The 57,509-nt window shown below is 55.2% G+C and carries 55 protein-coding genes (1 of these 55 running past the window's edge); 35 read left to right on the top strand and 20 right to left on the bottom strand.

Annotation, left to right across the window (positions count from 1 at the left end):
- A protein-coding gene (ald, locus tag ACT3XD_RS05855; RefSeq protein ID WP_192538100.1) for an alanine dehydrogenase crosses the window boundary here: on the top strand, positions 1-553 show its end. Its footprint begins 566 nt before the window's first position; only the last 553 of its 1,119 coding nucleotides appear in the window; its start codon lies off the left edge, out of view; its stop codon occupies positions 551-553.
- A 96-nt stretch (positions 554-649) separates the two neighbouring features.
- Here the strand turns inward: ald and ACT3XD_RS05850 are convergent, their stop codons facing one another.
- A complete protein-coding gene (locus ACT3XD_RS05850) occupies positions 650-898 on the bottom strand; it encodes a SlyX family protein (RefSeq protein ID WP_018918283.1) in 249 nt (82 codons plus the stop codon).
- 110 nt (positions 899-1,008) lie between these two features.
- Between ACT3XD_RS05850 and ACT3XD_RS05845 the strand changes: the two genes are divergently transcribed.
- A complete protein-coding gene (locus ACT3XD_RS05845) occupies positions 1,009-1,563 on the top strand; it encodes a cold-shock protein (RefSeq protein WP_225736151.1) in 555 nt (184 codons plus the stop codon).
- A gap of 69 nt (positions 1,564-1,632) precedes the next feature.
- Here the strand turns inward: ACT3XD_RS05845 and ACT3XD_RS05840 are convergent, their stop codons facing one another.
- The 7 genes from ACT3XD_RS05840 to map all read right to left on the bottom strand — a co-directional run bounded on the left by ACT3XD_RS05840 (position 1,633) and on the right by map (position 9,540).
- Positions 1,633-2,022 (bottom strand): hypothetical protein, encoded by a 390-nt coding sequence (locus tag ACT3XD_RS05840; protein ID WP_192538099.1) that lies wholly within the window; start codon positions 2,020-2,022, stop codon positions 1,633-1,635.
- On the bottom strand, positions 2,022-3,194 hold the full coding sequence (gene dapE, locus ACT3XD_RS05835; RefSeq protein ID WP_192538098.1) for a succinyl-diaminopimelate desuccinylase: 1,173 nt from the start codon (positions 3,192-3,194) through the stop codon (positions 2,022-2,024). Before dapE ends, ACT3XD_RS05840 begins: the two co-directional genes overlap by 1 nt.
- Positions 3,181-4,206 carry a 2,3,4,5-tetrahydropyridine-2,6-dicarboxylate N-succinyltransferase gene (gene dapD, locus ACT3XD_RS05830; protein ID WP_018918279.1) on the bottom strand — a complete coding sequence of 342 codons (1,026 nt, stop codon included), beginning with the start codon at positions 4,204-4,206 and terminating at the stop codon, positions 3,181-3,183. The genes dapE and dapD overlap by 14 nt, the downstream gene beginning before the upstream one ends.
- Positions 4,207-4,372: 166 nt before the next feature.
- Positions 4,373-4,720, bottom strand: a complete 348-nt coding sequence (locus ACT3XD_RS05825; protein WP_018918278.1) for a Spx/MgsR family RNA polymerase-binding regulatory protein — start codon at positions 4,718-4,720, stop codon at positions 4,373-4,375.
- Positions 4,721-4,760: 40 nt separating this feature from the next.
- Positions 4,761-5,957, bottom strand: a complete 1,197-nt coding sequence (gene dapC / locus ACT3XD_RS05820) for a succinyldiaminopimelate transaminase (protein ID WP_192538097.1) — start codon at positions 5,955-5,957, stop codon at positions 4,761-4,763.
- 116 nt (positions 5,958-6,073) lie between these two features.
- Positions 6,074-8,749, bottom strand: a complete 2,676-nt coding sequence (locus ACT3XD_RS05815; protein WP_192538096.1) for a [protein-PII] uridylyltransferase — start codon at positions 8,747-8,749, stop codon at positions 6,074-6,076.
- Positions 8,749-9,540, bottom strand: coding sequence for a type I methionyl aminopeptidase (map, locus tag ACT3XD_RS05810; protein WP_192538095.1), 792 nt, complete (start codon positions 9,538-9,540; stop codon positions 8,749-8,751). Before map ends, ACT3XD_RS05815 begins: the two co-directional genes overlap by 1 nt.
- A 423-nt stretch (positions 9,541-9,963) precedes the next feature.
- Between map and rpsB the strand changes: the two genes are divergently transcribed.
- The 18 genes from rpsB (at position 9,964) to tilS (ending at position 30,851) form a co-directional block, all read left to right on the top strand.
- Positions 9,964-10,713, top strand: coding sequence for a 30S ribosomal protein S2 (gene rpsB, locus ACT3XD_RS05805; protein WP_192538094.1), 750 nt, complete (start codon positions 9,964-9,966; stop codon positions 10,711-10,713).
- 220 nt (positions 10,714-10,933) lie between these two features.
- Positions 10,934-11,803, top strand: a complete 870-nt coding sequence (gene tsf, locus ACT3XD_RS05800; RefSeq protein WP_192538093.1) for a translation elongation factor Ts — start codon at positions 10,934-10,936, stop codon at positions 11,801-11,803.
- A 120-nt stretch (positions 11,804-11,923) separates the two neighbouring features.
- Entirely contained in the window at positions 11,924-12,697 is a 774-nt protein-coding gene (gene pyrH / locus ACT3XD_RS05795; RefSeq protein WP_192538092.1) for a UMP kinase, read from the top strand.
- Between the two features lie 4 nt (positions 12,698-12,701).
- On the top strand, positions 12,702-13,259 hold the full coding sequence (gene frr / locus ACT3XD_RS05790) for a ribosome recycling factor (RefSeq protein ID WP_192538091.1): 558 nt from the start codon (positions 12,702-12,704) through the stop codon (positions 13,257-13,259).
- Positions 13,260-13,343: 84 nt separating this feature from the next.
- Positions 13,344-14,132: a polyprenyl diphosphate synthase gene (gene uppS / locus ACT3XD_RS05785; RefSeq protein WP_192538090.1), complete on the top strand. Its 789-nt coding sequence runs from the start codon at positions 13,344-13,346 to the stop codon at positions 14,130-14,132.
- Positions 14,125-14,946, top strand: a complete 822-nt coding sequence (locus ACT3XD_RS05780) for a phosphatidate cytidylyltransferase (protein WP_192538089.1) — start codon at positions 14,125-14,127, stop codon at positions 14,944-14,946. The genes uppS and ACT3XD_RS05780 overlap by 8 nt, the downstream gene beginning before the upstream one ends.
- Complete coding sequence (gene ispC / locus ACT3XD_RS05775; protein WP_192538088.1) at positions 14,943-16,133, top strand: 1-deoxy-D-xylulose-5-phosphate reductoisomerase; 1,191 nt, start codon at positions 14,943-14,945, stop codon at positions 16,131-16,133. Before ACT3XD_RS05780 ends, ispC begins: the two co-directional genes overlap by 4 nt.
- An 86-nt stretch (positions 16,134-16,219) precedes the next feature.
- The gene (gene rseP / locus ACT3XD_RS05770; protein WP_192538087.1) at positions 16,220-17,578 is read left to right on the top strand and encodes an RIP metalloprotease RseP; all 1,359 of its coding nucleotides are present in this window, start codon (positions 16,220-16,222) and stop codon (positions 17,576-17,578) included.
- 100 nt (positions 17,579-17,678) lie between these two features.
- Entirely contained in the window at positions 17,679-20,030 is a 2,352-nt protein-coding gene (gene bamA, locus ACT3XD_RS05765; RefSeq protein WP_412767945.1) for an outer membrane protein assembly factor BamA, read from the top strand.
- A gap of 59 nt (positions 20,031-20,089) precedes the next feature.
- Positions 20,090-20,596 (top strand): OmpH family outer membrane protein, encoded by a 507-nt coding sequence (locus ACT3XD_RS05760; RefSeq protein ID WP_192538086.1) that lies wholly within the window; start codon positions 20,090-20,092, stop codon positions 20,594-20,596.
- Positions 20,597-20,653: 57 nt separating this feature from the next.
- A complete protein-coding gene (gene lpxD, locus ACT3XD_RS05755) occupies positions 20,654-21,691 on the top strand; it encodes a UDP-3-O-(3-hydroxymyristoyl)glucosamine N-acyltransferase (RefSeq protein ID WP_192538085.1) in 1,038 nt (345 codons plus the stop codon).
- Positions 21,692-21,855: 164 nt separating this feature from the next.
- The gene (gene fabZ, locus ACT3XD_RS05750) at positions 21,856-22,299 is read left to right on the top strand and encodes a 3-hydroxyacyl-ACP dehydratase FabZ (RefSeq protein WP_192538084.1); all 444 of its coding nucleotides are present in this window, start codon (positions 21,856-21,858) and stop codon (positions 22,297-22,299) included.
- Positions 22,296-23,063, top strand: a complete 768-nt coding sequence (lpxA, locus tag ACT3XD_RS05745; protein ID WP_192538083.1) for an acyl-ACP--UDP-N-acetylglucosamine O-acyltransferase — start codon at positions 22,296-22,298, stop codon at positions 23,061-23,063. The genes fabZ and lpxA overlap by 4 nt, the downstream gene beginning before the upstream one ends.
- A gap of 28 nt (positions 23,064-23,091) precedes the next feature.
- Positions 23,092-24,264: a lipid-A-disaccharide synthase gene (gene lpxB / locus ACT3XD_RS05740; protein WP_192538116.1), complete on the top strand. Its 1,173-nt coding sequence runs from the start codon at positions 23,092-23,094 to the stop codon at positions 24,262-24,264.
- Positions 24,254-24,871 carry a ribonuclease HII gene (rnhB, locus tag ACT3XD_RS05735; RefSeq protein ID WP_192538082.1) on the top strand — a complete coding sequence of 206 codons (618 nt, stop codon included), beginning with the start codon at positions 24,254-24,256 and terminating at the stop codon, positions 24,869-24,871. The genes lpxB and rnhB overlap by 11 nt, the downstream gene beginning before the upstream one ends.
- A gap of 85 nt (positions 24,872-24,956) precedes the next feature.
- Positions 24,957-28,463, top strand: a complete 3,507-nt coding sequence (gene dnaE, locus ACT3XD_RS05730; RefSeq protein ID WP_192538081.1) for a DNA polymerase III subunit alpha — start codon at positions 24,957-24,959, stop codon at positions 28,461-28,463.
- A 155-nt stretch (positions 28,464-28,618) separates the two neighbouring features.
- Positions 28,619-29,572 (top strand): acetyl-CoA carboxylase carboxyl transferase subunit alpha, encoded by a 954-nt coding sequence (accA, locus tag ACT3XD_RS05725; RefSeq protein ID WP_192538115.1) that lies wholly within the window; start codon positions 28,619-28,621, stop codon positions 29,570-29,572.
- On the top strand, positions 29,553-30,851 hold the full coding sequence (gene tilS, locus ACT3XD_RS05720; RefSeq protein ID WP_192538080.1) for a tRNA lysidine(34) synthetase TilS: 1,299 nt from the start codon (positions 29,553-29,555) through the stop codon (positions 30,849-30,851). The genes accA and tilS overlap by 20 nt, the downstream gene beginning before the upstream one ends.
- Before the next feature lie 27 nt (positions 30,852-30,878).
- On the opposite strand, the gene ppx is transcribed toward tilS, so the two are convergent.
- Positions 30,879-32,423 (bottom strand): exopolyphosphatase, encoded by a 1,545-nt coding sequence (gene ppx / locus ACT3XD_RS05715; protein ID WP_192538079.1) that lies wholly within the window; start codon positions 32,421-32,423, stop codon positions 30,879-30,881.
- A gap of 660 nt (positions 32,424-33,083) precedes the next feature.
- On the opposite strand from ppx, the gene rho reads away from it, so the two are divergent.
- The 7 genes from rho (at position 33,084) to ACT3XD_RS05680 (ending at position 39,761) form a co-directional block, all read left to right on the top strand.
- A complete protein-coding gene (rho, locus tag ACT3XD_RS05710; RefSeq protein ID WP_192538114.1) occupies positions 33,084-34,343 on the top strand; it encodes a transcription termination factor Rho in 1,260 nt (419 codons plus the stop codon).
- An 84-nt stretch (positions 34,344-34,427) separates the two neighbouring features.
- Complete coding sequence (gene ubiD, locus ACT3XD_RS05705; RefSeq protein ID WP_192538078.1) at positions 34,428-35,924, top strand: 4-hydroxy-3-polyprenylbenzoate decarboxylase; 1,497 nt, start codon at positions 34,428-34,430, stop codon at positions 35,922-35,924.
- Positions 35,925-35,979: 55 nt separating this feature from the next.
- Positions 35,980-36,717: an NAD(P)H-flavin reductase gene (locus tag ACT3XD_RS05700; protein ID WP_018918239.1), complete on the top strand. Its 738-nt coding sequence runs from the start codon at positions 35,980-35,982 to the stop codon at positions 36,715-36,717.
- 449 nt (positions 36,718-37,166) lie between these two features.
- A complete protein-coding gene (locus ACT3XD_RS05695; protein WP_192538077.1) occupies positions 37,167-37,331 on the top strand; it encodes a hypothetical protein in 165 nt (54 codons plus the stop codon).
- Positions 37,328-38,407: a 3-deoxy-7-phosphoheptulonate synthase gene (locus tag ACT3XD_RS05690; RefSeq protein ID WP_225736150.1), complete on the top strand. Its 1,080-nt coding sequence runs from the start codon at positions 37,328-37,330 to the stop codon at positions 38,405-38,407. The genes ACT3XD_RS05695 and ACT3XD_RS05690 overlap by 4 nt, the downstream gene beginning before the upstream one ends.
- 74 nt (positions 38,408-38,481) lie before the next feature.
- Complete coding sequence (locus ACT3XD_RS05685; RefSeq protein WP_192538076.1) at positions 38,482-38,994, top strand: DUF3087 family protein; 513 nt, start codon at positions 38,482-38,484, stop codon at positions 38,992-38,994.
- Positions 38,995-39,032: 38 nt separating this feature from the next.
- Positions 39,033-39,761, top strand: a complete 729-nt coding sequence (locus tag ACT3XD_RS05680) for an MliC family protein (RefSeq protein WP_192538075.1) — start codon at positions 39,033-39,035, stop codon at positions 39,759-39,761.
- Between the two features lie 19 nt (positions 39,762-39,780).
- Here the strand turns inward: ACT3XD_RS05680 and ACT3XD_RS05675 are convergent, their stop codons facing one another.
- Positions 39,781-40,851, bottom strand: a complete 1,071-nt coding sequence (locus ACT3XD_RS05675) for a metal-dependent hydrolase (protein WP_192538074.1) — start codon at positions 40,849-40,851, stop codon at positions 39,781-39,783.
- Positions 40,852-41,072: 221 nt separating this feature from the next.
- Between ACT3XD_RS05675 and gloA the strand changes: the two genes are divergently transcribed.
- Together gloA and ACT3XD_RS05665 are read left to right on the top strand one after the other, a co-directional pair.
- On the top strand, positions 41,073-41,513 hold the full coding sequence (gloA, locus tag ACT3XD_RS05670; RefSeq protein ID WP_192538073.1) for a lactoylglutathione lyase: 441 nt from the start codon (positions 41,073-41,075) through the stop codon (positions 41,511-41,513).
- Positions 41,514-41,524: 11 nt separating this feature from the next.
- Entirely contained in the window at positions 41,525-41,995 is a 471-nt protein-coding gene (locus tag ACT3XD_RS05665; protein ID WP_192538072.1) for an META domain-containing protein, read from the top strand.
- 165 nt (positions 41,996-42,160) lie between these two features.
- Here the strand turns inward: ACT3XD_RS05665 and ACT3XD_RS05660 are convergent, their stop codons facing one another.
- The gene (locus tag ACT3XD_RS05660; protein ID WP_192538071.1) at positions 42,161-42,601 is read right to left on the bottom strand and encodes a hypothetical protein; all 441 of its coding nucleotides are present in this window, start codon (positions 42,599-42,601) and stop codon (positions 42,161-42,163) included.
- Positions 42,602-42,747: 146 nt separating this feature from the next.
- On the opposite strand from ACT3XD_RS05660, the gene ACT3XD_RS05655 reads away from it, so the two are divergent.
- Entirely contained in the window at positions 42,748-43,158 is a 411-nt protein-coding gene (locus tag ACT3XD_RS05655; protein ID WP_192538070.1) for a transcriptional regulator, read from the top strand.
- A 110-nt stretch (positions 43,159-43,268) separates the two neighbouring features.
- Here ACT3XD_RS05655 and ACT3XD_RS05650 read toward each other — a convergent pair whose 3' ends face one another.
- The 9 genes from ACT3XD_RS05650 to ACT3XD_RS05610 all read right to left on the bottom strand — a co-directional run bounded on the left by ACT3XD_RS05650 (position 43,269) and on the right by ACT3XD_RS05610 (position 53,647).
- The gene (locus tag ACT3XD_RS05650; protein ID WP_192538069.1) at positions 43,269-43,979 is read right to left on the bottom strand and encodes a phosphatase PAP2 family protein; all 711 of its coding nucleotides are present in this window, start codon (positions 43,977-43,979) and stop codon (positions 43,269-43,271) included.
- A 280-nt stretch (positions 43,980-44,259) separates the two neighbouring features.
- Complete coding sequence (locus ACT3XD_RS05645) at positions 44,260-44,427, bottom strand: hypothetical protein (protein ID WP_192538118.1); 168 nt, start codon at positions 44,425-44,427, stop codon at positions 44,260-44,262.
- Positions 44,424-44,996 carry a zeta toxin family protein gene (locus ACT3XD_RS05640; protein WP_192538068.1) on the bottom strand — a complete coding sequence of 191 codons (573 nt, stop codon included), beginning with the start codon at positions 44,994-44,996 and terminating at the stop codon, positions 44,424-44,426. Before ACT3XD_RS05640 ends, ACT3XD_RS05645 begins: the two co-directional genes overlap by 4 nt.
- Before the next feature lie 63 nt (positions 44,997-45,059).
- The gene (locus ACT3XD_RS05635) at positions 45,060-47,906 is read right to left on the bottom strand and encodes a valine--tRNA ligase (protein ID WP_192538067.1); all 2,847 of its coding nucleotides are present in this window, start codon (positions 47,904-47,906) and stop codon (positions 45,060-45,062) included.
- 63 nt (positions 47,907-47,969) lie between these two features.
- On the bottom strand, positions 47,970-49,160 hold the full coding sequence (locus ACT3XD_RS05630) for an MFS transporter (protein ID WP_192538066.1): 1,191 nt from the start codon (positions 49,158-49,160) through the stop codon (positions 47,970-47,972).
- 44 nt (positions 49,161-49,204) lie between these two features.
- A complete protein-coding gene (locus ACT3XD_RS05625; protein ID WP_192538065.1) occupies positions 49,205-50,242 on the bottom strand; it encodes a PDDEXK nuclease domain-containing protein in 1,038 nt (345 codons plus the stop codon).
- 81 nt (positions 50,243-50,323) lie between these two features.
- A complete protein-coding gene (locus ACT3XD_RS05620) occupies positions 50,324-50,755 on the bottom strand; it encodes a DNA polymerase III subunit chi (protein WP_192538064.1) in 432 nt (143 codons plus the stop codon).
- Between the two features lie 109 nt (positions 50,756-50,864).
- Positions 50,865-51,974: a branched-chain amino acid aminotransferase gene (locus tag ACT3XD_RS05615; protein ID WP_192538063.1), complete on the bottom strand. Its 1,110-nt coding sequence runs from the start codon at positions 51,972-51,974 to the stop codon at positions 50,865-50,867.
- Positions 51,975-52,126: 152 nt separating this feature from the next.
- Entirely contained in the window at positions 52,127-53,647 is a 1,521-nt protein-coding gene (locus ACT3XD_RS05610; RefSeq protein ID WP_192538062.1) for a leucyl aminopeptidase, read from the bottom strand.
- 122 nt (positions 53,648-53,769) lie between these two features.
- On the opposite strand from ACT3XD_RS05610, the gene lptF reads away from it, so the two are divergent.
- From lptF to bfr, 5 genes are all read left to right on the top strand, one after another.
- On the top strand, positions 53,770-54,843 hold the full coding sequence (gene lptF, locus ACT3XD_RS05605; protein ID WP_192538061.1) for an LPS export ABC transporter permease LptF: 1,074 nt from the start codon (positions 53,770-53,772) through the stop codon (positions 54,841-54,843).
- Positions 54,843-55,922 (top strand): LPS export ABC transporter permease LptG, encoded by a 1,080-nt coding sequence (gene lptG / locus ACT3XD_RS05600; RefSeq protein ID WP_225736149.1) that lies wholly within the window; start codon positions 54,843-54,845, stop codon positions 55,920-55,922. The genes lptF and lptG overlap by 1 nt, the downstream gene beginning before the upstream one ends.
- Positions 55,923-55,951: 29 nt before the next feature.
- Positions 55,952-56,401 carry an RDD family protein gene (locus tag ACT3XD_RS05595; protein WP_192538060.1) on the top strand — a complete coding sequence of 150 codons (450 nt, stop codon included), beginning with the start codon at positions 55,952-55,954 and terminating at the stop codon, positions 56,399-56,401.
- A 181-nt stretch (positions 56,402-56,582) separates the two neighbouring features.
- Positions 56,583-56,789, top strand: coding sequence for a bacterioferritin-associated ferredoxin (locus ACT3XD_RS05590; RefSeq protein WP_018918215.1), 207 nt, complete (start codon positions 56,583-56,585; stop codon positions 56,787-56,789).
- Between the two features lie 181 nt (positions 56,790-56,970).
- Entirely contained in the window at positions 56,971-57,456 is a 486-nt protein-coding gene (bfr, locus tag ACT3XD_RS05585) for a bacterioferritin (RefSeq protein WP_192538059.1), read from the top strand.
- The last annotated feature ends 53 nt before the right edge of the window (positions 57,457-57,509 follow it).

Genomic DNA, 57,509 nt, shown 5'->3' with positions numbered 1-57,509 from the left:
GCTGGGTGCCGATGTGACGATTCTGGATAAATCGCTGGCTCGTCTGGAGGTGCTGGATAGCCGCTATCAAGGGCGTATAAAAACGGTTTACTCCACGGCGGATGCGCTGGATCATGCGGTGCGCGAGTCCGACATGATTATCGGTGCTGTGCTAATACCGGGAGCGGCGGCGCCCAAGCTGATTACCCGTGCCATGCTTGGCGATATGAAGCCCGGCAGTGTGCTGGTGGATGTGGCGATTGATCAGGGCGGCTGCTTTGAAACCAGCAGGCCCACCACCCACGCCGGACCTACCTATATCGTGGATGGCATCGTGCATTATTGTGTGGCCAACATGCCGGGCGGCGTGGCGCGCACCTCAACGCTTGGGTTAACCAACGCGACGTTGCCGTTTGTACTGGCGCTTGCCGATAAGGGCTGGCAGCAGGCACTGGGCGATGACGCTAACTTCCTGCCAGGGCTTAATGTACACGCCGGGCAGGTTACTTACGCGGCCGTCGCCAACGCCTTTGGCCTGGAGAGTGTAGACCCGTCAAGTCTTATCCGGCGTTAAGCCTATGACGTGGTAAGCTATTCTTAGTAAAAATAATTAATTTTATTTAACATTAGTGAAGCGTCAGCGCTTTACTAATCAGGCTAAGATGCTTTATTAATAATGCGGCGGTATTTCGTCTTCAGGACGAGCCGTGCCTTGAGTATTATCGGCTTGAAACGCCTGGTGCTGCTCGCGTAAGCGCTCACGCATTAGAGCGCTTATCTGTTCGAGTTTGGCGAGTCGTTGCTCTTGTTGCGCAACGGCCTGGTCGAGGGTGTCCAGCCAGTGTTCCTGGTAGGCCAGGCGACTTTCTAGCGTTTCAAGACGTTGCGTTAGCTCAGCAGGAGAAAAGTCTTGTGTCATGGTAACATGGCAACCTTGTGTAATATGTCCGGTACTGTTAGGAATGGGCCTGATAGTTCGGGTATTGTCCTTCGTCTGTTACCCATACAACAAGAGAGCTTTTATCATCTATGAATCCAAAAGTTGTGTTTCGCTGTTTCTTAATCAGTGTATTACTAGCCGCCCCCACGCCACTTCTGTTGGCCGGGATTGTTCATTTAACCAACGCACCCTTGGCCGATTTATGGCAGGCTGAGTTAGCCATCAGCGGCGTCAGCAGCATCTATATCGCCGTTGCCCTGGGTAGCTTTATCGTTTTATGTATTGGTACGCTGGCAACGGCTGCCCTGGCGCCGCCAGTGGTCGTCAAACCCGTTGCAGAGCGTTCAGAAGCAGGTCGTGTTCAGGCCGCACCGCGTCAGCCTCAACCGGTCGATGAAGTGGATGATGAAGAGGAAGATATCATCGACTTTAACGATGGGCGTGAAGAGGGTGAAGTGAAGTGGTTCAATACCAATAAAGGCTACGGTTTTATTACCCGCGATAACGGTGAAGATGTGTTTGTTCACTTTCGTGCTATCCGGGGCCGCGGTCCGCGTATGCTAGCAGAAGGCCAAATTGTGCGTTACCACGTGATTAAAAATGACCGTGGTTTGCAGGCCGACGATGTGAGTATTATTGAGTAACGATTGCACGATTAAGCAAGATGACGATCGACCCCGCCTAGGCGGGGTCGATTGCGTTTAAGGCGGTGGTTAACGGCCCGAATCCGGCCACTCTATGGCGCCTTCTTTACCACCGGGCAGAACCTGCCAGAACCGGTCAGGGTCATCATTGCCTGGATGCCAGCCCCCAAGCGAGCAGCGAATTTCCGTTTGCAGCGCTTCGGCGGCGTGTTGCGCGCACTCCTGGTCGGTCATCCATGGCGTGTGGCTGCTATCAAACCACAGGCTGGCAAAGCCATCCGCCACGTTATCGACCAAGAGGATCGGCACCTCTTCGCCCTGGTACATGCCGCGGGTTTTCCACTTGCCTTTGCCCGCCGGTGTTAGTGGCGGGGCGGAAAGCGCGCTGGCAAGCCAGGCGTTAAGCGTGTCATGAGAAACGCGGGCAACGTACACTTCAATATCCGGATACTGCTCCATTATGCGCTTACCTCATCCGACGTTAGCAGTGCCTGAAGCGTCGCCTCATAGATCCGGCTCAAGTCATCCAGGTCGCTGGCGCGTACGCGCTCGTTTACCTTGTGAATGGTGTCGTTAAGCGGGCCTAGCTCGACCACCTGAGCGCCCAGCGTGGCGATAAAGCGGCCATCGGACGTGCCGCCGCTGGTCGATAGCGCAGGGCGCTTACCCGTGACAGCTTCCACGCCGCGAATGGCAGCGTCAACCAGCTCACCTTCTGCGGTCAGAAACGGCTCACCATTCAGCGTCCAATCCAACTGATACTCTAAACCATAGCGCGCCAGAATCGCGTGGGTACGCTCTTTAAGCTGCTCGTGGGTCACCTCGGTCGAGAAGCGGAAATTAAACACCACTTCCACATCGCCAGGGATCACGTTAGTCGCCCCGGTGCCCGCGCGCAGGTTGGATATTTGAAAGCTGGTGGCGGGGAAGAAATCGTTGCCCGCATCCCAGTGCTCATTGACCAGGGCGTCCAGCGCAGGCATCGCCTGGTGGATCGGGTTGCGTGCCAGATGCGGGTAAGCCACGTGGCCCTGAATTCCTTGAATATGCAAAACGCCACCCAGCGAGCCGCGTCGACCGTTTTTAATCACATCGCCCAGGCGATCGGTAGATGAAGGCTCGCCCACAATGCAGTAATCAAGGCGCTCATTGCGCTCACGCAGCTGTTCGACCACGGCGCGAGTGCCGTCGACGGCCGGGCCTTCCTCATCCGACGTGATTAAAAACGCGATGCGGCCATCATGGTCAGGGTAGCGGGCTACAAAGCGTTCCACGGCGGTAAGCATAGACGCCAGGCTGCCTTTCATATCCGCAGCGCCCCGCCCACAAAGCATGCCTTGCTCATTAATGCAGGGTGAAAACGGTGGAAATTCCCAACCGGTGGGCGGCCCGCTGGGTACCACATCGGTATGGCCGGCAAAGGCAATCACCGGGCCATGATGACCGCGTACGGCCCAGAAGTTCTGCACATCGCCAAACGGCATTGGCTCAATATGAAAACCGAGCGCCGTTAAGCGCTCGATCATGATGTCCTGGCAGCCTTCATCGTCCGGCGTCACTGACGGGCGGCTTAACAGCTCAAAGGCAAGCTGTAGCGTTGGCGACAGCGTGTCAGGCTCAGTTATGGGCATGCAGCGCCTCGTTCAGCGCGATGGCGCTTTTATTGGTCAGGCACTCGACACGGCCATTTTTAGAGTTACGGCGCAGTAGCAGGTCGTTTTGGCCCGCCAGTTCGCGTGCGGCCAGGGTTTTAACCTCGTTGCCTTCGTCATCCAGCAGGGCTACTTTGGTGCCTGCGGTGATGTACAGGCCGGATTCGACCGTGCAGCGATCGCCCAGCGGAATGCCAATACCGGCATTGGCACCGATCAGGCAGCCTTCGCCTACTTTAATGACGATATTGCCGCCGCCGGATAGCGTACCCATGGTGGAGCAGCCGCCGCCCAGGTCAGAGCCCTTGCCGACCATGACGCCAGCTGAGATGCGTCCTTCGATCATGCCTGGGCCTTCGGTGCCAGCATTGAAGTTCACAAAGCCTTCATGCATAACCGTGGTGCCTTCACCCAGGTGCGCACCCAGGCGTACCCGTGCGGTATCGCCAATGCGGATGCCGGTCGGTACCACGTAGTCGGTCATTTTGGGGAATTTATCGACACAGTCGACGGATAGCGCACGACCGGCCAAGCGCGCTTTCAGGCGACGCGCAGGCAGCTCTTCGATATCGATCGCGCCTTCGTTGGTCCAGGCGATATTGCGCAGCAGGCCGAACATGCCGGTAAGATCCAAACCATGCGGCTTGACCAGGCGATGCGATAACAGGTGGAGCTTAAGGTACACCTCAGGAGCCGTTTGCGGCGCCTGATCCGTTTCAATGAACATCGCTACCAGCGGGCGTTGGCTTGCCTCAAGCGACTCAGCAAGCTCGGCTTGTTCCGTGTGACCAGCTGCTTCAAGCGCTTTGGCCAAACGGGTGCAGTCTTCCGGTAAAAAGCTAACGGCTGCATTGCCCTGAGGGGCATTAAGCGCTTCTTTGGCAGCGTTAACCAGGCTTTCCTGTGGCTTGAACAGCGGTGCCGGGTAGTAAATTTCCAGCCAGTCGCCTTGAGTATTCTGCGTGCCAATTCCAAGCGCAAAGCTCAACATAAACGTTCATCCTGTCGTTAATAAGGTAGTTAACCGAACAGTTAACAGAAGCCAAATGTCGGTACGATAATCTGTCGGTATAACAATTTGTGGGTTTAACAAGGTGTTGATATAAAAGTGTTTGTACAAAAGCGTTGATACAAATAATCACATTAGCGGCGTTGAATCAGCCGCTAATCTTAGCGTAATCGCCGTCGCGGTAACCCACTTGTATGGCGTCACCGCCGGTATCCAGAAGCGGACGTTTAAGCAGCGTCGGGTGTTTCAGCAGCAACTGGCGCGCAGAGTTGGCGTCCAGGCTGTCTTTGTCTTCCTGAGGAAGGTCGCGCCATGTCTTGCTGCGCTTATTGACGACTTCAAGAAGCGGAGCCCGCTCCAGAATATGCTCAAGTAGTCCTGCCGATAAACCATCTTTGCGCAAATCGTGGGTTTTGAACGGTATGCCGCTTTCTTCCAACGCTTTGCGCGCCTTACGGCACGTATCGCAGGTATCAATGACATAGAGTGTAAACATGGTATCTCCTTTCGTGCTGTTCGTGCCGTAAAGATGTGAGTTAACCACGCTCAATCAGCTGACGGATACGCTGGGCGGCTTCAAGGGTCGGGGCAAGCTCGGCCACTAGCGCAAGGCGCAGGCGACCCGCGCCTGGATTAATGCCCTGTGCGTCAGGGCGGCCCATCAAGCTTCCGGGCAGTACGCTTACGTTCTGCTCGGTAAAAAGCCGCTGAGTAAAGCCAATATCATCACCACCTGGTACGGCGGGCCACAAATAAAAGCTTGCCTCCGGTGTGGGGAAGTCCATTACCGGCGCCAGCACATCGACCACGGCGCTAAATTTTTCACGGTAGGCATCGCGGTTGACGCGTACGTGCGCTTCATCCTGCCATGCAGCAATGGAGGCGTGCTGAACCGGTAACGACATGGCACAGCCGTGATAGGTGCGATAGCGCTTAAACGGGGCCAGAATATTGGCATCGCCCGCCACAAAGCCTGAACGCAGGCCCGGTAAGTTAGAGCGTTTCGACAGCGAATGAAACACCACGCAGCGGCGATAGTCATCGCGGCCAAGCTCTGCGCAGGCCTGTAAAAGCCCGGGCGGCGGCGTCTGTTCATCCAGATAAAGCTCGGAGTAGCACTCGTCAGACGCAATGATGAAATCATGCTCATCGGCCAGCGCAATCAGCTGTTTGAACTCGTCGATCGAAGTCACTGCGCCGGTGGGGTTACCAGGCGAGCAGATAAACACGATTTGCACATCGCGCCAGGTAGCCGGGCTAACCGTGGTGAAGTCCGGCCGAAAGCCGTTGTCTGCGGTGCAGTTTAAATAAACCGGCTCGCCACCGGCCAGAAGCGTCGCGCCTTCGTAAATCTGATAAAACGGATTGGGCACGACTACGTTGGCAGGGCGCGTGCGGTCAAGCGCGGCCTGCACAAACGCAAAAATGGCTTCACGGGTGCCGTTTACGGGCAGTACCTGGCGCTCGGCATCCAGACCCGGCAGCTTGAAGCGGCCGGTAGCCCACTGGGCCAGCGTGTCACGAAACGCTGGCAAGCCGTTGGTGGCCGGGTAGCGGGCCATTTCCAACTGGTGTTTAACCAGTGCTTCGAGTGCTGCCGGGTAGGGTGCGTGCTGGGGCTCGCCAATCGTCAACGGAATATGCGTCAAATCAGCCCGGGGTGTTAATTCGGCTTTAAGCGCGGCCAGTTTCTCAAACGGATAGGGATGAAGGGCAGCGAGATCAGGGTTCATGGCGAGTCCGTTGAGAGTGTTTTGTTGAGAGCGTGCCCTGCTAGCGTATTAAAACGACAGGTGTAAGGCGCCGATTATAGCAAGCCCCGGTGTGGGCTCAAACTTAAGCGCCATGCTCAAACCCCCAAGACCTCAATCAACCGCTCGCGCAGCTGCTGCTGGCGCAAGGGGTCGGTTAACGGCTCGCCCGATTTGGTGGTGATAAAGAATACGTCCTCAACGCGCTCGCCCAGGGTGGCAATTTTAGCGGTCGACAGCGCGATATCCTGCTCCATAAAAATACGCCCGACCCGGGCCAAGAGTCCTGGTCTATCCGGGGCTGTGAGTTCCAGGAGCGTGCGCTCATTGGCCGGGTCCTGCTCGATCAGTACTTCGGTGGGCACTTTAAAATGCTTTAGCTGGCGCGGCGTATGGCGGGTAACGATCTCGGGATAGTCGTCAGGGTCGTCAAGCTCTTCAACCAGGTGCTGGCGCATTTCATCGATGCGTGCCGGGTCGCGAATCGGCTGGCCATGGCTATCCAGTACGATAAAGGTGTTCAGCGTCCAGTTGTTGTGCGAGGTGGCGATACGCGCATCGTGAATCGAAAGCCCTAACTGCTCCATCGCCGCGGCGGTGGCGGCAAACAGGTCGTCGACCGAGCGGGTGTGAATAAACACCTTGGTGCCACCTTCCGCCATATCGATCGTCGGCGCGCTGATTAAGACCAGCGGCAAGGGGGAGGCGTTATGGGCCAGGATTCCCTGGGTCTGCCAGACAATTTCGCTGGGGGCGTACTGTAAGAAGTAATCCTCGCCCAGTGATTCCCAAAGCGTATCGATTTGCGCGCGTCCAATCCCGATGGAATTGAGCAACGAGCGGGCCTCAGAGCGTGTTTCCCGCACCCAGTCATCACGGTCAGGCGGGTTTTTAAGGCCGCGCCGCAGAGCACGTTTGGTTTCAGCATAAAGCTGGCGCAGCAGTGACGCCCGCCAGCCGTTCCACAGCGTCGGGTTGGTGGCGTTGATATCGGCGACCGTCAACACATAAAGGTAATCCAGGCGCGCTTCGTTACGCACTACCAAGGCAAAATCGCGAATAACGTCGGGGTCACTGATATCGCGCTTCTGGGCGGTCATCGACATGAGCAGATGATGCTCGACCAGCCAGCTGGCAAGTTTCGTATCGTGCGGCGTGACATGGTGACGCTGGCAAAAGTGCTCAACGTCCCGGGCGCCAATTTCTGAATGATCCCCACCGCGGCCCTTGCCGATATCGTGAAACAGGCCCGCTATCCATAAAATATCCAGCTTGGGCAGCTGGTTGATAAGGGCTGCGGCCACGGGGAACTCGTCCTTGGCGCTGGGTTTGCGAAACCCGTGCAGGAATTTCAGCAGGCGCAGGGTATGGGCATCCACCGTGTAGATATGAAACAGATCGTGTTGCATCAGGCCTACCGCGCGGCCAAATTCGGGCAGGTATTTACCCAGAATGCCGTAGCGGTTCATACGGCGAAGCTGGCGCGGCACGTTACCGGGGGCGCGCAAAATTTCCATAAACAGCCGCTGATGCAGCGGATCATCGCGGTAGTGGTCGTCAATCTGGTGGCGATGGTCACGGATAAGGCGGATGGTATCCGCGCGTACGCCTTCAATTTCGGGGTGCCTGGCCATGAGCAGGAACAGCTCCAGCATGGCTTCCGGCTGCTCGCGAAACAGGCTGCGCGTGCGCGCTTGAATATAGCCGCCCTTGGTTTCAAAACGCTCGTTGAGCTGAATGGTTTCCAGCGCCTCTTTGCCGCGCAAGATCACTTCGTCAAAGTGCTGGAGCAGCATATCGTTCAGGCCGGCAAGCGCCGTTACATGGCGATAGTAGCGCTTCATAAACTGCTCGACGGCTAAGCGTTCGGGCGTGTCTTTAAAGCCAAACAGTTCGGCAATCGTGCGCTGATGGTCAAACAGCAGCCGGTCTTCGGCGCGATCGGTCAGCATATGCAGGGCGTAACGCACCTGCCATAAGAACGCCTGGCCCTGGCTTAAAATACGCAGCTCGGCATCGTTCATGAAGCCATTAGCGACAATGTCGGCGTACTGCTCTGTGCCGAAGTGGCGCTTGGCGATCCAGCCAATCATCTGAATGTCGCGCAGCCCGCCGGGCGAGCTTTTCAGATTCGGCTCAAGATGGTACTCCGAGTTGTTGTACCGGTAGTGGCGGGTAATCTGTTCCTGCCATTTAGCTTCAAAGAAGCGATCGGCAGGCCAGAGATGCTCGGTGCTTAAGCGCTCTTGCATGGTTGCCCGCAGCGACTCAGGCCCGGCAATCAGGCGTGATTCAAGCAGGTTGGTGATGACGGTGACATCCGCTCTGGCTTCGCGTTCGCAGTCATTTAACGAGCGTACGCTGTGACCAATCTCCAAGCCGATATCCCATAAGAAGGTGATAAACGCAGTGAGTGGTTCACGGTAAGCGGTGTCGTCATCCTGCTCAAGCAGCAGCAGCAGGTCGATATCCGAGTGAGGGTGTAGCTCACCCCGGCCGTAACCACCTACGGCGACCAGGGCTACGCCGTTATCGGGCCAGGCGTGCAGACCCCAGGCAATAGCCAGCAGTTGGTCCAGGTACCAGGCTCGCCCGCGCACCAGATCGCGTATATCAGCCCCTGAGCGAAACCGGTCATCCAGCCGAGCCTGAAGTTCGCGGAGCGCCGTTTTAAACGGCGCAATGGGCGAGCGCGAGCCGGCAAGCTCCGCACGAAAAGCCTCAAGATCATACAGCGAGGTGTCCGGCTCGAACCGGTAATGGTGAAGGAGCATTAGCGATCTAGAAAGCTAAAGTCTTCATCGCTACGCGCGGTCAGGACTTCAACCCCGGTTTCGGTCACCAGCAAGGTGTGCTCCCATTGAGCCGACAGACTCTTGTCTTTGGTGACCGCTGTCCAACCGTCGCGCAGGACTTTGGTTTTGTAATCACCCACGTTAATCATGGGTTCGATGGTAAAGCACATGCCGGCTTCCAGGGTGATATCAGCTTCAGGCGCATAGCCATCGTAGTGCAGAACCTGAGGCTCTTCATGGAAACCCGCGCCAATGCCATGCCCACAGAAGTCGCGTACCACAGAGTAGCCATGGCTTTCGGCATGTTTTTGAATCGCTTGGGCAAGCTCTGAAAGACGCACGCCGGGTTTTACCAGGGCGATGCTTTTATACAGGCATTCCTGGGTGATCCGGCACAGGCGCTCACCTTGAATGGTTTCGCCGATGACAAACATCATGCTGGAGTCGCCGTGGTAGCCATCCGGCGTCTTAACCGTGACATCCAGATTCATGATGTCGCCATTCTTGAGCTTTTTATTGAAATCTGGGAAGCCGTGGCAAACCACGTGATTCAAGGAGATACAGGTGGCGTGGGTATAGCCGTGGTAGTTGAGTGGGGCAGGCGTGGAGCCCAGTTCATTGACAATATATTCATGACACAGTCGGTCGATCTCGCCGGTGCTGACGCCCGCCTGTATATGAGGCGTGATCATTTCAAACACGCTGACGGCTTGGCGCCCGGCTTCGCGCATTTTCTCGATTTCTGAAGGTGTCTTGATGGGAACGTTCATGAATTCTCGATATGGGTTCAGGCGGTAGTTAAGAATACAGTATTAAGAAACAACGGGATTAAGAAAAGTAGCCAGGAAACAGTGTTAAGCGACAATAGTAAGTAAGCCTACTAAGTAACAGTCTTAAGCGACAAATAAAGATCGTAACACGGGCTGCGACTTCATCTTGGCAACGATCTATGGTATAAAGCCGCGCGCTTTCCTGCAATCGTCATTCCTGGCTTCTTTTCCGCTAGTAGGCGATCATGGTCAGTCGAACGACCCGTTGCGCGTTCATTTTGGATGCGCGGCTAATATAGCAAGCCTTGAAAACACACATGCACCGACACATGGTCCCGGGTGCCGCTGGCAACGTTTTAACGTGGTCAATGGTCGGATCCATGGGGTGCGTGGAGGCCTAACCCGAGTTTCAGGAGTTTTACCATGTCTCACGTTAATATGCGTGACCTGCTCAAAGCAGGCGCTCACTTCGGTCACCAGACCAAGTACTGGAATCCGAAGATGGGCAAATTCATCTTCGGCGCGCGCAACAAGATTCACATCATCAACCTTGAGCACACTCTGCCGGCACTGAACGAAGCCGTTGATGTGGTTGAGAAGATGTCGGCATCCAACAACAAAATTTTGTTTGTTGGCACCAAGCGCAGCGCTAGCAAGATCATCAAAGAAGAAGCGAATCGCGTTAATCAGCCGTTCGTCAACCATCGCTGGTTGGGCGGCATGCTGACTAACTTCAAGACCATTCGTCAGTCCATCAAGCGTCTGCGCGAACTTGAAACCATGCGCGAAGACGGCACGTTCGACAAGCTGACCAAGAAAGAAGTCCTGATGGCAACTCGCGAGCAAGAGAAGCTCGAGCGTTCTATCGGTGGTATCAAGAATATGGGCGGCCTGCCGGACGCACTGTTCGTAATCGACGTTGACCACGAGCGCATCGCGATCAACGAAGCCAACAAGCTGGGTATCCCGGTTATTGGCGTGGTTGATACCAACTCTAACCCTGATGGCGTTGATTACGTTATCCCGGGTAACGATGACTCCATCCGCGCTATCCAGATCTACGTGAAAGCGATTGCTGACGCGTGTGGTCGTGCGAAAGAAGGTCGTCCGGACGAGTTCGTTGAAGTGACTGAAGAGTCTGCTTCTGCCGACACTGACGCTGCTGCCGAGTAAAGGTTGCAGTGGATGCGGCGGGCAGTTGAGCCGCATCGTGTTGAAGAGGGGGCCTATGCCCCCTTTTTCCCGCTTTGGATGAACATCCGGGTGGGCCGATTATGCCGGGCACCAGACGCCGGCAAGCGACCTTCAAAGTGATACATGATGGTCATCTATCATGTTTATACTCTGTAGGGCGTTTAACTCTCAGCTAGAACCATTTCCGAGGTGAATTCTCATGGCAGCTATCAGCGCCTCTCAGGTCAAGGAACTGCGCGAACGTACCGGTCTCGGCATGATGGAGTGTAAAAAAGCACTCACCGAAACCGACGGTGATATTGAAGTCGCGATCGAAAACCTGCGTAAAAATTCAGGCTTAAAAGCCGCTAAGAAAGCCGATCGTATCGCTGCAGAGGGTGTTGTTGTTACCCGTGTAGCAGAAGACGGCAGCTACGGCGTAATGGTCGAAATCAACTCCGAGACTGACTTTGTTGCGCGTGATGACAACTTCATTGCGTTTGCTGACAAAATCGCCGGGGCTTTCTTTGCCGCGAAAAGCGAAGATGTTGCTGCCGTTATGGCGGGCGACCTTGAAGCTACCCGCGAACAGCTGGTTCAGAAAATCGGTGAGAACATCGGCGTACGTCGTGCGGTAGTTGTCAACGCCGTTGACGGTGGCCTGGTTGGCGAATACGTTCACGGTGGCCGCATTGGCGTTCTGACCGTACTTAATGGCGGCACGAGTGCAGCAGCGAAAGACGTTGCTATGCACGTAGCAGCCATTAACCCGGCGGTTGCTCACCCTGCCGATATGCCGCAAGAGCAGCTGGACCAAGAGAAAGCCATCATCCTGGGCCAGCCCGACATGGCAGGCAAGCCCGAGCAGATTGCTGAAAAAATGGTTCAAGGCCGCCTGAAGAAGTACCTGGCTGAGAACAGCCTGACTGAACAAGCGTTTGTTAAAGACCCCAACCAGACCGTTGCTGAATTCGTTAAAGCAGCCGGTGGCGAAGTGGTTAGCTTCACGCGCTTTGAAGTAGGCGAAGGCATCGAGAAAGAAGAAGTCGACTTCGCTAAAGAAGTTATGGAACAGGCTGGCCGTCGTTAAGGTCTGATGTTTCAGTCAAAAGATGGCGTGCGCGTAAGCGCACGCCTTCGTGTATCCGGCCCCTGCTAAATAGGGGTTGCTTCGCCCACCTGTGTCTAGGTCTGCTTCAGGAGAGATGCCATGTCACGTGATATTCAAGAGCCTACCCCGCTTGTTGTCCCCAACAAACTTGAGAAATCGAAATCAAAATACAAGCGTATTTTGCTGAAGCTTTCCGGCGAGGCGCTGATGGGAGAGCACGATTTTGGTATTGACCCTAAAGTGTTGGATCGTATGGCATTAGAGATCGGCCAACTGGTCGGTATCGGTGTGCAGGTCGGTCTCGTGATTGGTGGCGGCAACCTGTTTCGGGGTGCAGCGCTGAGCGAAGCCGGTATGGATCGGGTCACTGGCGACCACATGGGAATGCTGGCAACGGTAATGAACGCGTTGGCCATGCGCGACGCATTGGAGCGTTCTAATATTCGTTCGCGGGTAATGTCGGCGATTCCCATGAGTGGTGTGGTAGAGCATTATGACCGCCGCACCGCCATCCGCTATTTAACGTCAGGAGACGTGGTGCTGTTCTCGGCAGGCACGGGCAATCCTTTCTTCACGACTGACTCGGCCGCCTGTTTACGCGGCATCGAAGTCGATGTGGACGTAGTCATCAAGGCCACCAAGGTGGATGGGGTGTATAACAAGGATCCCTTGAAGCACTCTGATGCCGTAAAGTATGACCAGCTCTCCTACGATGACGCTCTGGACCAAAAGCTGGGCGTTATGGATTTGACCGCCATCTGCCTGGTACGTGACCATGATATGCCGGTGCGGGTATTTGATATGAATAAGCCTGGTGCCCTGCTGAATCTGGTAGTAGGGGGCAAGGAAGGCACGCTGATAGATAGAGGGTAATGACGTGATCAACGAAATTAAGAAAGACGCAGAATCTCGTATGAAAAAAAGTGTTGAAGCGCTGAATAGCAACTTCAACAAAATTCGTACCGGGCGTGCGCATCCGAGTATTCTGGATGCTGTAACCGTTGATTATTACGGTAGCCAGGTGCCGCTTAGCCAAGTGGCCTCGGTAAACGTTGAAGATGCGCGTACGCTGGCGGTAGCTCCCTGGGAGCAGGGTATGGTGCCGAAAGTCGAAAAGGCCATCATGACGTCTGACCTGGGCCTGAACCCGTCAAGCGCAGGCAACGTGATCCGCGTGCCCATGCCCATGCTGACCGAAGAAACCCGCAAGGGCTATATCAAGCAGGCGCGCTCTGAGGCTGAAAACGCCCGCGTTGCGGTGCGTAACGTGCGTCGCGATGCCAACGGTGACTTCAAATCCTTACTTAAGGATAAAGAGATTACCGAAGACGATCAGCGCCAGGGTGAAGATGAAATCCAGAAGCTGACCGATAAGTATATCGCCGAGATCGACAAGGCGCTGGCTGCCAAAGAACAGGACCTGATGCAGGTATAAACACCTGTTTTATTTAGTCGCGGGTAGCCAAGCTGCCCGCTAGGCCTATGGCTTTATTATGACCGAGCTTTTGTGCGAGACCTCATGACGTCGCAGCTTCCTGAAGAACAGCCGGGCGATGCCAGTACGCCATCTCTGACCTGGGATACAGCAATGCCGTCGCATGTCGCCATCATCATGGACGGCAATAACCGTTGGGCGAAGGCGCGCGGAATGTCGGGTGTGCGTGGCCATCGAGCAGGTGTAGAAGCCGTTAGAGCAGTGATTCAACGTGCCGCCGAACGGCAGGTAAAAACGCTAAGCCTGTTTGCTTTTTCCAGTGAAAATTGGAAGCGTCCCGCTGCAGAAGTTAATGCGTTGATGGAGCTTTTCTTGATGGCGCTCAAGCGTGAAGTCAAAAAGCTTAATGAGCGTAATATTCGGCTGACCATTATTGGCGAGCAGCGTGGCTTTTCTCATGCTATTCAAAAATATATTCAGCGTGCCGAAACGCTGACGGCGGAAAATACCGGCATGCATCTGATTATTGCGGCCAACTACGGCGGGCAGTGGGATATTGCTCGGGCGGCACGCGAACTCGCGGAGCAAGTGTCGGCAGGTGAATTACAGCCTGAGGATATCGACGAAGTCCGTTTTGATGCGGCGATAAAGCGTAATCACGTAACGCCCATTGATCTGTGTATACGAACGAGTGGCGAACAGCGGCTATCTAATTTTATGCTGTGGCAGCTAGCCTATGCTGAGCTGTATTTCTCGCCCTTACTATGGCCAGATTTCGGTGCTGAGGCGCTGGACGTCGCGTTAAACGATTTTTGTCAGCGGCGCCGACGTTTTGGTATGACCGACGAACAAATAGAGGCGCAAGGTGCTTAGACAGCGGATTATAACCGCAGCGTGGTTGGCACCTGTGGTGCTGATTGGGTTGTTTGGCTTGAAGGGAAGCGCTTTTGCGCTTTTTACTGCTTTTATGGTGCTCTTGGGTGCCTGGGAGTGGACGAATCTCGCTGGCGTAAGCCGGCAGAGCCAACGTATTCAGCTAGTCGCCGGTGCTGCGGTTTTAATGCTGTTGATGTGGTTTACCGGTGCCGCCTTGGCTGTCTGGCCATTATGGTGTGCAGCGCTGGGCTGGCTGCTCAACCTTTACTGGGTTACTCAATACCCGAATAACGGACATCAATGGCAGGCCACGGCCCGGCGCCTGAGCATGGGCTTGTGGGTGCTGATCCCCTGCTGGGTAGGGTTTAATATTCTGCGTGAAAGCGGCGCTGTGTGGCTGCTGTTTGTTCTGCTTTTGGTATGGGCTGCTGATATTGGGGCCTACTTTGCTGGGCGCCGATGGGGTAAGCGTAAGCTGGCGCCACGTGTAAGCCCGGGAAAATCCTGGGAAGGCGTTGTCGGTGGGCTGGTAGCCACCACGCTGCTGGCGATTGTATTTGCGCTTTTGCAGTCGCTAACGCTAGGCGTGGGTATTGGTTTGGTTGTGGTAACGATTATCGTGACGCTCACGTCAGTGCTTGGGGATCTGCTGGAAAGCATGCTTAAGCGTTATCGGGGGATCAAGGATTCAAGCCAGCTGTTGCCTGGTCATGGTGGTGTATTGGACCGTATCGATAGTCTTACTGCCGCGATTCCGCTATTTGCACTGCTCTATTTGCCTGTTCTTCAAGGGCAGGTGCTCCCATTATGAGCCAGCCACCTATTCAGCAAATTACCGTGCTTGGTTCAACAGGCTCTATCGGGATTAGCACGCTCGATGTTATTGCCCGTCATCCCGATCGCTACCGCGTCTATGCGCTTACTGCGCATACTTCAAAAGAAGCGTTGCTGGATCAGTGCTTAGCCCATCGCCCCCGCGTTGCCGTACTCGATCAAGAAACGGATGCTCTCTGGTTGCGTCAGGCGCTTGATGATGCGGGCCAGGCAACCGAGGTATTAGCAGGGGGAGAGGCGCTCTGTCAGGTCGCCCGTGAAGCCAGTGTGGATACCGTGATGGCCGCTATCGTAGGCGCGGCAGGCTTGCTGCCTGCCCTTGCCGCGGTGCAAGCAGGCAAGCGCGTGCTGCTGGCTAATAAAGAGGCCTTGGTGTTGAGCGGTGCGCTTTTTATGCAGGCCGTGGAGCGCTCAGGGGCGACGCTGCTGCCGATCGACTCTGAACATAACGCAATCTATCAGTGTCTACCCAAGGAGCACCGCGGCGGATTAGGGAAATATGGCGTCAAACAGTTACTGTTGACGGCGTCTGGGGGACCTTTTCGTACCTGGAGCGCTGCGGATATCGCTAGTGCCACGCCCGACCAGGCCTGCGCCCACCCTAACTGGTCGATGGGGCGAAAAATCTCCGTCGATAGCGCCACCTTGATGAACAAAGGTTTGGAGCTGATTGAGGCGTGCTGGCTATTTGATACCACGCCGGAGCAAATTCAGGTAGTGGTTCATCCTCAGAGTGTGATTCACTCCATGGCAGCCTATGTCGATGGCTCGGTGATTGCGCAACTAGGCAACCCCGATATGCGCACACCGATTGCCTATGGGTTGGCTTGGCCTGAGCGTATTGAGGCGGGTGTGGAGACATTGGATCTGTTTCAAATCGCCCGGCTGGATTTTGAAACCGCGGACGAGGTTCGCTTTCCCTGTCTGCGCCTGGCCCGTGAATCCATACAGAAAGGCGGCGCTGCGCCCGCCATTCTCAATGCGGCCAACGAGATTGCGGTTGCGGCTTTTTTGGAAGAGACAATTGCCTTTAACGCTATTGCCGAGATAGTGGCCCACGTACTGTCACTTCCCTACGACGGCGATGCCGACAGCATCGAGAACGTACTGGCAGCTGATCAGTGGGCGCGCGAGCAGGCAGCCCAGTTCGTTGAGCAAAGATAGCGCTGAGATTAGGCAATAGATAACAGAAAGACGAGTAGGTCGCTTAAGCATCAGCGGCTGGTATGCATGGTGCTAAGGAGTTTATTGTGGGCCTGTTACAAAATATTTTAGCGGTACTTGTCGTGTTGGGGCTATTGATTACCTTTCACGAGTTTGGTCACTTCTGGGTAGCGCGTCGCTGTGGCGTTAAAGTGCTGCGCTTTTCGGTGGGCTTTGGTAAACCGCTCTGGTCTACCGTGGATCGCCATGGGACCGAATTCGCGTTGGCCGCGATTCCGCTGGGCGGCTACGTTAAAATGCTTGATGAGCGTGAAGAGCCAGTGCCGGAAGACCAGCTCCACCAGGCCTTTAACCGTAAAAGTGTGTGGCAGCGTATTGCCATTGTAGCCGCGGGGCCACTTGCAAACTTTCTGCTGGCCATCGTCGCCTATTGGGCCTTGTTTGTAGCAGGTATTTCGACGGTTGCTCCCATGGTCGGTGATGTTACACCCGACTCACCGGCAGCCGAGGCAGGCCTTGCCCACGGTAGTGAAATCACCGCTATCCAGGGTGACGCCGTGCGCTCTTGGGAAGAAATTAATTTAAAGCTTATCTCCATGATTGGCTTTAGCGGTGCGCTCAATATTACGGCGTTACCGGAAGGTAGCAGCAGTGAACGTCAATATAGTCTTGCGGTCGATAACTACCTGGCTCGACAGGACACGCCGCAGCCGTTGCAAACCCTGGGTATGGCACCCTGGCAGCCGGAGTTCCCCGCGGTGCTGGGGCAGGTGGTAGATGGCGAAGCGGCCGCTGATGCAGGTTTGAAAGCGGGTGATCGTATTACGGCGATTGATCAAACGCCGGTGGAAGACTGGATGCAGTTCGTCACCCTGATTCGACGCAGTGCCGGTGAAACGCTCAGCGTCACCTATGACCGTGAGGGTGAACAGGGCGTTCTTTCGCTCACTCCAAAGAGTAACGTACTGGAGAGTGGCGGTGAGGTTGGGTACATTGGTGCAGGCGTTGAACCTGTCTCATGGCCTGAGTCCCTGCAGCGAGAGATCCGCTATGGGCCGATTGAGGCGGTAGGTCAGGCATTCGCGCGTACCGGTAATATGGTAATACTAACCGTTGATTCGATTCGTAAGATGTTGGTAGGGTTGATTTCACCCTCCAACCTTTCAGGTCCCATTACGATTGCGCAAATTTCGGGTGATTCAGCGCGCGCAGGAATGGAAGCATTTGTAGGCTTTCTCGCCTATCTTTCCATCAGTCTCGGCGTGCTAAATTTACTACCTATTCCGGTACTCGATGGTGGACACTTGTTTTATTATTTTGTGGAAATCGTACGTGGGCGGCCGGTCTCTGAGCAAACCCAGGCAATGGGGTTACGCATTGGGCTTGCCATGGTTGGCGGCTTGATGGCGATGGCCTTGTATTTCGATCTGATGCGCCTTTGGTAATAACGCGTGTAGCGCGCAGGATGCCTTGTCATCTGCCTGCACAAATGTATATGGTGCCTGTCTGGAACGACAGGCAGACCAACGCGAGCGAACTGACTGCATGAAAATCAAGACCCTTGGAATGGCGGCACTCTTGCTGGTAGGCGCCAGCGGCGCCCAGGCACAATCCTTTGATGTTTCGGACATCCGTGTGGAAGGACTACAGCGGGTATCCGCCGCCTCGGTCTTCAATGCGTTTCCTGTCAGTGCTAACGATCGGGTTAGCGAACAGCAGCTAGCGTCTGCCGCACGCGATTTATTTGCCACCGGTCTGTTTGAAGACGTGTCGTTAGCCCGTGAAGGCGACGTACTGATCATCCAGGTCGTTGAGCGCCCGACGATTGCGCGTTTGAACCTCACCGGCAACCAAAAGCTTTCCGAAGAGGACCTGCGTAATGGTTTGCGCGAATCGGGTCTATCCGAAGGCCAGGTGCTGCAGCTTTCGACCCTTGAAGAGATTCAACGTGAGCTGGAAGGCGTTTATCAATCTCAAGGGCGTTACAGCGCGAGCATTTCGACTGAAGTCGAGCAGATCGATGAAGGTCGCGTCCAGGTTAATATCAATATTAATGAAGGCGAAGTAGCTAAAATTCGTCAGATCAATATTGTCGGTAACCAGGACTTCGACGATGAAACGCTGCGTAATGTCTTTGAGCTAAACGACAAGCCCGGGCGCTTCTTCGGCTGGTTTTCAAGCGATGAATATTCGCGCGAGGCCTTATCCGGTGATATCGAGCGTCTGCGCTCGTTCTATCTTGACCGCGGCTATGTGAACTTTGATGTTACCTCCACACAGGTATCCATTGGGCCCGAGAAATCCGAAATATTCGTGACCCTCAATATCGATGAGGGCAATCAGTACCGCGTAGGCAATGTCCGCTTTGCGGGTGATTTGCAAATCAGCGAAAGCGAAGCGCGAAACCTGCTGGAAATCAAAAGCGGCGATATCTTCTCTCGCGGTCAGGTAAATGCTTCAACCGAAGCGCTGCGCCTGCGTTTGGGCGCTGAAGGCTTCGCCTTTGCCGATATTCAGGGTATTCCTGAAATGGCTGATGACGGAGAGACGGTTGATCTAGTGATCGCGGTTGACCCCGGTCAGCGCACCTACGTTCGCCGCATTGAGTTTTACGGTAATACCACAACGCAGGATGAAGTGCTGCGCCGTGAAATGATTCAGATGGAAGGTGCGCCGGCATCGACTGAATCAATCACCCAGTCGCGTCAGCGCCTTGAGCGGCTTGGCTTCTTTAGCCAGGTCGAGGTGAATACCCAGCCGGTACCGGGTGAGCCCGATAAGCTGGATGTTACCTATAACGTTGAAGAGCAGCCCTCGGGCTCGGTCTCGGCAAGCGTGGGTTTCTCACAGAGCGCCGGTGTCATCTACGGTGTAGGGCTTGCCCAGAATAACTTCCTGGGTACCGGTAACCGCGTCAACGTCGGTGCGCAGCGCAGTGATACGTTTACCAGCGTCAACTTTGCCTTTACCGATCCGTACTGGACGCTGGATGGTGTTTCGCGCGGCTATAATGTGTTCTACCGCGAAACCGATTACGCCGACTCGGATATTTCTACCTATTCAACCGATGCTTACGGGGCGGGTATCAACTTTGGTTACCCCATAAGCGAGCTTTCCCGGTTGAACTTCGGGGCGAGCCTTGAAGATCTTTCGATCAAGACCTACAACGATACGGCATCAGAAATTCGCCGTTACGTTGATGAAGAAGGCGAAGACGCTCAGAGCTTAAAGCTTACGGCGAGCTGGACGCGTAACAACCTTAACCGCGGCGTCATGCCGACGGCCGGTAACTATCAGCGCCTGTCCATTGAGACCAGCGCGCCGGGTAGTGATGCTGAATACTATAAGCTTCGCGCCCGTGCCCAGCAGCTGTTCCCGATTAATAACGACGAAACCTGGGCGCTTAAATTTAGCGGTAACCTTGGCTATGCCGATACTCTGGGTTCCAACGATCCTTACCCCTTCTATGAAAACTTCTATTCGGGCGGTTTAGGTTCGGTGCGTGGCTTTACGTCCAACACCTTAGGGCAGCGCACGACCCCCGCCGTTGAAGGGGGTCGCGATCGTACCATGGGCGGTAACGTGTTGGTGGAAGGTAGCGCTGAAGTTATCTTCCCCATGCCGTTTGTTGAGAACCAGCGTTCTGTTCAGCCGTCTCTGTTCTTCGATGCCGGTAACACGTTCTTAAGCTCCTGCTATGATGTGCTGGAAGCCGACCAAGGACGTCAGCAGTGTAGTTCTGGCGTTGATTTAGGCGACTTACGTTATAGTGTGGGTGTCGGCCTTGCCTGGCTAACGCCTGTTGGCCCGCTGACCTTTAGCATCGCTGAACCGCTTAATGATGAAAGCGGTGACGACACGCAGTTCTTCCAGTTCTCACTGGGACAAACGTTCTAACTTTGCTACAGAGCGCACCTCGCAGGTGCGCCCCTGCCTGATGACAAGGAGTTAACACGATGCGTAAACTGACAGCGGCTGTGTGTCTGTTCGGTGCAATAGCTTTACCGGCCGCCCATGCCGTAGCTGCAGAAGTGGCTGTACTCGATTGGCGGGCAGCTTTAATGAATACCCAGTCTGCCCAAGCCTCGCTGAGTCAGCTGGAAGGACGGATTGGCAGCCAGCAGAGTGAAGCCCAGGGCCTGGGTAATGAGCTTCAGCAGTTGCAGGAACGCTTGCAGCGTGAAGGCGAAACCATGGCGCAGTCGCAACGCGATTCACTGATTGCCGAACTCCAGCAAAAAGGTTCTCGCTTTGAACAGCTACGCCGTGAAGTAATGCAGGCGCAGCAGAATTCCGAGCAGCAGTTCCTGGAAGGCGCTGAGTCCAAGCTTGAGCAGGCGGTTGAGCAGGTGTTAAGTCGCCATAATATCGATGTGCTGGTTGAGCCTCAGGGCGTACTGCACTCATCGGTGGACCTGCCCAATGTGACGGACGAAGTTACCCAGATATTTGATTCGCTATAATTAATTTTTAATGACTGCCGGTGTAGCCATGCTGCACCACTGTTTTGTTGGGCTCCCATGACGCACGCACTGTACCACCACACTCTTGCGGACATCGCTCGCCATTTAGGAGTCGCCTTTGACGGGGACGCCGATAAGCCCATTCGTGGGTTGGCAACCCTAAAAGAGGCCAAGCCTGACCAGGTGGCTTTTTTGACAAACCGGGCTTATCTCAAGGATTTGGCTACTACCCAGGCGGCTGCCGTTCTGCTCCACCCTGAGCACGGCAAGAACTGCCCGGTGCCAAAGCTTGAGATGGAAAATCCTTACCTGGGCTATGCCAAGCTCTCTCAATTGTTTGATCCTTTACCCGCACGTGATAAGCCTGGTATCCACCCAACCGCGGTTGTTGCTGACAGCGTAACCATCGGCAAGGGCGTCTCGATTCAGGCCCATGCGGTCGTGGAAGAAGGCGTTACGCTTGGCGATCGCGTGGTAATCGGGGCCGGTAGCGTAATAGGCGCCGATAGCATGGTGGGCGACGAAACCCGCCTGCATGCCAATGTCACCGTGTGCCATGGCGTGGTTATCGGCAAGCGCGTGATTTTGCAAAGCGGCTGCGTGATTGGCGGAGATGGTTTTGGGTTTGCCCACGACGGGGCAGGCTGGCACAAAATTGCCCAGTTGGGTGGTGTCGTACTGGGCGATGATGTTGAGGTCGGCAGTTGCTCGAGTATCGACCGTGGGGCACTAGGCGATACCCTGATTGGCGATGACGTCAAAATCGATAGCCAGGTGCAGATCGCTCATAACGTGATTATCGGAGCGCATAGTGCGCTTGCCGGCTGTGTGGGCATTGCCGGGTCTACCCAGGTAGGCAAGCACTGTATGCTGGGTGGTGGCGTCGGATTGTCTGGCCACCTGACGATTTGTGATGGCGTGCAGGTGACCGGTATGAGCCTGGTCACCAACTCGATTCATAAGCCGGGCGTGTACTCATCCGGTACCGGAGCGATGGCTAACTCGCAGTGGCGCAAAAATGCAGTGCGCTTTAAACAGCTGGATGAGATTGCCAAGCGCTTGTCGCGGGTGGAAAAAAGTACGCGTGATACGTAAAAGCCCTATTAATTAAGGTTCTATTAATTAAGGTCCTATTAATTGCTGGGCAAGTAACTTGAGGCTTTAACGCCTCAGGTTATAATTCACTGCCTTTTAACCAGCTGCATGCTGGTGCGTGCCTGATACTACTCAGGCCTTTTGTCTTTTTAGAGGTCGTTTCGATGGTTATGGATATTAATGAAATTCGCGAGTACTTGCCCCACCGCTACCCGTTTTTGCTGGTGGATCGAGTAACGGAATTAACCGTGGGCGAATCCATCGTTGCGTTTAAAAATGTTAGCATCAATGAGCCCTTTTTTAATGGCCATTTTCCCCATCACCCCATTATGCCTGGGGTGCTGGTAGTTGAGGCATTGGCTCAAGTATGCGGTATTTTAGGTTTTAAAACGGTCAACAAGCTTCCTGCCGATGGTTATGTTTACTATCTTGTAGGAAGCGACAACGTGCGTTTCAAACGGCCTGTTATGCCCGGTGACCAGCTGGTGCTGCAAGCGAACGTTATCCGCGGCAAGCGTGGGATTTGGAAGTTTGCCTGCCGGGCAACGGTGGATGGGGAGCTTGCTTGCGAGGCAGAAATCATTTGTGCCGAGAGGAAGGTTGCTTGATACATCCTACTGCTTTGGTCGACCCGACGGCGCAGCTTGCTGATGACGTTGAGGTTGGTCCCTTTAGTGTTATTGGGCCCGATGTCAAAATCGGCGAAGGCTCGGTAATTGGCCCACACGTGGTGGTTAAAGGCCCCACGGTGCTAGGTAAGCGTACACGCATTTTTCAGTTCGCCTCGGTAGGTGAGGATTGCCAGGATAAAAAATATGCTGGCGAACCTACTCGCCTGGTAATGGGCGATGATAACGTCGTGCGCGAAGGCGTTACGCTGCATCGCGGCACGGTGCAGGACCGTAGTGAAACCACGATTGGTTCGCGCAATCTGTTTATGGCTTATGTACACGTAGGCCACGACTGCGTTATCGGCAATGACTGTATTCTTGCCAACCAGGTGACCTTGGCGGGCCATGTAACGCTCGGTGATCACGCTATTCTGGGCGGCCTATCTGCCGTACACCAGTTCTGCCACTTTGGCGATCATGCCATGGCTGGCGGCGGGTCAATCATCACCAAAGATACCCCTGCCTACATCATGATCAACGGTAACCCGGCCGAAGCCCGTGGGCTCAATCTGGTGGGCTTAAAACGCCGCGGCTTTAGCCGTGAAGCGATTAATGCACTGAGCGCCGCCTATAAAATGGTATATCGCCAGGGCCTTACCGTTGAGCAAGCGCTTGAAGAGATGCATGCGCGGTTTGATATCGAGGAAGTAGCCCATTTTGCTGCTTCCATCGAGCGTTCAACCCGCGGTATTACCCGCTAACTATGTCCATGCTAATGTCCATTCGGTTATGACGTTACAGCGCGTTTATCTAGTGGCTGGCGAGCTATCGGGAGATATCCTGGGCGCTGGCCTGATGCGTGCGCTAAAGGCGCGCCACCCCGAGGTTGAGTTTCGAGGCATTGGTGGCCCGCGCATGATCGCCGAAGGCATGCAAAGCCGCTTTCCGCTGGAAACGCTTTCGGTCATGGGGATTGTCGAAGTCATCAAGCACCTGCCTGAGCTGGTGGGCGTGCGCCGCACGTTACGCCGCGAAGCGCTCGACTGGCAGCCGGATATCATGGTGGGCATCGATGCGCCGGACTTTACCCTGGGCCTGGAAAAACAGCTGCGTAATGCAGGCATCAAGACGGCCCACTATGTCAGCCCCTCCGTTTGGGCGTGGCGTCAGGGACGGGTGAAAGGCATTGCCAAGTCCGTCGATGGCATGCTCACGCTGCTACCCTTTGAGGCGGATTTTTACCGTCACCACAACGTCCCTGTTGTGTTCGTAGGTCATCCGCTTGCCGATGAGCTGCCGCTTGAAAACGACCGCGTCGCAACGCGACAGGCGCTCAGACTTGATCAAGACGCGCCGGTGCTCGCGTTATTGCCAGGCTCGCGGGGCAATGAAATACGTTTTTTGGGGCATACGTTTTTAGCCGCTGCTGAGCTGCTGTGCCAGCGTCATGCCACGCTAAAGGTTTTGATTCCGGCCGCCTCAGCGCTGCGTCATGACGAAATCCAGGCGCTCTTGTCTCACTATCCAACGCTTGCTGAGCGTGTTGAGCTATTAAATGGTCAGGCGCGGGAGGCGATGGTCGCCAGTGATGTGGTGCTCCTGGCATCCGGAACCGCCGCGCTTGAAGCCATGCTGTGTCACCGGGCGATGCTGGTCGCGTATAAAATGGCGCCCGCCACGCATTGGCTTGCCAAGCGTATGGTGAAAACTCAGTGGGTATCGCTGCCTAATCTGATTGCGCAGCAGAGTGTCGTGCCCGAGCTCATCCAGGAGGCGGCGACGCCTGAGGCTATTACAGACCAGCTCCATGAGCTGCTTAGCGATCATGAAGCACGTCTGGCGTTAGAGGCGCGCTTTGCCACGATGCACGCCAACCTGCAGCGCGATGCCAGCCGGCGCGCCGCTGAGGCCATCACCGCCATTGCCCTCGACCAGCCTCTGGAGAGTGACCATGCCCGCTAAACCAGAAGGCTTTCCGCCGCTTGAAATTGCCTATCTGGGCGAGCGCTTAGCCGGAGTCGATGAAGTCGGGCGTGGGCCATTGATCGGTAGCGTCGTGGCGGCGGCGGTGATTCTTGACCCTATGCGCCCAATTGACGGGTTGACCGACTCTAAAAAGCTTACGGCCCGCAAGCGTGAAGCGCTAGACCTGCTGATTCGCGAGCGGGCGTTGGCGTTTGTCGTCGCTGAGGCAAGCGCCGCCGAAGTCGACCAGCTCAATATCTACCACGCCACGCATTTGGCGATGCGCCGCGCCATTGATGGTTTGGCCCCTGCTGCCGAATATTTGCTGGTAGACGGTAACCGATTGCCGGGACATATTTTGCCGGGGCAAGCGGTGGTCAAAGGCGATGCGCGCCATCCAGCGATTGCCGCGGCGTCGATTCTTGCCAAGGTCGCGCGCGATGCTCAGATGGTAGCGTTGGATATGCGCTATCCTGAGTATGGTTTTGCGCGCCATAAGGGCTACCCAACCCAACAGCACCTTGAGGCGCTAACGGCCCACGGGCCGCTTGAGGAGCATCGCCGAAGCTTTGCTCCCGTCCAGCGTCAGCTGGCGCTGATATAAGCACTGGCGTCAGGCTATATTGCTTGAAACCAAGTTAAGCTAATCTGCGTTCATTTCTTTTTACCGAGATTTTACCGAGAGTGTCATGACGGTACCGTTTGTTCATCTACGTTTGCACAGTGAATACTCCCTGGTCGACGGCTTGGTAAAGCTTAAGTCATTGGTCAGTACCACTGCCGAGCGCGCCATGCCCGCTCTTGCGCTCACTGACGAAACCAATTTATTTGGCCTGGTCAAATTTTACAAAGCTGCCCAGGGCGCGGGGCTCAAACCGATCATCGGCAGCGACCTGTGGCTGTGTAACCCACACGATGAATCTCACCCATACCGTATAACGCTGCTGGCGATGAATGACGTCGGCTATCGTAACCTGACCGAGCTGATCTCCAAGGGCTGGACCCACGGCCAGCGCCAGGGGAAAGCCATTCTGGACAAGCGCTGGGTGCTTGAACAAAGTGACGGCCTGATTGCGCTTTCCGGCGCGCGGGAGGGCGAAATTGGCCGCCATCTGCTTTCTGATCACGAGCGTGAAGCGCGCCAGCTGCTTGAAGAGTGGCAGGCCGCCTTTCCGGATCGTTTCTATCTGGAGCTGATTCGTACCGGGCGTCCGCTTGAAGAGGCGTGTGTGCATGCCAGCGTCAAGCTTGCCATCGAGACCGGCACGCCGGTGGTGGCCACTAACGATGTCCGCTTTCTTGAGCGTGATGACTTCTGGGCGCATGAAACGCGCGTCGCGATTGGTGAGGGCAAGGCGCTGGATGATCCGCGTCGCGAACGTCGCTACACCGAAGAGCAGTATCTGAAAAGCCCGGACGAGATGGCGGCACTATTCTCGGATATTCCCGAGGCGCTGGAAAACAGCGTGATGATTGCCGAGCGCTGCAGTGTGGATGTGCGGCTAGGCGAGATATTTTTGCCCGAGTTCGGAATCCCCGAGGGCATGACCCAGGATGAGTTTTTCCGCAAGGTCTCCCACGACGGTCTGACGGATCGCCTGGACTTCCTGTTTCCTGCCGAGCGCTACCCGCGCGATAGCGACGAATACAAGGAAATTGACCAGCGTTACCGCGACCGGCTGGAGTTTGAGCTCAACGTTATTATTCAGATGGGCTTCCCCGGCTACTTTCTGATCGTAATGGACTTTATCCAGTGGGCCAAGGATAACAACGTGCCGGTAGGCCCCGGGCGGGGTTCCGGTGCGGGCTCCTTGGTCGCCTACGCGCAAAAGATCACCGACCTTGATCCGATCGGCTACGATCTGCTGTTTGAGCGCTTTTTGAATCCTGAACGTGTCTCCATGCCCGATTTTGACGTCGATTTCTGCATGGAAAAACGCGACAAGGTGATCGAGTACGTGGCCGAGCGCTACGGGCGCGATGCGGTATCGCAGATCGTTACCTTCGGCACCATGGCGGCCAAAGCCGTTGTGCGTGATGTGGCGCGTGCCCAAGGGCGGCCCTATTCGCTGGGCGATAAGCTTTCCAAGCTGATCCCGTTTGAAGTGGGCATGACGCTTGGCAAGGCGATTGAGCAGGAGCCTGCGCTTAAAGAGTTTATTGCTAACGACGAAGAAGCCGAAGAGATCTGGGAAATGGCCCTCAAGCTTGAGGGCACGACGCGCGGCACCGGCAAGCACGCGGGCGGCGTGGTGATCGCGCCCACCAAACTGACTGATTTCTCGCCGTTATTGTGCGATGAAAACGGCAATGGGCTGGTGGTTCAGTTCGATAAAAACGACATTGAAGACGCCGGGCTGGTCAAGTTCGACTTCCTGGGCCTGCGTACGCTGACCATTATCGACTGGGCGCTTGAGATGGTCGATAAGGTTCGCGGCGTGAACGGCCAGGAACCGCTGAACATCGATGCGATTCCGCTGGATGACGGCAAAACGTTTGAGATGCTCAAGCGCGCTGAAACCACCGCCGTTTTCCAGCTGGAATCCCGCGGCATGAAGGAGCTGATCAAGCGTCTTCTGCCGGATTCGCTTGACGACATGATCGCCCTGGTGGCTCTGTTTCGCCCAGGTCCCTTGCAGTCGGGCATGGTTGATGACTTTATCAACCGTAAGCACGGCCGTGCCGAAGTATCTTATCCACACCCGGATTATCAGCACGAGCTGTTAAAGCCGGTGCTGTCGCCTACCTACGGCATCATCCTTTACCAAGAGCAAGTCATGCAGATCGCTCAGGTAATGGCGGGCTACTCGCTGGGCCAGGCCGATATGCTGCGCCGGGCGATGGGTAAGAAAAAGCCCGAGGAGATGGCCAAGCAGCGTTCAGGCTTTATGGAAGGTTGTGCGGCCAACGGCATTGATAAGGATCTGGCGGGTAACATCTTCGATCTGGTGGAAAAATTCGCGGGCTACGGCTTCAACAAGTCGCACTCTGCTGCCTACGCGCTGGTGTCTTATCAGACCGCGTGGCTGAAAGCCCACTATCCAGGGCCATTTATGGCCGCGGTTATGTCCACGGAGATGGACAACCTGGATAAGGTGGTGCCGTTAATCGAGGAGTGTCGCAACCTCAGGTTAACCGTGACACCGCCGGACGTTAACGTAGGCGGCTACAAATTTACCGTGGATACCGAAGGGCGCGTGGTTTATGGCCTGGGGGCGATTCGCGGGGTGGGCGAGGGGCCCATTGGGGCGATTGTTGAAGCGCGCCAGACGGGTGGGCCGTTCACCGACCTGTTCGATTTCTGCCGCAGGCTTGATCCCAAACGGATGAACAAGCGCACGCTTGAGGCGCTAATTCGCTCAGGCGCGCTGGATAACCTCGGCCCTAACCGGGCGGTGCTGGCAGCCTCAATGGAAGACGCACTGAAAGCGGCCGCTCAGAATCATACCAACCAGAGTTTAGGCATGCTGGACATGTTCGGCGAGGCCTTTGCTGAAGCCGAGGATGAAGAGGTCAACGTCTACGCTGACTACCTCGGCGCGCGGGAATGGACCGATCGTGAGCGCCTTTCGGGTGAGAAGGATACTCTGGGGCTTTATCTTACCGGGCATCCTATTGATGAATATGAGCGTGAATTAAAACGCTTCGTGTCGACCCGCATCAGCGATTTAAAACCCTCCCGCGAACCTCAGCGGGTGGCAGGGCTGGTGGTCGCCATGCGTACCATGAAGTCCAAACGTGGCGATACCATGGCGTTTATCACCCTGGATGACCGCACCGGACGTATCGAGGCTTCGCTGTTTGGTGAAATGTTTGAACAGCTGCGGGGTCAGATAGAGGCTGATCAGGTATTGATCGTTGAAGGTGAAGTCTCAAGCGATGACTTCTCAGGCGGCTTACGCCTGCGCGGTAAAGACGTCACTCCCATGGTTACGGCGCGCATCCGCTATGGCCAAGCGGTTGAGCTTGCGCTGGATGCTGGACGTATCAACGGGCGTTTGGTTGAAACCCTGCGCGATAGTCTGACACCCTACCGTACTAATGAAGGGTTGCCGGTACGCGTACAGTATCGTCATGAAGAGGCGGTTGGCTGGTTAGAGCTTGCTGAGGAGTGGAAGGTCGCCCCCAGTGATGATTTGCTGCTCGCACTTCGCGAGGTAGAAGGGCAGGCGGGCGTCCAGTTACGCTATCGTTAAACCTTATCGTGGGCGGTTGGGCAATTTAATTGAACGGGCATTACCTTGCGTGGCAGGGTCAGGATGCGATAATGCTCCTAATTATTTGCTCGTTTCGACAAGAGATGCTCGTTTCGACAAGGCTTATTTTTTTAGGCAGTTTACAGGCAGAGCCGATGAATCCTAATTATCTCGATTTTGAACAGCCCATTGCTGAACTTCAGGCAAAAATTGAGGAGCTGCGTTTAGTTAGCTCCGATAGCGTTAATCTCTCCGATGAGATATCCCGGCTGGAGGAGAAAAGTCGTAAGCTGACAGAATCGATCTTCAAGGATTTGACTCCCTGGCAGGTCTCTCAGCTATCGCGCCATCCTCAGCGTCCTTATACGCTGGATTATCTTGAGCACATGTTCAGCGACTTTGACGAGCTGCATGGTGATCGTAATTTCGCTGATGATGCCGCTCTGGTGGGTGGCGTTGCGCGCTTGAACGATAAGCCGGTGATGGTAATCGGTCATCAAAAAGGGCGCGATGTAAAAGAGAAGGTGCGCCGTAACTTCGGTATGCCGCGCCCAGAAGGTTACCGTAAAGCGTGCCGCCTGATGGAAATGGCCGAGCGCTTCAAAATGCCGATCCTGACCTTTATCGATACCCCCGGTGCTTATCCGGGTATTGATGCCGAAGAGCGCGGCCAAAGTGAAGCGATTGCCTATAACCTTGCGGTCATGTCACGCCTGAAAACGCCGATTATCTCTACCGTTGTTGGTGAAGGCGGCTCGGGTGGGGCGTTGGCAATCGGGGTGTGTGACGAGCTGAATATGCTGCAGTACTCCACCTACTCGGTTATTTCACCGGAAGGCTGCGCATCTATTCTCTGGAAAAGCGCTGAAAAAGCCTCTGATGCGGCCCAGGCAATGGGGATTACCGCTGAGCGTCTCAAAGAGCTTGGCTTTGTAGATGGGTTGATCAAGGAGCCGCTGGGCGGCGCGCATCGTCATCCGGTAACGACCGCTGAGCGCGTTAGAGAAACCATTACCGCAAGCCTTGAACGCCTGCAGGCGCTGGATACTGACGCCCTGCTGGAGCGTCGCTATAAGCGTTTAATGAGCTATGGCGCACCCGCTGCCTAAGACGCTTGAATGCCTGTTAAACGACGCCCTGGTGGAAACCCCACCGGGGCGCTCTATTTGGGTAGCTCTCTCCGGTGGGCTGGATTCGGCGTTATTGCTGACCCTGGCCGCGCCGGTTTGCCGTTCGGCCAATCGACCGCTCAACGCTATTCACATCAATCATGGCCTACAGGCTGGCGCCGCCGACTTTGAAAAGCACTGTCAGGCGTTGTGTCAGCGCCTGAACGTACCATTAACGGTAGTAGGGGTCACGGTTGACCCAAGCGTTGGAGGAATCGAAGCCGCCGCGCGTGATGCCCGCTACCGCGCCTTTCAAACGCATATTTCCGATGGGGATGTTGTTTGGCTGGCCCAGCATCAGGATGACCAGGCGGAAACGCTGCTGCTTGCCGCTCTGCGGGGCAGCGGCATACGCGGGCTGGCGGGAATGCCTTATCGCCGCCAAGCACACGGCCTTACCTTTGTTCGGCCCTGGCTATTTGTTGCCAGGCGCTGTCTGGAAAACCGCGCCGGTAAGCTCAACCTTGCCTGGTGTGAAGATCCCACCAATAGCGATGTCGCGTTTGATCGTAATCGGTTACGACATGAGGTTATGCCTGCCCTCAAGGCGCGCTGGCCAGAGGCTGCTCGCGCGCTTTCCAGTAGCGCCGCGCATGCTGGGGAAGCCGATGCGTTACTCAGTGAATATGCCCTGGCGGAGCTTGGTACGTTGCGCGCAGGCGCAGACAGCGTCGATGCCATTGCGTTGACCACACGCTCGCGGCCTCGCCAGCGGCTGCTAGTGCGTACCTGGTGCCAGCAACTGTTATTGCCGACCCCGCCTCAGCGCCGCCTGGATAGCTTGCTTGACCAGCTAATCGCGGCCATGGATGCCAGTGTGCATGTCGCGTGGCCGGGAGCCGAGGCAAGGGTGTGGAAAAGCCGGCTTTACCTGATAACGCCGCTTGAGCCGCTACCCGCTTGGCAAAGCACATGGGCAGGCCAGCCAGGGCTTGATACGCCCTTGGGCAGGCTAGAACTCTCTTTGCAGACGGCTACCCCATTAACCCAGCCAGCTACGCCATTAACGCTGCGCTGGCGCCAGGGCGGGGAGGTTATTGCGCTTGCCGGGCGGGGCCGTCGCGATGTCAAACGGCTGCTTCAAGAGGCGCAGATACCACCTTGGGAGCGCGAGCGACTTATTATGGTGATGGCGGATGACGCTTGCTTGGGCGTCGTCAGGCCGCCTGCCAGCGTACTCTGGCAGGCGGCTGGGGTCGCTTTTAAAGGTGCGAAGTGAATCAGCAAGAGTCGCCAGACTGCTCGTCTAGCTCTCCTGAATCACGTTCAGCGTAAGCCCTGCGCCCTGCAGGTAGACCAGCTCCTGCTCAATATCGGTGCTGAACAGCGTGGGTTCTTCACTGGCGGGTAAGATCAGTGTTAGATTTTGTTCATCAGCGCTGATGGATGGCAGGGGCGGGGCGCTTTCCGGGCGGGAATGATTGAGCAACACCGCCAGCCGCAGCAGCTGGGCGAGCTTGGCGCTATGCGCCTGCTGCGCCTTGGGAAGTGCTTGCCACTCTTTGAGCGGGAACTTGCGCCGGTGGGCGCGCACCAGAAACGCCAGCTGATGCTGCTCAGGGCGCGAAAAACCCGCCAGGTCGGAATGCTCCAGCAGGTAGGCGCCGTGGCGATGGAACTGGCTGTGGGAAATCGCCAGGCCAATTTCGTGTACATAGCTTGCCCACTCAAGGTAGTAGCGGTGCTCATGGGTGAGCGACCAGACGTCTTGTACCTGCTTAAACAAGCGCAGCGCGGTATCCGCTACGTTATCGGCCTGGCGGGAATCCACATCATAGATACGCTGGAGGGCCTCCAGGCTTCTGGAACGGGTATCTTCAGCGCTGTTACGCCCGGCCATATCATAGAGCACGCCCTCGCGCAGGGCGCCATCGGCAAAGCGCATTTGAGATAGGTCAAAGGCCTCGAAGATGGCATTTAAAATCGCAATTCCCGCCGGAAAGACGCGGGCGCGGTCAGGCTTGAGCCCATCCAGCTCCACCTTATCCAGGTGTTTGCACTTAATGAGGCGCTCTCGCAGCTTCTTGAGGCCGCTGCGGGTAATCACGCCCTCACTGGGCGTATCGCCGTAGGCGAGCAGAACGCTGGCCGCTGCTTTAATAGTGCCGCTGGAGCCTACCGGGTCCTCCCAGCCCAAACGCAGGTAGGGACGCTGAATATGGGCAAGCTCGGATAGCGCGGCAAGCTCGGCGCGGCGCATGCGTTTTTCGCTGAGTTCACCGTCAGGAAAGAAGCGACTGCTAAACGTGATGCAGCCCATGCGCAGGCTTTCAAGCGCCTTGGGCTCAAACTCTTCGCCAATAATAAATTCTGTCGAGCCGCCGCCAATATCGACAATCAGGCGGCGCCCATTTTCTGCCAGCGCATGGGCAGCTCCCAGATAGATGAGCCGGGCTTCTTCGCGTCCTGCGATAATCTCGATGGAATGGCCCAGCTGGGCTTCGGCGCGCTCAATAAAGGCCTGGCTATTATGCGCATCGCGCAGTGCGTTGGTGCCCACGATACGCAGGTTGGCGCTCTCAATATCACTTAAAAAGGGTGCAAAACGACCCAGGCAGTCTAATGCGCGCTGCATGGCGGCTTCGTTAAGCTTGCCGTCTTCATCCAGGCCAGCGGCTAGCTGGACTTTTTCGCCCAGGCGGGCAACGACTTGAAGGCGCTCATTTTGATAGTTGGCTACCAGCAAATGGAAGCTGTTAGAGCCGAGGTCGATTGCGGCTAAACGCTGAGGCGCTGCGCTTTCCAGCTCGCTAGACGGAGCAGCAACTGAAGGTGTAATGTCCTTGGGCATGAGCTATCCTTGATATTGGCTATGCCAAGGTTGCGGTGCGCTCTGGCTATTGTCAATTGGCAAAGACTTGCGTTTAGCGCAGGGCTTGACTACCATCAGCCTACTGGCCTGATCCAACTTGGCGTGTAACCATATTGCCATTTTACGATTACCTCTTTTAAAATGGCATCGCTGCAAGAATATTAGGCGCTGTTGCCTCAAGCGCATTCGGTTCTTGAAAGTTCTATTTACTTAATACTATGCTTCTTCAACGCTTGCTAGCATGCTTTTTATAACTCGCGTTGATGAAAACATTCGTATTGACTAAATAGCACTTGTCCAGAATAGTGTGGGTATTGATTAAAGTGCGTGCCCAGAAAGAAAGTACGTGCCCAGATAGCGTCAGCCAGAATTCCAAGTCGTCAGATTACCTACTGACTGGTCCTTTCCTTGTACTGGTCAGAGCACACAGCTGCTAGAGCACCCTCGAACCGAGCAACGACTCATCGCCTTACTGTATTACCGCCATGAGTCAGCATTCGCTTAATGATTTGTTCGAGCATGTGCCTTACCGGGGTCTGAACGCATCACACGGTGCCTAGCCCAATCATTAAACGCTACGCCTCCTGTCTTATTCCGGCGCTTGCGCCTAGCTTCCATGAGCAATTTTCTAACACACCGATGAATCTCACTGAACTCAAGCAAAAAACCGTTCCCGAGCTGCTCGATATCGCCCGCGAAATGGGTATCGACAACCTAGCCCGTTCGCGCAAGCAGGACATCATTTTCGCCATCCTCAAACGACACGCTAAAAGCGGTGAGGATATCTATGGCGACGGTGTGCTGGAAATTCTTCAGGATGGCTTTGGCTTCCTGCGCAGCGCCGACAGCTCGTATCTCGCCGGACCGGACGATATCTACGTATCGCCCTCACAGATCCGCCGTTTCAATCTACGTAAAGGCGACTCCATTTCCGGCAAAATCCGCCCGCCCAAAGAAGGCGAGCGCTACTTTGCCCTGCTCAAGGTTAGCCAGATCAACCTTGATCGTCCGGAAAATGCCAAGCACAAGATTCTCTTTGAGAACTTAACGCCGCTGTTTCCAGACGAGCGTATGCGTATGGAAATCGGCAACGGTTCTACCGAAGATCTTACCGCGCGTATCATCGATCTGACCGCACCGATTGGTAAAGGTCAGCGTGGTCTGCTGGTGTCTCCGCCTAAAGCGGGTAAGACATTGATGCTGCAGAACATCGCGACCTCAATCACGCGTAACAACCCTGAGTGCCACTTGATCGTACTGTTGATCGACGAGCGTCCAGAGGAAGTCACCGAAATGTCGCGCACCGTGCGCGGTGAAGTTGTGGCCTCCACCTTCGATGAGCCGCCGGCGCGCCACGTTCAGGTCGCTGAAATGGTTATCGAAAAAGCCAAGCGTCTGGTTGAGCACAAGAAAGACGTGGTCATCCTGCTTGACTCGATTACCCGTTTGGCGCGTGCCTACAACACCGTCGTACCCAGCTCCGGCAAGGTACTCACCGGTGGTGTCGACGCTCATGCACTTGAGAAGCCCAAACGCTTCTTCGGTGCAGCGCGTAATATCGAAGAAGGCGGCAGCCTGACCATTATTGCCACGGCCCTGGTTGATACCGGTTCGAAGATGGATGAAGTTATCTTCGAAGAGTTCAAGGGTACCGGTAATATGGAAGCGCACCTTGACCGCAAACTGGCGGAAAGGCGCGTCTTCCCGGCAATCAACATTCGTCGCAGCGGTACACGGCGTGAAGATCTGCTGGCATCCGAGGAAGAGATGCAGCGCATGTGGATTTTGCGCAAGCTGCTCAATCCGATGGAAGACACTGCTGCCACGGAATTCTTGATTGATCGTCTGAAGGATACCAAGACGAATCTTGAGTTCTTTGAAGCGATGAAACGCCGCTAGAATTGATCAATGCTAGGGTTGATCAATACCTGCTAGGGTTGATCAATACCTATATAGCGGCGTAAGCCTATCGGGGAGTGTGTCTTGAAGTATAACGACTTGCGCGACTTCATCGCGGCGCTGGAAGCGCGCGGTGAACTCAAGCGTATCCAAGCCGAAGTCGATCCTTACCTGGAAATTACCGAAATTTGCGACCGCACGCTGCGTGCCGGTGGCCCGGCACTCTTGTTCGAGAATGTGAAGGGCCACGATATGCCGCTGCTGGGCAATCTTTTCGGTACGCCAAAACGCGTGGCGCTGGGGATGGGGCAGGAGTCGGTCGAAGCACTGCGCGAAGTGGGTAAGCTGCTGGCCTTTCTGAAAGAGCCGGATCCGCCCAAGGGGTTGAAAGACGCCTGGGACAAGCTGCCCATCTTTAAGCAAGTGCTCAGCATGGGGCCTAAAACCGTTAAGCGGGCCCCGGTGCAGGAAGTCGTTTTTGAAGGTGACGAGGTTGATCTTGACCGCCTGCCTATCCAGCACTGCTGGCCGGGCGATGCGGCGCCTTTGGTGACATGGCCGCTGGTCATTACCCGAGGCCCGTATAAAAAGCGCCAGAACCTGGGTATCTACCGACAGCAAAAGATCGGTAAGAACCGCTTGATCATGCGCTGGCTCTCGCACCGCGGCGGGGCGCTGGATTTCCAGGAGTTTCAACAAGCGCATCCCGGCGAGCCTTTCCCGGTTGCCGTGGCGCTGGGTGCCGACCCGGCCACCATCCTGGCTGCTGTGACCCCCGTCCCCGACTCACTCTCTGAGTATGCGTTTGCCGGGCTTTTACGAGGTTCGCGTACCGAGCTCGTTAAATGCGGTCATTCTGACCTTGAGGTGCCCGCCTCAAGCGAGATCATTCTGGAAGGGGTTATCTACCCCGATGATATGGCGCCCGAAGGCCCCTATGGTGACCACACCGGTTATTACAACGAGGTGGATCATTTCCCGGTCTTTACCGTCACGCGCATGACCATGCGTCGCGATGCTATCTATCACTCGACCTATACCGGGCGGCCGCCGGATGAGCCTGCCGTTCTCGGGTTAGCGCTCAACGAAGTGTTTGTGCCGATACTCTGCAAGCAGTTTCCTGAAATCGTCGACTTCTATCTGCCGCCGGAAGGGTGCTCGTATCGGATGGCGGTCGTCACCATGAAAAAGCAGTACCCCGGCCACGCCAAGCGCGTGATGATGGGCGTCTGGAGCTTCTTGCGTCAGTTCATGTACACCAAGTTTGTGATCGTGCTGGATGACGATGTCGATGCGCGCAACTGGGAAGACGTGATCTGGGCGATCACGACACGCATGGACCCGGCGCGCGATACCGTGATGGTGGAAAACACGCCCATTGATTACCTGGATTTTGCCTCGCCCGTGTCAGGCCTGGGCTCCAAGATGGGCCTGGATGCGACCAATAAATGGCCGGGCGAAACAGACCGTGAGTGGGGTACGCCCATCGTGATGGACGAGACGGTCAAAAACCGCGTTGACGAGCGGTGGGAAGAGCTGGGAATCGGTATTCCTTTACCTGCTCCGCGGCATGGCGGTTAATACAGCGGTGAAGTTTAACGGCGCACGCTAATCGATTTTTTACCAAGAGGTTTTCATGAGCGTAAGGACGTTAACCTGCCAGGTAACGGCCGTTGAGGATTTAAATCCTGACGTATTTGGCGTAACGCTGGAAGGCCGCGCAGAAGCAATGCAGCATGCCCCCGGCCAGTATTTAGAGCTACAGCTGGATGACACGACCTGGGTGCCGTTTTCGATTGCCAGTGCCGAGCAGGGGGATGGCGTGATTGAGCTGCATATTCAGCACTGGCCTGAGCGCGATAACTCGGTGCGGTTGCGTAATCTTCTGCAAGTGGCCAACCAACTGACCCTGCGCTTGCCGGGCGGTGAGTGTGTGGTTGACCCGCAAAGCCAGCGCCCGCTGATGCTGATTGCCGCAGGCACCGGGTTTGCGCAGATGAAAGCCATTGTTGAAGCCACGCTGCGCGATCAGCCCGAGCGGCCGATTTCCCTGTGGTGGGCCGCCCGCGAACACCGCGATCTCTACGCTGAAAATCTGGCGTCTGAGTGGGCCCAACGTTACCCCCAGGTCACCTTTCAGGCCGTGACTGAATTCCCGCTGACCGAACCACTGGCAAGCGGTGAGCGAATTCATCATCACCAGGGGCGGATCGATCTGGTCCTGGAAAAAGCGGCGCTTACGTTTAGCGATTATGATATTTACCTCTCGGGCTCGCCTGGCATGGTGTACGCCTGCCTGGATATTCTGGAAGCCAAAGGGGTGATCCGCGAGCGTGTCTTCTCAGATGTATTTGCCTACGCGCCGCGCCCGTAATTGAACAAGGCTAAAGCCTGCCTACGTTTGCCAAATACATTGTTTTACGATGAACAGTTGCCATTTGCCAAGTGTAAGGGCAGGATAAAGTCATAGATTTTTAAAATGATTGATTTTAAAAATCTACATTTTTGAAGAATCAGCGGTTATTAAATCACATTTTGCAGAGCCTATAGGCTTGCCAATGATCAGGAAAAATATGCACATATACGCGTCTTCTCACACTGCTAACAGCCTGCCTATCGTGGCGGCTGGCGTGTGCATGAGCGTTGTTGCCTATTTTGGATATTGGTTTAGCCACGGTGTGCCCGCGGCCGACGGTTAACGTCGCGCTACCAGGCACACCGACTAGGTTGCCTGCCGAATATTTAAGCCCCGGTTGGTAACCCAACCGGGGCTTTTTGCGTTTAACGGCTTTCGCCATAGCAATGTCATTAAGGAGCTGCACCATGATGTATCGCGCATATAACGTCACTATCGCTACCGGCTATGTGGGCTATGGCTATGGCTGGCGATTTAGCGACGCGCGGTCGGTGCAAGCTGCCACCTCCGACCGTGCTTGCCTGGGTGGCAATGTCAAACGATGTCATGCGCTACCGGAGAAACCTTTATGAATGCCCCAGCAAGCCCAGCCCTTAGCCTTAAATGTAATATCACGCCTGTGGCTGTCAGCACGTCCAGCACGGAAAAGCTGCTTCCCACACCGGCTGAGCTGCGCCAAAGCGTGGCGGTAGACGCCCTCTTAAGCCAGCAGGTGTCCCAGCAGCGTCAAGCGGTTCAAAACATCCTGAGTGGCCAGGATGACCGGCTTTTAGTCGTGGTGGGGCCGTGCTCCATCCATGACCCTGACGCAGCCCTTGAGTACGCCGACCGTCTTGCTGCGCTAAGTGAGCAGGTAAGCGAACAGCTTTTACCCGTGATGCGGGTCTACGTTGAAAAACCCCGTACCACCGTGGGCTGGAAGGGGCTCGCCTATGACCCGGATTTAGACGGCAGCGGCGATATTGCCAAGGGCATCACGCTCTCCCGTGAACTGATGCATGCCGTTGCCGCCCGTGGTCTGCCGGTCGCAACCGAGCTGCTTCAGCCCATGCTCGCGCCTTACCTGGATGATCTTTTAAGCTGGGTGGCGATTGGGGCGCGGACCACCGAATCACAGCTGCACCGTGAGCTTGCGAGCGACCTGGCCGCCGCAGTGGGGTTTAAAAACGCGACCAGCGGTGATGTGCAGGTTGCGATCGACGCCATGCAGGCAGCGGCCCATGGTCACCAGCGCTTTGCTCAAGACCGCAATGGGCGCCCCATCATGCAGCAAACGGCCGGTAACCCGCATACGCACGTGGTGCTTCGCGGTGGGCATGGCGAGCCTAACTACCAGACAGCGCATGTTCAGGCAGCTATCAAGGCACTGCATGAGGCCGGCCAGAACCCGCGGTTAATGGTTGATTGCAGCCACGCCAATGCGTGTAAAGATCACCGCCGCCAAAGTGAGGTAATGCTGGATGTGCTCGCCCAGCGGCAGGCCGGTAACGCCAATCTGGTTGCCCTGATGCTGGAAAGTCACCTGTTTGAAGGCAAGCAGCCCCTGCAGCCGAATGCCCTGCGCTATGGCGTTTCAGTGACCGATGCCTGTGTTAGTTGGGAGGCAACCGAGCGGTTACTAAAAACAGCCGCCGAGCGATTAAGCTAACGTTTGACCGCTAGGCTTGTTTGCGTTGGCCAGCCCCGTATCATAGAGCGTTCCATTAGATTGCGAGGTTGGTCATGGTTTTTACCCTCGAGCAGCATGATACACACAGCTATCGCCGCAAGGCGCGCATGATCAGTTTTGCAATGGCGGGCCAGCTGCTTATTTTTGGAATGCTGTTCTCCATGCTGCTGACATCCACCTTCGGCAACAGCCTCTGGCTATACGCGCTGGGTATTTTTCTAGGGCTTCTGGCGACCAGTGCACTATTTGCGGTACTGCGCGAGCGGCCGTGGATGACCGAGATGCGCTACGTCTGGCAGTTAAAGCAGCACCTGTCGCAAATTAGCGGTTATTTACCCACGCTGCGGCGCGCGGTCGATGACGATAACAAAGCGGCACTGAATATTTTAACTTTTTACCACCAGGGCGTTACGCAACTCGCTGAGTTAAATGGCCGGTCGCCTTCTCAAGATACTGTCTGGGTGGCAGAAGCCAACCACATAAAAGCCAAGCGGGAAGCGTTGGGGCTATCGCCCAGGGTGGATACCTTCGATTCGCAGGATCTACACGCTTTCAAGCGAAGCTGAACTACACAATAAATCACGCGTGCAGGGAGCATTCGTCAATGACATTGGTTTCCAATCCACTACGGTTAATCACCGTTAGCGCTCTGTTGGTCGCGCTAGGGGGCTGTGCCTCAACGGCCGCTCCGGTCGGCGAGCCTGGCAAAATGACCGTGAACAGCAGCGCGCCGCTGCTGCCCTCGGTGCTTTTTTCTGGAACGGCCGAGCGCTTTCAAGGTTGGCACTGCCAGCCGGCTAATCAGCATTTAGTTACCGCAACGAATACCCATGATCTACGGCTTTGGTCGCTGCATGGTGCCTGGCGACTGCCGCAAGCCGTGGTAGCCAGCGGAGCGCGCTATCAAGACGGCAGTATCAGCTTCTGGAACCGTGGTGATAAGGCCATGGTAGAAACGCCGCGTGGTCAGCTGCAGTGCACGTTGAGTGAAGAGCGAGCGGCCATTACTCGGGCGGAAAAACCAGGCGTTATGTTCTGGGGGCAGGGCAACGAGCCGGGCTGGACGGTGGCGTTAGCGCACGACGCACCGACGCTAACCATGCAGCTCAACTACGGGGAAGAGCAAATTGAGCTTCCGTATATGATGAGCGTAATGGATAACGAAGCGGGCCGGGTGGTGCTTGAAAATGCCCGCGTTGAGCCGTTCTTTCGCCTACGTATCGAAGCCGCCGCCTGTTTTGACGACATGAGCGGCAAGCCTTTTCCTGCCCGCGTAACGCTTACCTATGCCGGCGAGCAATATAGCGGCTGTGGTCAGGGTATTGCCCCTTAACTGTCCTTTAACTTAGCGGTTAGCAGCGGTAGAGAAAGCGCTCGGCGCGCCAGTGGGAGGCGACAAAATCGCTCGCGCATAGCGCTGAAACATTGCCCGAAGTGCGTGCAGCAAGCCGAGATAGCGTGGCAAGGCTTAACCCGTTAGTCGCCACCACGCCTTCGCTGCTTGCCACCGGTATCCAGCGATCATCCTCAAGGGTGGCAAGCGTAAAGCTAAACGGATGAAATCCCGGAAAGCCTAGCCGGATGTCGGTAGCGAGCAGCGTTTCCTGGCCTTCAATCCAGCGAACGTCATAGCGTAAAAAAGGGCCGGTAAACCACATTAACCGCTGGCCTAGCGGGCCGGAAAGCGCCGGCTCTTCCAGCGCCGCATTTCGCCATAAGGGTTCTAGCTGGGGCAGGCGAGGCGCATCGAAGATACTGATAAGACTCTCATAATAGCGGTCGTCATCAATCACCGTGGCCCGCCATAGCACAATGTTAAACGGCGTCGGCTGAACCAATAAAGGGGCCTGCGTTAAGCCCTGTTCAGCAAGGGCCGGGGCCAGACGCTGCTCCACACTCCACTTGGCGCCGGCTGCCAGGGCTAGATACACGCACGATACGGCAAGGCCCAGGCCACAGTATTTGCGCACCTGCTGGGATACCAGCGCCGTTCCCAGGCCTATCAAAAGAGCCAGAGTATAAATCGGGTCAATAATAAAGATGATCGGCCATGCTACCGGCGGTGTATCCAGTGGCCAAAAAAGCTGCGTGCCGTAAGTCGTCAGCGCATCCAGCAGCGGGTGGGTCACCAAGCATAGCGTAAAAAAGCACCACCAACGGCGTAGGGAAATATCCCGGGCAGGCGCAAAGCGTATACACAGCAGGGCAAGCAGCGTGGCAAGGCCCGTGAGCACCAGTAACGAATGCGAAAAGCCGCGGTGCTCGGTCACATTGGCGATAGCATCGCCATAATCCAGCGCCACATCCAGATCGGGTAGCGTGCCCAGCAGTGCCCCAACCAGCACGGCTTTACGCCCCAGGTGGCGGCCGAGTACCGCTCCACCTACGGCGGCGCCTAGCGCAGCCTGTGTGATTGAATCCACTGGTTTCTCCTTCTAGCGATACCCGTTAATATGGTTTGCAGTTATTTATTGTACAGAGTTATTGGGTTGATTGCTGGGTGTCACATTTTTGTCAAGAGATTCTGCGTTTATACTGCTTGAGAAACGCTGCCTATGGCGTTAGCAGGCTGGCTGCGCAATCATCATATCTGCGTTATGCAGCAACGAGTACACTGGACCGTTATCACGAAAGGAGTTAAAGCATGCAATATTTACACACCATGGTGCGTGTTAAAGATTTAGACGCCTCACTTCGGTTTTACTGTGATCTGCTGGGCCTTAAAGAAGTGCGTCGTAAAGAGAACGAAAAAGGCCGCTTCACGCTGGTATTCCTTGCCGCCCCAGAAGATGAAGAGCGTTCAGCGCAGTTAACCGCGCCTGAGCTTGAGCTGACCTATAACTGGGACCCGGAAGAGTACACGGGCGGGCGCAACTTTGGTCACCTGGCTTACCGTGTGGATGACATTTACGCACTCTGCCAGAAATTTCAGGATAACGGCGTCACCGTAAACCGCCCGCCGCGCGACGGCCATATGGCGTTTGTAAAATCACCTGACGGTATCTCCATCGAGCTTTTGCAAAAAGGCGACGCTCTCACACCTCAAGAGCCCTGGGCCTCCATGGAAAACAGCGGCAGTTGGTAAGGGAATAGAACATGCTCATGAAAAAACACCGCGCCCGAGTCTGCCTGCTGCCGTTTCTAGCCCTGACCGCTGTATTGCTCAGCGCATGCAGCAGCACGCCGGACGAACCACAGCTCAACGACACGCCGCGCCACACAGGCTTGTCAGGCCCGATAGTGGACCAGCGCTGGAATCTGCTGCTGGTAGGTACCGATGAGCGGCTATCGTTTGCAGAAACGCCGTTTTTTACGATCTCGAAGGATGGGAAAGTGGCAGGCTCTGACGGCTGCAACCGCTTTACCGGCAACGTAAGCCTTGGCGAGAGCCATCGCATCGACTTTGAAGGGCTTGCCACTACACGCATGGCCTGTCCGAATATGGCGGATGCCAAGCGGGTAACAGACATGCTGGATACTGCTTACCGCTACCTGATCGATCACGACCGCTTGGTCTTTTTTGGTCCGGACAGTCGCGTACTGGGTGGCTGGCGCGAAGGTAAATAAAGCCTCTCAATCCTTTATTGGGCCTGCCGATATTCGATGGTCAACGCCAGCGAAATGTCGGCAGGCCCATGTTTATACGCTGACCGTCTGTAAAGGTGAAATACTGCTCCGCTTTCCAATAAATGTCTGTAAGTTATTGAATATTATGGCTGATCGGTGTTTGAGTTACTCTTCGCCTTGTCTGCTGCTCGCCATCTGTTGAGCGTTTAACAGGCGCCATTGGTGTGTAGCAATATCGATTAATGCCTCAATCTCGCGTGTTACTCCTGTACAAGTGGATGGCGAGTGTCCAACGTATCCCAATACCTCATATTTGTCTTTTAACACATGATAGTTGAGCGGCGAGCTGAAAAACTCCGCAGTGGAGCATATTCGCCTGTGCGCCTCAGGCATGTTTTCAAATGGAAAGGCGTAAACCAGATGCAGCTCATCGGTTGGCAAGCGCTGATAGATAACGACCGGGCTGCTTTTCTCTACTAGCATGTAATAAAGCGTTTTAGCTAATTGCTCATAAAGTTCGGCGTGGCTGGAAGCTGATAAGAGCAAAAAACTTTGGCTGTGCTGACCAACTAAACGTCGATTGTGTAAGTAAAATATTTTACTCATGGTGGGCCTCCAGCGGCACCAAGTCTCGCTATATCCAACCCCGCGAAGCTGACATTGTGATGCGAAATTTTAAATTGAATTATCGATTCAATCAAAAAGTGAACTGCTATTCAGCTGGTGTTGAATAATCAATTCACATTGGAGGCATGAATGAAAAAATTATGTTTGCGAAGCGTTTAAAATTAGCGATGGAATCAGCTGGTTATGATATCCGTCCGTCAACGCTTGAAAGGGAATTCAATTTACGTTATTGGGGAAAACCTATCACTTTTCAGGCAGTAAGAAGATGGCTGCGTGGCGATTCGGTTCCCAGTCAAGATAAGCTACAGCTATTGGCAAAGTGGCTATGCATTGACCCCCATTATTTACGTTACGGGGAAGGTAGTATCCGTAATGTTACGAAACCTATTATTGCCTTTGAAGCATCGTCTAATAATGAAGAGCATCAGATATTATCGCTTTACCGCAGTTTGCCCATTGACCAGCGTAAAGTTTTACGCAAGGTATTAGAAACGTTTGCCAAGGCATATTCATTCGATAAGATTGATGATATATAAAGCAACTCTTTTAAAATATGTAAATTGTTTGGCGCCGCTAATCTGGAAATAACCCTCATGCCCGCGTAAGCGGGCATGAGGGTTTTTGTATTGCGTCTAAGTCACTTAGCTTAAGAATGGCGCTGTAGCTTATGTAAAGCGTTATCGAAAAAAGCAGCCATGCGCTCAATCAGGCGAGTAATGTGTATATTGCATAAAACCCAGGGAAGCACGACCAGCGCGATGGCCAGTGCACCAAAGTAGACATCGCTGACCCAATGGCCACCCACCATAATTCGCGGCAAAGTAACAAACACGGCAATTGCCACGGCTAATGAGGCAATCAAGCGGTCGGCGAAGCGCAGCATAAAGCTTGCAAACACCATGGCCAGCAGACCGTGATCACTGGGGAAGCTGTTGGCTGCGGTAGCCTTGGCATTCAGGTAAGTGTAATCGGTGAGTAGATTAGCCCCATCATGCACGATTGTCGGGCTGGGACGCGCCATCAACAGGTGTACATGCAAAAGCTCGCCAAGTAACGCGCCCACCGCTGACATGATCAGACCAATCGCCAGCCACTTCGGCCAGCTGCCGTTGCGGTCTCGCAGCATGGCAAAAAACAGCATTACCAACAGCACTCCAAACATGATCTTGTCGAAGGCGTGGGTATTGAACAGGGCCAGCACTTCTGTCCAGCGCGGGTACACCGGGCTGATAAACTGGTTGAAGAAGAAAAACACATCGTCATCAAGCTTGGTCCATAACAGAACCGAGGGTAGCCACCAGCTCAGGATCAGAGCGAGTCCCAATAGGTTATAAAATAGAATTCGGCGAATTTGCATAGTACGGCACTCACTGGATGATTTTTACATTGATAAGTGCCAGTTTAATTAATTAGCCTGTTAATTAACAGTGTTTCATAACTAGTGGATGATTTGAGCAGCGTGGCTCTCCGGCTCATGTGATCGACATCACGGCCATGCATAAAAAACGCCCGGCCTCCGTAAGGAGCCGGGCGCTTAATGCCGTATATGGCTAGGCCTGTGGCCTACAGCGCTTCAATCTTAACCTTCTGCTCTTGAAGCAGCTTTTTAGCTGCAGCGCAGTTGGCATCAAGCATTGTTAACGCTCGGAAATATCTTCTCCAATCTTGACCGGCTTACCGTCTTTCCAAATAACCGCATAATGGCCTAACCGCTTTTTACGATCCATTTCCTTATGCACGGCCTGTTTCATTGCTTCAAGAGCTTGCTGGGCAAAGGGAGAAGGAGTGCTTTGCTCGGTATTCACGATGTGGCTACCTCCAGAATATTTTGGTAATACTCATGATGAATAATCTGTCGCGTTTGACCTTGCTGTTCGAATATTGGTTCTGGCTCCATACCGCTATTCATAAAACACAGGCATTCATCGACAGCGTAGCTATAGCGCATGAGTAAATTTGAGAGGCTACGAGGAAAGCGCCGTTCTATATCCCTTTTGGGAATGTTATGCCCACCGTGTGAAACCCGCTCAGCAACCCGCAGGCGAGACATCTCAGCACTGGGTAGCGCTAAATAAAACAGCACCACTCGCCACCCACTGCTACGCAGCTGGTCAATTTTTTGAAGATACGTGATGCCTGAAAGCGTGGTTTCGAAGGCAAAGTCATCTTCTGCTTTAACACACTCATTAATTTCTTTCAAAAATAAGCGGCTCGCGGCCATTAGCTCTTTTTCTGGAGCAAACGGCGATAGACCCGCAGCAATAAGGTCAGCATTGACGAAACGAGAGCCGGTGGCGACCTGAGGCAGATACTCAAAGGCAAACGTTGTTTTACCCGCACCGTTTGGACCTGCAATAATCCAGCAAGTTGGCATATGCAAACTCCAAATACAGTCGACACCGTTCGGTGCCGACTGTTATATCAGTGACTAATCAGTCTACAGCGCTTCAATCTTAACCTTCTGCTCTTGAAGCAGCTTTTTAGCAGCCTGGAACTCGGCAAGCTTCCCGCGCTCTTTTTCGATCACGGCGGCTGGTGCCTTGGCGGTGAAGCCTTCATTGGAAAGCTTCTTCTCGATGCCGCCGATCAGCTTGTCCTGCTTGTCGATCTCTTTATTCAAGCGGGCAAGCTCGGTGTCTTTGTCGATCAGGTCGGCCATCGGCACCAGCACTTCCATATCGCCGACCAGCTGCGTTGCTGAAAGCGGAGCATCGTTGGGGTTTTCAAGCCAGGTGACGCTTTCAAGCTTGGCAAGCTTGGCCAGGAAGTGACGGTTGCTTTCCAGGCGCTTGGCGTCTTCCGGCTGTCCCTTGGTCAGCAGTGCATCCAGCGGCTTGCCGGGGGCGATATTCATCTCAGCACGAATGTTACGCACGGCGATGATCACGCCTTTTAGCCACTCGATATCCCGGGTAGCCTGCTCATCGATTTTGCTATGATCAGCTTCGGGCCAGGCCTGCAGCATCAGCGAGGCGTTGTCACCCATAAAGATCCCAGCAAGCGGTGAAACGCGCTGCCAAATTTCTTCTGAGATATAGGGCATCATCGGATGGGCCAGCCGCAGTGTGGTTTCCAGTACCCGCACCAGGGTGCGCCGAGTACCGCGCTTGGCTTCGGCAGACGCATTTTCGTCCCATAGCACCGGCTTGGAAAGCTCCAGATACCAGTCGCAGTACTCGTTCCAGACGAATTCATACAGCGCTTGAGAGGCATGGTCGAAGCGGTACTCGTCCATTGCCTTGGTCACTTGGGCTTCAACTTTCTGCAGCTGAGAAATAATCCAGCGATCCGCCAGGGAAAGCTCTACTTCACTGCCATCGCTGCCGCAGTCTTCACCTTCAGCATTCATCAGCACGTAGCGCGAGGCGTTCCACAGCTTGTTGCAGAAGTTGCGATAGCCATCCAGACGATTCATATCAAACTTGATATCGCGCCCGGTAGTGGCCTGGGAAAGGAAGGTAAAGCGCAGCGCATCGGTGCCGTGGGCTTCGATACCGTCTTTAAATTCGTCCTTGGTCGCTTTGGCAATCGCCTTGGCCTGTTTCGGCTGCATCATATTGCCGGTGCGCTTTTCAAGCAGCGCGTCCAGCGTAATGCCGTCGATAAGGTCGATCGGGTCGAGTACGTTGCCCTTGGATTTGGACATCTTCTGGCCCTGGCCGTCGCGCACCAGGCCGTGGACATACACGGTCTTGAAGGGCACTTGGCCAGTGAACTTCAGAGTCATCATAATCATCCGGGCAACCCAGAAGAAGATAATGTCAAAGCCCGTTACAAGAACGCTGGTGGGGTGGAAGGTTTCAAGCTCCGGGGTTTTTTCCGGCCAGCCAAGCGTACCAAACGTCCACAGGCCCGAGCTGAACCAGGTATCCAGAACGTCTTCGTCCTGAGTTAGTACCAGATCGGCATCCAGACCGTGCTTCTCACGCGCTTCGGCTTCGCTACGTGCAACGTAGACGTTACCTTCGGCGTCATACCAGGCAGGAATGCGGTGACCCCACCACAGCTGGCGAGAAATACACCAGTCCTGCAGGTCGCGCATCCAGGCAAAGTACATATTTTCGTAGTTTTTAGGTACGAACTGGATCTCGCAATCCTCAACCGCTTTAATGGCCGGTTTGGCCAGCGACTCAACGGCCACAAACCACTGATCGGTTAACAGCGGCTCGATCACATCACCCGAGCGGTCGCCATAGGGCAGGGTGTTATTAACGGCTTCCACCTGCTCCAGTAGGCCAAGCGCATCCATATCGGCCACGATCTGCTTACGCGCCTCAAAACGATCAAGACCTGCATACTTGGCGGGCAGGCTGGCGTCTTCTTCAGGCTGCGGCTGGCCTTTGAGGTTGAAGATTTCCGCCTGCTCAAGAATCGTGGCATCTTTTGAGAAGACGCTAATCAGCAGGTGGTTTTGGCGTTTGCCGACCTCGTAGTCGTTGAAATCATGCGCTGGGGTGATTTTTACACAGCCCGAGCCTTTTTCCATTACCGCGTGCTCGTCGGCCACGATAGGAATACGCCGACCTACCAGCGGTAGTTCAATAAACTTGCCGACCAGCGAGGCATAACGCGCATCTTCCGGGTTGACCGCGACGCCGGTATCACCCAATAGGGTTTCCGGGCGGGTGGTGGCTACGATCAGATAGTCTTTGCCATCGTCGGTTTTAACCCCGTCGGCCAGCGGATAGCGGAAGTGCCAGAAGCTGCCCTGCTGCTCCTTGTTTTCCACTTCCAGATCGGAAATTGCCGTGTGCAGGGTCGGGTCCCAGTTGACCAGCCGTTTGCCGCGATAGATCAGCTTTTCTTCGTGCAGACGCACGAAGACTTCCTGAACGGCTTTGTAGAAGCCGTCGTCCATGGTGAAGCGCTCGCGGCTCCAGTCGACACTCGCGCCCATGCGGCGCAGCTGGCGGGTAATGTGTCCGCCCGACTCTTCCTTCCATTCCCAGACTTTATCGATAAACGCTTCGCGGCCCAGATCGTGGCGAGTCTTGCCCTCTTCGGCAGCGAGTTTGCGCTCAACCAGCATTTGCGTGGCGATACCCGCATGGTCGGTGCCTACCTGCCATAGCGTGTTATTGCCCTGCATACGCTTCCAGCGCGTCAGGGTGTCCATAATGGTGTCCTGGAACGCGTGGCCCATGTGCAGACTGCCGGTCACGTTGGGCGGCGGAATCATAATTGAGAACGGCTTACCGTGGCCCGTCGGGGCGAAGCGGTTGTCGGCTTCCCAGCGTTCGTACCAGCGGGTTTCAATCTGTTCGGGTTGGTAGGTCTTTTCCATGGGGAGTCGGCTCACAACGTGCAAAAAAATGGTGACAAGTATAGCGCGATAAGGGGCAGAGCGTCAGGCCTTTGCCGAGGGGAGATTTAACCCACGCATCGCGATTAAACCCAACACAGGGCCTGGCAATAGCCACCAGATAACCGCCACGCTCTGGCTTGCCCAAAGTGTGGTTACCAAGGCAATTGAAGGAATGGTCAAACCAAAGCCGATAGCGTTCATCATGGCCAAGGCTGCACCCAGCCGCTCGGCGGGCGCATGGTCCGATGCCAGCGCCGAAAACTGCGCTGAATCGGCTATCACGCTAACGCCCCAAATGCCCAGCAGCGCCAGAAGGAGCCAAGGAGAAAGGCTGCCCAATAGAGGGTAAACCAGGCAAAGTACGCCCGAGGTTAATAGCGCCAAAGACGCAACGTGGGCGCTGCCTGCTTTCCGGCTCCACCGGCCAGCCCACACGCAGCCAGGCAGGCCAAGGGCAATAATGGCAAAGCTTAGCCACGGCTGAAGGCTTGCTGACGCACTGAGCCGCTCAAGCTCACGGCTAACCAAAAAGGGCACCAGCGCCCAGAACGCATAAAGCTCCCAGCAATGACCGAAATAACCCAGGGCGGCTTTACGAAACTGGCGCTGCTTGAAGGCGTTAAGCCCAGCCCACGGGCGGCCGGTACTCGCCTTGGCCGGCAGGTGGGGGCCAACGCCCAAACGGAAAATCATATACGCGGCCACCAGCGCCAAAAGAGATGCCAGCAGCAGCGGCCACTGCCAGGGAAGATGCAGCGTTAAACCGCGCAGTAAGTGAGGAGAGGCGATGCCCAGCGTTAACATGCCGACCAGCCAGCCCAGAGCCGCGCCCGCATGCGAAGGCGTCCAACTCACCACCAGCTTCATGCCCAACGGGTAGATGCCTGCCAGGCATAGGCCGGTGGCAAAGCGTGCCACTGCCGCCAGCGTTATGCTGTCGGCAACGCCAATAAACGCTGCGTTGATAAGTGCACCGAGCACCGCTGACAGCGCAAACAGATGACTTGCTCGCATGCGGTCGGCAAGGCCGGTAATGGCGATTAACAGCGTGCCGGTGATAAACCCGGCCTGCACCGCGATGGTCAGTAAGCCAAGATCACCTTCACTAAGACCCACTGCCTCCTGCAATGCCAAACCAACGCCATTAACACTGAACCACAGCGAGGTGCCAAACAGCTGGGCGAGGACGATAACTGCCAGTGGATAGCGGGTTAGCCATGAGGAGGTCAGCATTAGTGCTCTCGTGCGTTGAGTTATTGTTGAGTATCCAAAGAGAACTACGCCTGTTCGCTCGATAAGCGAGCTCGAGCGCTTTCAATAGATTGATGCAGTTTGGCCTGCAAGGCCTCGCGGGATGGTAGGACGGTCAGATATTCCGCCACGTGAATGCCGCTGTTATCCAGCTCCAGCAGTTCAATCTGTTCCTGTTGCTTACCGGCACAGAGAATTATTCCTAGCGGCGGATTTTCATCGTCTTCTTGCTCATGTTTAGCTAGCCAGCGCAGATAAAGCTCCATCTGGCCTTTAAATTCAGCCTTGAAACGCCCCAGTTTAAGATCGATCGCTACCAGCCGCTTAAGCTTGCGGTTGTAAAACAGCAAATCAATGTAGAAATCCTCGTCATCAATCTGAATGCGCTTTTGGCGCGCCACAAACGTAAACCCTGCACCCAACTCCAGCAGAAATTGCTCAATCTCGCGAAGGATAGCGTCTTCCAGATCTCGCTCCAGGTAACGATCATTTAAGCCGAGAAAATCCAGCACATAAGGATCTTTCAACAGTAGCTGTGGTGAGGGCTGACCAGCGTTACGCAGATTTTGTAACTCATGATGAATGGTTTCATCTGGCTTGCGGGAAATAGCGGTTCGCTCAAATAACATTGACTGGATGCGCTGCTGTAACTGACGAGACGACCAGCCTTCAAGCTGAGATAGCTCGATATAAAAATCGCGCTTGAGCGAATCGTCGAGATAAATCAGGCTTTTTATATGGGTCCAGCTTAACTGTCTCCGCAGTGCGGAGACTTTCTCCTCTTCAGGAAATGTCTCGGCGAAGCGGATCATATGGCGTAGATTCTTTGCCGAAAATCCTCGGCCGTACTCACTCGTTAATTGTCTCCCCAGTGAAGAGACAATTTGCTCACCATAACCGGCCCGCTCTTGCCTCAGAACTTCCCGATGAATGCGGTCGCCTAATTGCCAATAGAGAAGCGTTAATTCAGCATTGACGGCAATTGCTGCCTGCTCCCTTGCTACGTCGATTAATTGGCGTAGCTCAGGCAGGAGTGTTGAATCCTGAGTTGAAGGCTGGTTCATATCGTTTGGTCCTTTCGATCAACAAGACCTGAATTATGCTCTTCGGGGTTTGATTGGGCGCTTCGCTGATTGCTCTGGCCATTACCCAAGCTTATGCGGCACCACTTCATGCCCAAGCTCTTTATAACGCTGCCAGCAGGCGCGCTTGGCGACCAGAACGTGTTGATGCTGATTGATAATTTCGGCGATGCGCGCATAGCGTTCAACGCCGTCAGGAATATCGGGATGCAGATTGAGGAGCGCGGTTTCTTCTTTGGGCGTGGGCAGTGTCTGCCAACCCAGCGTTATCGGCACGCTGGCCGCCATCTCGCTGTCTTCAAGCGCGTGGGGCAGGTAGGCGTCCTCACGAAAATTCCACAGGGCTGCGTCCGCCTGTTCGGCAAGGGCCTTGTCTTCGCAGTGAAGGTGCAGGCGGTAGCCTTTGCGCCAAATGGTTTCGGCCAGCTTGCAGGCGAATGCCAAGCGCGCTTCTAAAGTGGTATCAGGGAGAATATAAAAATCGATGCGCGCCATAGCGGCTCCAGCGTTTGCCAAGCTCTCTGAAAAGGCTTTAAAAGCGCTTCAAAGCCATTCCAAATGAATGTCATCACCGCCGCCATTGCTGGCGGCGGCGGGGGAGACATTACACCAGTTGGGTAAGCCAGCCGTGTTTGTCTTCACTGCGGCCGTACTGGATATCCAGAAGCGTCTTGCGAATGCGCATGGCGACGTCGTTACCACCGTCGCCGTTCAGGCGAATGCGCTCGTTTTCCGTGACCAGCTCGCCTACCGGCGTGATGACCGCGGCGGTGCCACAGGCGAACACTTCGGTGATCTCGCCGGAAGCCGCGCCGTCACGCCACTCATCAATACTGATCGGGCGCTCTTCCGGGGTCAGACCCATGTCTTTGGCAAGGGTGAGCACCGAGTTGCGGGTCACGCCTTCCAGAATGGTATCCGTCAGGCGCGGGGTGACCAGGCGGCCATCCTTGAACACGAAAAACAGGTTCATGCCACCCAGTTCCTCGATCCACTTGCTTTCCGCAGCGTCCAGAAACACTACCTGACCACAGCCGTGAGATTCGGCTTCCTTCTGGGCGGCCAGTGATGCCGCGTAGTTGCCGCCACACTTGGCAAAGCCGGTGCCGCCTGCAGCTGCCCGCTTGTAGTGGGAAGAGAGCCAGATGGACACCGGGCTGATGCCGCCCTTGAAGTAGGACGCCGCCGGGGATGCGATTACGTAGTAGTCCACTTCGTGAGCCGGGCGCACGCCCAGAAAGGCTTCCGAGGCGATCATGAACGGGCGAAGATACAGGCTGCACTCGTCAGCATCGCTTTGCGGCGTGGGTACCCAGCTATGGTCCTGGGCCAGCAGCGCCTTGATCGAACCGATGAAATCCTCATCCGCTAGCTCAGGCAAGGCTAAACGGCGGGCGCTGCGGCGGAAACGCTCGGCGTTTTTCTCAGGGCGGAAGGTCCAGACCGAACCGTCGGCATGACGATAGGCTTTGATGCCTTCAAAAATTTCCTGACCGTAATGCAGCACGGAGGCGGCCGGGTCGAGCGTTAGCGGGCCGTAAGGGCGCACCTGGTGGCCGTGCCAATCGGCATCAACCGTCCAGCGGACATTGACCATATGGTCGGTGAAGTACTTGCCAAACCCTGGGTTGGTCAGGATGTTGTCACGGATACTATCGGCCGTCGGCTGATTGGACGGCAGGATTTCAAAACGAGTCGTAGAACTAGTGGGCACGGCGTGTTTTCTCCGCTAGAGCCAGGCCCCGAAGGGCGAATAAGCGTGTCGTTAGAAGTAGCGCATGCCATAAACGGTAGGGCACACGCTCATGCTTCCAGATTTAACGGTTGTGGCACTCAAAGGCAACCATTGAGCGCGCAATCGTGCGATTAGTTGGCGCTGGTTTCGACCTGGGCGTCGGCTTCACGGTCCAGCAGGTACTGGGAAAGCAGGCCCACCGGGCGCCCGGTCGCGCCTTTCTGTTTGCCTGAATGCCAAGCCGTACCGGCGATATCCAGATGAGCCCAGGGGAAGTGATCGGCAAAACGCGACAAAAAGCACGCCGCGGTAATCGTACCCGCCGGGCGCCCGCCGATATTGGCCAAGTCGGCAAAGTTGGATTCCAGCTGCTCCTGGTACTCATCCCATAAGGGCAGGTGCCAGGCGCGGTCCCAGGCAGCTTCGCCGGCTTCCAGCAAATCGAGCGCCAGGTCGTCATCATTGGACAGCAGGCCGGTCGCGTGATGGCCCAGCCCCACAATGACAGCACCAGTAAGCGTGGCAATATCCACAACGCTTGCCGGCTTGAAGCGCTCGGCATACGTCAGCGCGTCGCAAAGTACCAGGCGGCCTTCGGCATCGGTATTGAGTACTTCAACCGTCAGGCCTTTAAGCGTTTTGATGATATCGCCGGGCTTGGTGGCCAGGCCGTCCGGCATGTTCTCGGCGGCAGCGACGATAAACACCAGGTTGAGCTTGGGCTTGATGGCGAGCATCGTCTTGACGGTGCCAAATACGCTGGCGGCGCCGCACATGTCGAATTTCATTTCGTCCATGCCTTCGCCAGGTTTCAGCGAAATGCCGCCGGTATCGAAAGTGATACCTTTGCCTACCAGAACGTGAGGCGCTTCTTCGCGCTCCGCCGCGCCGTTGTACTTCATGACGATCAGACGAGTAGGTTCGTTACTGCCTCGACCGACCGAGAGCAAAGAGCCTGCGCCCAGCGCTTCCAGTGCGTCCTCATCGAGAATCTCGACGTCCAGCGCGCCGTTGGAGGTCCGGCCCAATTCCTCTGCCTGCTCGGCAAGGTAGCGCGGCGTGCACACATTGCCCGGCAGGTTGCCCAGCGTGCGCGTGTAGTTGATGCCCTGGCCGATAGCGGCGCCAATGCGCGCCCCTTGGCTGGCAAGCTCAGCGTCACCCGCTTCGATCACCATCAGCGTTAATGCCTTAAGGCTCGCTAAAGGTGCGGGCTGCGACTTAAACTGATCGAAGCGATAGACGGCGCGCTCAGCCGCTTCCAGTACCTTGCGGGCTTTCCAGTTGCTGTCACGGGTTTCAAGCGGCACATCGTCAAATGCGATGCTGGCTTCATCCACCGGCAGTTTGGTAAGCGCTGCCATGGCGGCATCCAGCGCTTTTAAAAACGCCGCTTCCTGGCACTTTTCGCGCTCGCCGAGGCCTACTAACAATAGCCGCTCTGCGCCAAGACCCGGTGCAAACGGAATCATCTGCACGTTGCCAAGCGCTGGATCAAAGTCGCCGCGCTCAAGCAACTGGCCGATTAAACGCTCGCTGGCATCATCTAATCTGGCGGCCGTGGGTAGTAAGTCGCTACCTTTAAAAATGGGGATGACGAGACAAGCCGTTTCGGCTTTAGCCGGATTGGCGGTCTGAACGGAAAATTCCATGACGTCTCCAACAAGACAAGCATCGAGGGATTCGGGATAATGCCCCGTACTGAGTGTTCGTTTAGTGTACCCAAGCCATGGGCGCATTGCATGGCATCCTGCACGATTAGCCGGAGAGGGCGTTGATTTTATTTCGGTACTTAACTCGCGAAGTGTTACTCACCATGTCCGCGGTGGCCGGTATTCTATTGCTGGTCATTATGGGCAGCCGTTTTATTCGCTACTTTTCAGATGCAGCGGAGGGTGATTTTCCGGTCACCATTCTGGGCAGCCTGATGATGTTTCATCTGCCCGGCTTTATGGAGCTGGTGCTCCCACTGGCGTTTTTCCTGGGTATTCTGCTGGCCTATGGGCAGCTCTATATGAACAGCGAAATTACCGTCATGGTGGCCTGCGGCATGAGCCCGCTGCGTCTTTTACGGGTCACGCTATTGCCTGCCTCCATCGTCGCGGTATTGGTCGCTCTCTGTAGCCTGTGGCTAACCCCGGCCGGCGCACTGCAAACAGCAGCCACGCTAGAAGAACAGCGCAGCCGGCTGGATGTCTCGGTGCTGGCCCCTGGGCGCTTTCAGGATTTTGGCGGTGGTCGTACGGCGTATATCACTGATTTCAGTAGTGACGGTACTGAAATGCAGGAAGTCCTGGTGCACGAACTGCCTGGGCCCGAAAACCCGCATAGCTTTATAACGCGGGCGGGGTCGGGGTATCAGGAAACCCGAGTTGAAACGGGCAGTCGCTTTTTGGTGCTGGAAGATGGCGAGCGCTATGGCGTGGCCCCCGGTCAGATGGATGCGCAGCGACTTACCTTTGAACGCTATACGATGCGCCTGGGATTAAGCCGTAGCCGCCAAGAGCTGGATTCGCTTGAGTTCGCAACTACCGCAGCGCTTTGGCACGACCCCAGTCCGCGTGCTCAGGCGCAGTTTCAGTGGCGTGCAGGGCTGCCGTTCATGGTGTTTATATTGGCCTTGCTTGCCCAGCCGCTTTCCCGCGTAAACCCTCGCCAGGGTCGGTTTGCCAAGTTGCTGCCCGCGGTGTTTTTGTATGTCGGCTATTTAAGTTTGCTGCTCGCGGCGGTGGATGCCATCGGGAGCGGCACATTAACGCCGCTAATCGGCGTTTGGCCGGTACATTTACTGTTTTTAGGCCTGGGATTACTGCTTTTATGGCGCTCTCAGCGTAAGGGGATGCGTTAATGCTGAATGTGCTGATAGTTGCGGATCGTTTAGATCGGTATATCGCCCGCAACGTACTGGGGGCGATCATCGTTGTCCAGTTCGTGCTGTTGGGGCTGGATATCACGCTTGCCTACATTGGTGACCTGCGCCACGTACAAGGCAATTACACCGCACTGGACGTGTTCTTTTATTTACTCATGCGTACACCGTGGCGTTTTTATCAGTATGCCCCGGTGGCGGTGCTGATCGGCGCGCTGATTGGTTTGGGCAGCATGGCGTCCAGCAATGAGCTTACCGTTATGCGCGCCTCTGGGCGTTCGCTGGCGCGTATTGTCTGGGGCGTAATGAAACCGGTGCTGTTGGTGGTGGTTGTGGTACTGCTGATCGCCGAGTTCGTAAGCCCGCGCACCGAGCAGTTTGCCGAAGCGTGGCAGCTTGAACAGCGCCAGGGCGAAAGCGCCCAGCCCGCCAGTCGCAGCGGCTGGCAGTTTGAAGGTGATAGCGTTTACCGGTTCGGGGCGATTCGCGCCGACGAAGTGGTGCTCGATTTAACCCGCTACCGCTTCGATGAGCGGCGATTGATTGAAGCCACGCATGCCGCACGCGCGCATTGGGAGGAGGGCGCCTGGCGGCTTGAAAATGTGACTACCACGCGTATTTACGATGATTATACCGAGTCTGAAAGCCAGGCCAGCGCCTTCTGGGAAACGCATATTACTCCTGTACAGCTCGAGCGCCTGCTGCGTGATATCGAGAGCCAGGCACCCAGTGAGCTATGGGCCTATGCGCGCTATCTGCAGGCGCAGGGGCTAATCGCGGATCAGCCGCTGCTGTACTTCTGGCAAAAGATGCTTATGCCGCTCACCATGGGCTCGCTGGTCCTGATTGCCGCCTCGTTTGTATTTGGCCCGCTGCGTACCGTGGCGGCGGGCACGCGGGTATTTTATGGTGTGGTCACCGGGCTTGCGTTTAAATATATCCAGGATCTGCTGGCCCCTGCATCCACGATTTTCGGATTTTCACCGGTATGGGCGGTACTGGTGCCGACCCTGGCCTGTGCCGCCGTGGGGATTTATTTCCTGCGCCGCAATGGTTAGCGCAGTTTTAAGGGCGAGCGTAAGTTTCAATGACTAACGTAGTGTCAGCCGGGGTGGGCCGCCGGCTGGGCGCCATGGCGTATGATGGTGTATTAGTGCTAGCCCTCTGGCTGCTTATTACGATTATCCATCTAGCGTTTTTCCGGCTGATACTCAGTCAACCCGTGGAAGCCGTCGGGGCTTCTGCTTTGGCCGTCTGGAGCCTGCGCGGTTTACTGCTTCTCTCTACCACTGGTTTCTTCTGTTTTTTTTGGCAGTGCGCCGGTATGACCTTGGGCATGCAGGCGTGGCGTCTGCGTGTGCAAACCATTGATGGCCAAACTATTACTCTTAGGCAGAGCCTTATACGCTGTGGGATCGCTTGGCTCTCTTTGGCGCTATTTGGCCTGGGCTATTGGTGGGTTCTTTTGGATAGTCGTCAACGCAGCTGGCCAGATATAGCCTCCCAGACGCGCACTGTTTTCGTGCCTGATCACTAAAAAATGGGCACTTAAACACTAATATTTTTTATTAGAACTTATGCAACTAATTACTAAGCAATTGTGTTGATTTAGGTTTTTTTGAGTGAAAGACAATCACTACTAAAAGGCATAGTTTTTTACTTGATAAAATGTATGCGAATCATTTACATTCATCTCATGTTATTTATGAGGTGTCGCCATGTACGTTTGCGTGTGCAAGGGAGTAACCGATCATCAGATTCGTCAGCAGGTGAGCGATGGAGCGCGCAGCTGGCGAGAAGTGCGTGAAGCCACCGGCTGTGCCACCCAGTGTGGCAAGTGCGCCTGCTATGCCAAATCGCTTACCAAAGAAGCGCTTTATGAAGCACGTATGGAAGCCGATATGAGTCTCGCTTACGCCGTGTGACGCGAATCACTCTTGTTAGGGTTATCGTTAGCAAATAACTGATTTATTTGAATTTTTCTTCATCTTCTCTATACTCTCAGAAAACTGGGAGTATGCCTTTGCATGGCCTATACTCCTTCATTAACGTAACTGCTTGATTGGTTAGATTAACTATCAGCATTACAGCGAGAAAGGTGACGTCATGAAAGGTGATCCCCAGGTAATCCAGCATTTAAACAAAGCATTGGGCAACGAGCTTATTGCCATTAATCAGTACTTTTTGCATGCCAAAATGTATAAGGATTGGGGGCTTAAGGCACTGGCTAAGTGGGAATACGACGAGTCCATTGAAGAAATGCAGCACGCTGACAAGCTGATTGAACGCATTTTGTTCCTGGAAGGCATTCCTAATCTTCAGGATCTGGGCAAGCTACATATCGGTGAAAACGTCAAGGAGATGCTCGAAAGCGATCTTAGAATCGAGCACGACGGCCGCAACGACTACATCGAAGCCATCACCTACTGTGAAAGCGTTAAAGACTACGTATCACGTGATTTGCTGCGCGACCTGCTCGCCGATGAAGAAGATCATATTGATCATATCGAAACCGAGCTGAAGCTGATTGATCAGGTTGGCATCCAGAACTACATGCTGCGCCAAATGCAGCTGGCGGGCGACCACGAGTAAGCCACGCTAAAGACGTGAAAAGACAACACCTCCGACACGATGTCGGGGGTGTT

The sequence above is a fragment of the Halomonas sp. AOP7-B1-5 genome (assembly GCF_052353045.1).
Taxonomy (GTDB): domain Bacteria; phylum Pseudomonadota; class Gammaproteobacteria; order Pseudomonadales; family Halomonadaceae; genus Vreelandella; species Vreelandella colorata.
The sequence above is the reverse complement of the archived record's forward strand: the minus strand, read 5'-3'. Positions and strand labels throughout refer to the sequence as shown.

Coding starts and splice junctions, on each gene's coding strand:
- ACT3XD_RS05665 (WP_192538072.1), top strand. CDS start 41,525: ATGCTCATGAAAAAACACCGCGCCCGAGTCTGCCTGCTGCCGTTTCTA.
- accA (WP_192538115.1), top strand. CDS start 28,619: ATGAATCCTAATTATCTCGATTTTGAACAGCCCATTGCTGAACTTCAG.
- ppx (WP_192538079.1), bottom strand. CDS start 32,423: ATGCCCAAGGACATTACACCTTCAGTTGCTGCTCCGTCTAGCGAGCTG.
- ACT3XD_RS05845 (WP_225736151.1), top strand. CDS start 1,009: ATGAATCCAAAAGTTGTGTTTCGCTGTTTCTTAATCAGTGTATTACTA.
- gloA (WP_192538073.1), top strand. CDS start 41,073: ATGCAATATTTACACACCATGGTGCGTGTTAAAGATTTAGACGCCTCA.
- ACT3XD_RS05850 (WP_018918283.1), bottom strand. CDS start 898: ATGACACAAGACTTTTCTCCTGCTGAGCTAACGCAACGTCTTGAAACG.
- ACT3XD_RS05680 (WP_192538075.1), top strand. CDS start 39,033: ATGACATTGGTTTCCAATCCACTACGGTTAATCACCGTTAGCGCTCTG.
- ACT3XD_RS05825 (WP_018918278.1), bottom strand. CDS start 4,720: ATGTTTACACTCTATGTCATTGATACCTGCGATACGTGCCGTAAGGCG.
- ispC (WP_192538088.1), top strand. CDS start 14,943: ATGAGCCAGCCACCTATTCAGCAAATTACCGTGCTTGGTTCAACAGGC.
- lptG (WP_225736149.1), top strand. CDS start 54,843: ATGCTGAATGTGCTGATAGTTGCGGATCGTTTAGATCGGTATATCGCC.
- lpxB (WP_192538116.1), top strand. CDS start 23,092: ATGACGTTACAGCGCGTTTATCTAGTGGCTGGCGAGCTATCGGGAGAT.
- ACT3XD_RS05690 (WP_225736150.1), top strand. CDS start 37,328: ATGAATGCCCCAGCAAGCCCAGCCCTTAGCCTTAAATGTAATATCACG.
- ACT3XD_RS05635 (WP_192538067.1), bottom strand. CDS start 47,906: ATGGAAAAGACCTACCAACCCGAACAGATTGAAACCCGCTGGTACGAA.
- ACT3XD_RS05760 (WP_192538086.1), top strand. CDS start 20,090: ATGCGTAAACTGACAGCGGCTGTGTGTCTGTTCGGTGCAATAGCTTTA.
- dnaE (WP_192538081.1), top strand. CDS start 24,957: ATGACGGTACCGTTTGTTCATCTACGTTTGCACAGTGAATACTCCCTG.
- ACT3XD_RS05630 (WP_192538066.1), bottom strand. CDS start 49,160: ATGCTGACCTCCTCATGGCTAACCCGCTATCCACTGGCAGTTATCGTC.
- ACT3XD_RS05660 (WP_192538071.1), bottom strand. CDS start 42,601: ATGAGTAAAATATTTTACTTACACAATCGACGTTTAGTTGGTCAGCAC.
- ACT3XD_RS05685 (WP_192538076.1), top strand. CDS start 38,482: ATGGTTTTTACCCTCGAGCAGCATGATACACACAGCTATCGCCGCAAG.
- ACT3XD_RS05620 (WP_192538064.1), bottom strand. CDS start 50,755: ATGGCGCGCATCGATTTTTATATTCTCCCTGATACCACTTTAGAAGCG.
- ACT3XD_RS05655 (WP_192538070.1), top strand. CDS start 42,748: ATGAATGAAAAAATTATGTTTGCGAAGCGTTTAAAATTAGCGATGGAA.
- ACT3XD_RS05840 (WP_192538099.1), bottom strand. CDS start 2,022: ATGGAGCAGTATCCGGATATTGAAGTGTACGTTGCCCGCGTTTCTCAT.
- rpsB (WP_192538094.1), top strand. CDS start 9,964: ATGTCTCACGTTAATATGCGTGACCTGCTCAAAGCAGGCGCTCACTTC.
- ACT3XD_RS05595 (WP_192538060.1), top strand. CDS start 55,952: ATGACTAACGTAGTGTCAGCCGGGGTGGGCCGCCGGCTGGGCGCCATG.
- rho (WP_192538114.1), top strand. CDS start 33,084: ATGAATCTCACTGAACTCAAGCAAAAAACCGTTCCCGAGCTGCTCGAT.
- tsf (WP_192538093.1), top strand. CDS start 10,934: ATGGCAGCTATCAGCGCCTCTCAGGTCAAGGAACTGCGCGAACGTACC.
- tilS (WP_192538080.1), top strand. CDS start 29,553: ATGGCGCACCCGCTGCCTAAGACGCTTGAATGCCTGTTAAACGACGCC.
- dapC (WP_192538097.1), bottom strand. CDS start 5,957: ATGAACCCTGATCTCGCTGCCCTTCATCCCTATCCGTTTGAGAAACTG.
- map (WP_192538095.1), bottom strand. CDS start 9,540: ATGAACGTTCCCATCAAGACACCTTCAGAAATCGAGAAAATGCGCGAA.
- ACT3XD_RS05625 (WP_192538065.1), bottom strand. CDS start 50,242: ATGAACCAGCCTTCAACTCAGGATTCAACACTCCTGCCTGAGCTACGC.
- pyrH (WP_192538092.1), top strand. CDS start 11,924: ATGTCACGTGATATTCAAGAGCCTACCCCGCTTGTTGTCCCCAACAAA.
- ACT3XD_RS05695 (WP_192538077.1), top strand. CDS start 37,167: ATGATGTATCGCGCATATAACGTCACTATCGCTACCGGCTATGTGGGC.
- bfr (WP_192538059.1), top strand. CDS start 56,971: ATGAAAGGTGATCCCCAGGTAATCCAGCATTTAAACAAAGCATTGGGC.
- rnhB (WP_192538082.1), top strand. CDS start 24,254: ATGCCCGCTAAACCAGAAGGCTTTCCGCCGCTTGAAATTGCCTATCTG.
- ACT3XD_RS05590 (WP_018918215.1), top strand. CDS start 56,583: ATGTACGTTTGCGTGTGCAAGGGAGTAACCGATCATCAGATTCGTCAG.
- ACT3XD_RS05640 (WP_192538068.1), bottom strand. CDS start 44,996: ATGCCAACTTGCTGGATTATTGCAGGTCCAAACGGTGCGGGTAAAACA.
- ACT3XD_RS05610 (WP_192538062.1), bottom strand. CDS start 53,647: ATGGAATTTTCCGTTCAGACCGCCAATCCGGCTAAAGCCGAAACGGCT.
- dapD (WP_018918279.1), bottom strand. CDS start 4,206: ATGTTGAGCTTTGCGCTTGGAATTGGCACGCAGAATACTCAAGGCGAC.
- ACT3XD_RS05700 (WP_018918239.1), top strand. CDS start 35,980: ATGAGCGTAAGGACGTTAACCTGCCAGGTAACGGCCGTTGAGGATTTA.
- bamA (WP_412767945.1), top strand. CDS start 17,679: ATGAAAATCAAGACCCTTGGAATGGCGGCACTCTTGCTGGTAGGCGCC.
- fabZ (WP_192538084.1), top strand. CDS start 21,856: ATGGTTATGGATATTAATGAAATTCGCGAGTACTTGCCCCACCGCTAC.
- ACT3XD_RS05650 (WP_192538069.1), bottom strand. CDS start 43,979: ATGCAAATTCGCCGAATTCTATTTTATAACCTATTGGGACTCGCTCTG.
- dapE (WP_192538098.1), bottom strand. CDS start 3,194: ATGCCCATAACTGAGCCTGACACGCTGTCGCCAACGCTACAGCTTGCC.
- uppS (WP_192538090.1), top strand. CDS start 13,344: ATGACGTCGCAGCTTCCTGAAGAACAGCCGGGCGATGCCAGTACGCCA.
- lpxD (WP_192538085.1), top strand. CDS start 20,654: ATGACGCACGCACTGTACCACCACACTCTTGCGGACATCGCTCGCCAT.
- ACT3XD_RS05815 (WP_192538096.1), bottom strand. CDS start 8,749: ATGCTCCTTCACCATTACCGGTTCGAGCCGGACACCTCGCTGTATGAT.